The sequence below is a fragment of the Paenibacillus sp. 1-8 genome (assembly GCF_056316205.1).
This window is the reverse complement of the sequence record NZ_CM149995.1, coordinates 1,436,713-1,494,383: the sequence shown is the minus strand read 5'-3', so window position 1 is coordinate 1,494,383 and position 57,671 is coordinate 1,436,713. Positions and strand designations below refer to the sequence as shown.

Genomic DNA, 57,671 nt, shown 5'->3' with positions numbered 1-57,671 from the left:
CAGCAGGTAGCCTTCCGATACGAGGACATTAATAATTTCAGAAATTTCTTTTTCCGTCCGATTGCCCATTACACCATAGGTTGGCAGGCTGTCAAAGCCATACTGTAGCACTTTTTTGTTACGCGAGCCTTTCAATACCGAGGCTACCATCGAAACACCAAAACGTTCCCGCATGCGATGGATGCAGGAAAAAATTTTTTGCGCATCAATGGTCATGTCCACCAGTTCCCGTTCATCCGTACATGAACTGCATATGCCGCAAGCTTCATGCTCCTCTGCCTCGCCGAAATACTCAAGCTGCGCCGTACGCAAGCAGCGAGTCGTGTAACAATAATCAACCATCTGCTGGAGCTTACGGTAGTCGTTGCGCTTGCGGTCCTCATCCTGCGGATTTTGCTCGATCAGGAATTTCTGGGTTACAATATCCTGCGGTCCGAACAGCAAAATACATTGACTCGGATCGCCGTCACGTCCTGCCCGTCCCGCCTCTTGCACGTAAGCCTCCATATTTTTAGGCATATTGTAGTGAATGACGTAGCGCACGTTCGATTTGTCGATCCCCATGCCGAAGGCGTTAGTCGCTACAATGACACGAATATCGTCGTACAGGAACCCCTCCTGGCTGTCTGCCCGTTCCTGATCGGTCATCCCGGCATGATAACGCCCAGCCGCCATTCCCGCATCCCGCAGTCGTTGGTACAGGTCGTCCACGTCCTTGCGTGTTGCTGCATAAATAATGCCCGATTCGCCGTCATGCTCACGCGCATAATTCAGCAGAAAGCTGCGCTTGTCCTCCCCACGCAACACACTGAACGCCAAATTTGGCCGTCCCAGGCCCGTGACGAATGTCTCCGGCTCACGCAGGCGAAGCAGCCGCACGATGTCGTCCATGACCTGCGGTGTCGCCGTTGCTGTAAATGCCGCTACAATCGGGCGCTCGTACAGCCCATCCACGAACGGAGCCACCGCCAGATAACTAGTACGGAAATCATGCCCCCACTGGGATACACAGTGCGCCTCATCGACCGCAACGCAGGAAATCGGTAGCTGTGCCATCTCATCGCGGAACCAGTCCAGCTCCAGCCGCTCCGGTGCAACATATAGCAGCTTCAAATCTCCATTCTGTGCGGCACGTATGCGGTCGTTCACTTCCCGGCCACTCAGCGTACTATTGATATAGGCAGCCGCAATTCCCATCGTGGTCAGCGCATCCACCTGATCCTTCATCAGCGAGATCAGCGGTGATACAACAATCGTCAGCCCATCATGCAGTAGCGCAGGAATCTGGTAGCATATGGATTTCCCGCCGCCTGTTGGCATAATGCCCAGCGTATCGTTGCCCTCCAGCATACTGGCGACAATTTTCTTCTGGCCTTCCCGGAAATCGGGATAGCCATAAAATTTTTGCAGTAGATCCTGCGCCCGTTCCAATGTTGGTGCTTGTACACTCATAGTTTCAAAACTCCTCATATTTCTGGCGTCCATCGACGCATATCGGCTTATCTTTCGTTACCTTTAGTTTACCGGGGTTCAGGGTAATGTTCAACCGCTGGAAGTCCATAGGCATAATGTATAATGAAATTCTTATCAAACCCTTCTACCATGGCGTTCGCTGTTTTCTCATGATATAGTGAACACGGTGCCGAAAGTTTGTCCATTACTATGATGAGACACGGTACCAAGAAGGAGAAAGAACCCATGAACAATCGTAAACCCAATCGAAAAAATCATACAAAATCCACGCCAAACACAGGCAACACCAAGCGCAGCCACAAACCCGCCGGAAAATCCGGCTCACATAGACCCGAAGCACGGGGCAAAACGGGGGTTTTTGATAAAAATGCTGCCCAAGAGCACGGTAAACCGGAAAAAAACATTGCAAAAACATACATCGTACAGGAGCCTGCCGAGCTGTTGAACTTTTTGGTAGAGCATGTGTCTGGCATGGGCCGCAATTCCATTAAATCAGCGCTGGCCCGTGGGCAGGTGTCCGTGAACGGCATTCCTCGTACCGTGTACAATTTTCCGCTGGAGCAAGGTCAGACAGTGGCCCTCTCCAAGGAAAAGATCACTCCCGTAGTGCCGCTGACCGGGCTGCGTATTTTGCATGAGGATGAGGCTATTATTGTCATTCACAAGGATGCCGGGCTGCTGTCCGTCGCCTCTGCTCAGGAACAGGAAGTAACGGCATACCGTCAGCTTACGGCACATGTGCGACGTGAACATCCATACAATCGTATTTTTGTGCTGCACCGTCTGGATCGTGATACATCTGGAGTCATGATGTTTGCGAAAAGCGAAGCCATACAGCAGGAAATGCAACAAGCGTGGAAGGAAGTTGTGTATGAACGAACGTACATCGCTCTCGTAGAAGGACAGGTTAAAAAAGCTGCGGGCACCATTACCTCATGGCTGAAGGAAAGCAAGACGCTGAAAATGTACTCCAGCCCATATCCGAATGACGGACAGCACGCCGTTACTCATTACAAGCTGCTACAGGCCAATCGGCATTTTTCCTTGCTGGAAGTACGTTTGGAAACCGGACGCAAGAATCAGATCCGCGTTCATATGGAGGATATCGGTCATCCGATTGTCGGAGATAAAAAATACGGCTCCAAAGCCAAATCTATCGGCCGCCTCGGCCTGCATGCTCGGGTACTGTCGTTTATTCATCCCGTCACTGGAGTATTGCTGCGGTTTGAATCTGACATTCCTAAAACCTTTTTAAATCCGTTTCGAGAGTAGAATTACGTAAAACAAGCAGGAATAATTGGAGTGGAAAAAATCTACGAGAATCAGGGAGCTGTATGATACAGCTCCCTTTTTTATTCATTAAGCGGTATGCTTTCGGACACCATTGGCCGTTTTCATCAGCTCGTCCCAAATGGAAATGGGTGCATTGCAAACAGGACAATTCAGCCAACCGTTTAAGTAGGGTAAATGCGCTAAAAGGTTGTTTTCCTCAATTTTTTGGGCATATGGGTATAGCCACTGTAGATTCGAGCCTTTATGGTCCAATGAGCCGGATTGGATCGAATAGGGAACCAGACTGTTTGAATTTACCGGATCTTTATCGTAAGCCACCAGAACATCACTATGTTCAACAGGCCAAATATAGAGCGGGGTTCCGCAATGCGGACAATCCAGCGTATATTCATCCCCAGTATCAAAGCTTTGCAGCATAAAAGCTACGCCCCGATAACCCTGAAAGGCAGCCGCCGCAGCCAAAACATAACGCTTGCCGACATTTCCTTCGTGATTCTTGGCATACAGCACCATTTCCTCAGTCAATTCTGTAAGCCGGACAATGGCTTGCTGGTATTGTTTATATATATACTCAGCCAGATCTGCATCCAGTTCTACCTGATCCCTTGCAAATTCCAACGGAACTTTTGTATGTAAGGGATTAACATTTTTCGCTTCGAATATTCCGCAAATATTATAAATATCCGCTCGAATACTTATATCAGAGCTGTTTAACGCAATATCTACGAGGTACGGTACAGCCGCGAAGGTACAAGTATATAACGTATTTTGGTGATACAGTTCCTCCCAATACAAGGTGTCAGCCATTTCGCCGTCATATCCGGCTTGGAGCTGCTTCAACATTTCCGGGACGTATTGAGAGGAACCATAGGGGCCTTGGAGCAAAGCCCAGGCCGGATCGGACAAAGCCAGCATCTTGAAACTCCTTTCACCGTTTTACTTTCAGTGTAACATGGCATGGGATTGTGAAATCCTTTTTGCTATCAAATTCATTTTAACTTCATAATTCTCAGCTTCTTACGTTTATTTTATTATACGCTTGGTTTTAGCTGAAGTTTCTATTTTCATTTTACGCAATGCCTAAAGTCACTATCCTTGCAAGTCTATAATCATATTCGGTTAAGTTTGCGGTATTGTGAAGGTGAAATGTGTTTTCTGGCGGAAAATACCCGACTAAAATAAAATCCGTTCAGGTATCCGCATTTTTCCGCAATATCATTCAGCGTATATTCTGTCTCCAGCAATAAAGTCTGGGCCTTCTCCAGACGCAGTGAGGTCACATACCGAATGGGTGTCAAGCCCACCGCCGCCTGAAAGCTCCTCGTGAATTGCACCGGACTTAGCCCCAAACAAGCAGCCGTTACTTTGATGGACAATGGCTCACATGCATGCTCCTGAAAATAGTGAAGCGCACGTTGGATCAACGGGTCATTCACCCGATTCGTACGTTCCTCCGTGCCCCCTCTGCTGGCTCTGCTCCAAAACAAAAAAAGCAAATCCTCCAGCAGATGATTTTTCCATGTTCGGGCATGGCTGCTATCATCCAGCGCGTTCGCACATAAATAACGGCAATTCGATAGAAAGCGATTCTCATCTTCTTTATCCAAAACAGCATGGATTGATGCGCCAATGCTACTGGCTTCTGGGAATGAAAAACGAAAAAAGTGGAAGCTCAGCGGCGTTAGGATTTTACGGTGGAATACCTCTTCGGGCGGACAAAGAATCAAGGACCCGGCATTCGCCTCCCCACGGTGTTCCTTGATAATATAAGCAAACTTTCCTTCTTCAATTACATAGGCAATCCAATGCGCGTCCGTATCAAACGCCAACTGAAAAGATTCTTTCCGCTTCCAATATACATGCTGATGAATGTGTTCCCCAAACACGGGCGTTCACCACCTTCATTTTCCATGTCCTGCTGACTATGAGCCAAATGTCCACAAAGCGTGCTATTCATGATCCGCCTAGTCACATTATAAATCCTGTTACTAAAGATTAGCTGAACGTGAAATTAAGTATATGTGCATGATGTTTCCGTGCATGTCAAAACGAAGCTCACTCGGGTAACATGATCTCAATCGATCATAAAGGAGCGTGAGACTGCATGAGACAGGAAACCTTTAGCGCCGATATTACCGTAGCAGGCGGGGGATTGGCCGGTGTCTGTGCGGCTGTTGCGGCGGCTCGTCTGGGCCATATGGTGGCGCTGGTACAAAATCGTCCGGTTCTGGGAGGAAACTCCAGCAGCGAGGTGCGGGTATGGGTATGCGGAGCCACGAAGCACGGGGTAAACCGATACGCCCGCGAAAGCGGCATTATGGGTGAGCTATTCACGGAGAATCAGTATCGCAACCCTGACGGGAATCCTTATCTGTGGGATGCGGTTGTCCTTGATCTTGTTCGTGCTGAACCGAACATTACCTTGTTCCTCAACACGGATATTTATGATGTAGAATCGGAGGAACAAGGACAGCAGCGTATGATTCGGGCATTGACTGGATGGATGACAGGCTCGGAACGGCGTATCCGCTTTGAGAGCAGCATGTTCCTTGATTGTACGGGAGACGGGCTGGTCGGATTCCTGGCAGGTGCCAAGTATCGACTGGGGGGCGAGTCTCAGCAAGAATTTGGGGAATCACTCGCCCCTGAAACGGCAGATATGTCGTTGCTCGGCAGTACAATTTTATTTTACACACGTGATACCGGGCATTCCGTCAAATACGTACCTCCTTCCTTTGCCAAGGACATCCGCCAAACACCGATTCCCATAAGCCGAATCCTTCGCAGCGGAGATTCCGGCTGCCATTACTGGTGGATTGAATGGGGCGGTGAACTGGACACGGTACATGATAATGAGCGAATACGCGACGAGCTGTGGTCGGTCATCTACGGGATCTGGGATTATATTAAAAATTCAGGGGAGTTCGATGCAGATACAATGACACTGGAATGGGTCGGGACGATTCCGGGCAAAAGGGAATATCGCCGGTTCATCGGTGATTACACGGTTCATCAGCGCGATATCGAGGATCAGACCCTGTTCCCAGACAGGGTGGGCTTTGGCGGCTGGTCCATTGATTTGCATCCACCACAGGGCATGTATGATCCAGGAAGCGGGGCGAACCATTTACAGCCTGACGGCGTATACCATATTCCGTTTCGATCCCTATATTCCGCGAATGTGAGTAATTTATTATTTGCGGGCAGAAATGTTAGCGCCACGCATGTCGCCTTCGGTACGCTGCGCGTTATGGCAACCTGCGCGGTGATGGGCGAAGCGGCCGGAACAGGCGCTGCGCTATGCGTAGCACGCGAAATGACTCCCCGCGAGCTTTGCGAGCAGCATTTGTCGCTGCTGCAACAGACATTGCTGCGGCAGGATGCTTCCCTGCTCGGCGTGACGAATCAGGACACGCGGGATATAGCCCGAAGCGCTACGGTAACAGCGTCCAGTAGCCTTAAAGTCTTGCGTGTGGACTCGCCCGATGAATGCGTACCGTTACGACAAGCCGCAGGGCTGCTGTTCCCTGTTCACAGCAGGGTGGAAACGGTGTCCCTGCTGGTGGATGTGAAGCAGGATACGCTCATCCGGTTTGAACTGTGGGACACGGGCAAACCGCAAAACTACGTACCTGCTTCGCTCCAAGCCTCCTGTGAAACTGCGGTTTCCGCTGGTGATCAGCAGTGGGTTGAGGCCCGTCTGCCTTGGGCACCTAACCAGGCAGCGAATGCCTTCCTGATCGTGAGAGCGAATGAACATGTATCGCTATACATGTCCCATCAACCGCTCAGCGGCGTGCTTTCTTTTATACAGGATCAGGCTGTCTGCTCCAGCTCGGGACTGCACGGATATGTGCGAGCCAGCGCGGTGCTGGAATGGACCATGCGATCCGGTGCCACGTCTATGGTGCGCAAATGCTTTTGCTTTCGCATTATAGAGGAAACGAATAGTTACGCTCCCGCTAATATTATAAACGGGCATGTACGACCATATGGTGGACCAAACATGTGGGTATCCGATCCGTTGCTTGCCGGACAGGAAGCATGGATTGAGCTGCGACTGCCGCAAAAAACGATTGTTCGGGAGATTCATTGTACCTTTAATGATGACGTTAACGAGGATTTGATCAATCTTCACCATCATCGGACCCCTTTTGAAGTCATGCCCGAATTGGTACGTCATTATCGAATCGAGGCATGTACAGATGGAAGCTGGGTAACCCTCCACACAGAACGAAATAATCGAAAGCGAAAAAGGATTCATGAAATCAGGAACCCCGTTGCTACAGATCAGCTTCGTCTGGTTGTGGAGGCCACTCACGGTTGCCCACGGGCTGAAATCGTAGAAATTCGTCTATATGAGCAGAACTTGAGTGTACATGAACGTTGATTCATTGTATATGAAAAGACGTGATGGGAACATTATGTATGAATACTGCGACTATAAGGGGAAATAGCCCATGACCATGACACCGGAACAGCGAATTACCCTGCACGGGTTTAACAATCTAACCAAATCATTAAGTTTCAACATGTACGATATTTGTTATACCAAAACAAGAGAAGAACGCGAGGCCTATATCGAATATATTGACGAACAATACAACGCGGATCGCCTGACTGCCATTTTAAAAAATGTGTCCGACATCATTGAAGCTCATGTGCTCAACGTAGCCCAGCAGGACTATGTTCCTCAAGGAGCCAGTGTGACCATGCTTATATCGGAAGGCCCTATCGTGGAAGTGCCTACAGAGTCTTACGATGAATCACCCGGTCCTCTGCCCGATTCTGTCGTTATGCAGTTGGATAAAAGCCATATCACTGTCCACACCTACCCGGAATATCATCCCGACGAGGGAATCAGCACGTTCCGAGCTGATATTGACGTCTCCACCTGTGGAGAAATCTCTCCACTCAAGGCACTCCGTTATTTGATCCATTCCTTTGACACGGATATTATGACGATTGATTATCGGGTACGCGGCTTTACTCGTGATACGAATGGGCACAAGCTGTTTATTGACCATGACATCGCCTCCATTCAAAATTATATTCCTGATGAAGTGCGCAGCCAGTATGACATGATAGACGTGAACGTATATCAGGAAAACATTTTCCACACCAAATGCAAGCTGAAACAATTCGATCTGGACAATTATCTATTCGGCTATACGAAGGAAAGTCTGGGCGAGAACGAGCAGCAAAACATAACCGCCCGGCTTAAGATAGAAATGGACGAAATCTATTACGGCAAAAATATAACGTAGCGGGATGAAGGCAGCAGGATGTACTACATGATATCCATTAGAAAAGGACAATAGCTTTGGAGCTGATATGGAGCCGGGCTTTTGTCCTTTTTTTGATGCAAAATGGGAGATTTGATTCAGCTTTATCTGTACAAGTGAGAGATTGTTCACTATGATAGGGAAAGAATCCACTATTTGAAATATTAAATTGCACCTCTTAGGCACGCTTTCGATTGTAAGCGCAATCAATTGATCCCACTTATTTTCTTATGGAACACAAAGGAGGAATTTGCATGCAAGGCGGTATTGGCGGTAAAAACATCATTTTACGACTGGAAATTTCCACCGAGCACATCCAATTTGGTCAATTGATTACGCTGGTCAACGAACATGGTGGGGATGTTATTGCGATTGACGTCATTCGCACCTCTGAAAAGGTCACCGTGCGGGATATTACAGTGACCATTGCCGACCCGGCCGAAATCGACCGAATGATTGCCCGGATTAAAAAAGCGCAAGGCGTGAAGGTGCTGTCCATTTCTGACCGGACCTTTCTGCTGCATCTCGGGGGTAAAATTGAAATGCAGCCCAAGGTTCCGATACAGAATCGCGACGACTTGTCCCGGGTGTACACTCCAGATGTAGCACGTGTGTGCATGGCGATTCATGAGGAGCCGGACAAAGCCTTCCGTTTGACAATCAAACGGAACACCGTTGCTGTCGTCTCGGACGGGAGCGCTGTCCTTGGCTTGGGCAATATCGGCCCCTACGCGGCTATGCCAGTCATGGAAGGTAAAGCCATGCTGTTCAAGCAGCTCGGGTCCGTTGATGCTTTTCCGATTTGTCTGGACACGCAGGACACCGAGGAAATTATCAAGGCGATCAAGCAAATCGCTCCAGCTTTCGGCGGTATTAATCTGGAGGATATTTCATCACCTCGCTGCTTTGAGATTGAGCAACGGCTGCGTCAGGAGCTGGATATTCCTGTTTTTCATGATGATCAGCATGGCACCGCTGTTGTCTTGTACGCAGGGCTGATCAATGCACTCAAGGTCGTCGGCAAAGCGCTGTCTGATGTCAAAATCGTCGTATGCGGTATCGGAGCTGCGGGTGTAGCCTGCACTAAAATTTTGCTGTCTGCGGGTGCAGTTAACATCATTGGTGTAGATCGCCACGGAGCCATTACAGCCAATGAAACTTACGATCATCCGGTGTGGAACTGGTATGCACAGCATACCAACCCCGAGCGGCTGTCAGGCACGCTGTCCGAGGTTCTGAAAGGCGCTGACGTGTTTATCGGTCTATCGGCTGGCGGGCTGCTCCAACGGGAAGACGTAAAACATATGAACGAGGCTCCGGTGGTGTTCACCATGGCTAACCCGGTTCCCGAAATTGCCCCTGAGGATATCGAAGACATTGCAGGCGTCATTGCCACCGGACGTTCAGACTATCCTAACCAGATCAACAACGTGCTTTGCTTTCCCGGCATATTCCGCGCGGCACTTGACTGTCGCGCCCGTGAAATTAACGAAGAGATGAAGCTGGCGGCAGCAGAAGCCATTGCGAGCACCATCCGTCCCGAAGAATTAAATAAGCTTTATATTATCCCCGGCGTATTTAACGAGAATGCCGTTCAGCGGGTGCGTGAAAAAGTTATTCGGGCTGCGATTGAGAGCGGAACCGCCAGAAGAGTACCTCGCGATTTCAGGTAAAAGAGAATCTGCTTATTCCGTATGACATGTCTGGTAACGTGCCAAAAAGGATTGCTCCCCTAATACGGGTGCAATCCTTTTTTATAAGAAGATGAAGATTTTCTGCGGCTATGACTTCCATTTGGAAAATAACTGGCTGGCGCGTTGGGCGAACTCCTCCAGATTAAAGCTGGAGTTGTCCAGCCTGTAGTACCATTTTTTAATCGTATCCAGAATCCATGACGGAACTTTAACCTCCGAGATACCTGAGTAAAACGTATGATACGCCCACACCAGATGCTCCCAGCGCTTGTCATCGCCCTCCTTCACGTACTCGGATACGTCCAATACCTTGGCGCGTCCATCTTGCATCAGTACGTTCTTGAGGTGAATATCACGGGGATTCAGCCCCTTGGAACGGACAAACTCCCTCGCCTCTTCCACGTCCAGAATGACTTGCTCCGGCACCGGAATGCCTTGCAGCAGACAATCCAGCAGCGTAATACCTGATTCATAGCTAATGACGATATACTTATCGCCTTTCCCATAATAATGAGGAAAAAAATCGGATCCCCGCAAACGCTCGTATACGTCGGCCTCCGCATCCTTCTTCTCGATCGCCATGTCTGAGTATACCTTGAACGCGTAGCCGGGCAACGTATCGAGCGTAAATACGGCCGCATCCGTCCCGATGCCAATACAACGGACGTCTTGGGAGACTGTTTTAATCGTAACCGGATCATTATCCTCGGTACTGTAAACAGTCACTTGACTTATGATTTCGTCTGCCTGCCTCCATTGTTCAACCATGTGCGATCCCTTCCTTCTCTGTTCTGAACCATTTGAATGAAGTTAGACATATGTGGGATACAGCAGTAATTTTTTCAACTCTGAATAGCTTGCCGCTGTTTCATAGGCTCCCGCTACCTCAGACTCCGGGGCAGCCTTCCTGTGATTGAACCAAATGACCCGCCAGTTGGCCGCTACAGCTCCCGCTACGTCATTGCGCCAGGAATCCCCGATATAGCAGCAATGCTCTGCCAGAGTCCCTGTCCGTTCGTTCACCACTTCGAAAATACGTGGATCAGGCTTGGCATAGCCAACCGCTCCGGATACAAAAATATGCTCTGCCGCAATATGATTTTCCAGCGCCATGGCCCTGATTTTGCTCATCTGGTGATCTTCGAGACCATTCGTAATCAAGCCAACCAGATATCCGGCCGAGCTCAATTCATCCATTAACGATGTAGCTCCCTCGAAAGGCTCAATCCGATATTGGCGATCCAGGTAGTCTTTTTGGATATCCACTGCCTGCTCACGGGTAATATTTATCCCAAATTCCTGTAAAGCCAGGACAAAACGGCCTTCCCTCATATCCTCCAGCTCATCCGGCCCAGCCTTCCCCTCCAATAGTCCTCCTTTTGCCGACAATACATCACTGTAATAGCGAATACGATGATAAGCCTCTTCATAAGGAAAACGCTCACTCAACCCTAATACTGTACGCAATGCATCGCGAGTAGGGTGCAAATGATCGTACATTGTATCATCTACATCAAAAAATACAGCCTTCTTGTGCAAGTTCATATACCCACTTCTTTCTGTAAAAATCATTGGATGTCGTCCATCTTCACCTTGTCCTGATATTATACCCGCTGACCCGATGCGTTGCACGTTACATCTTACCCCTTCGCCATCCATAGCTCGTATCTATAGTTGATTTGCTGTTTGTATCTGTTGTTATATCCACTCCCGCATTCACACTTCACCGTGACAGTCATAAAATGAAAAGACCATCCTTTTCGCAAACTCACTTTACTTCTGTACTTATCTAAAATAGGTATCTCGTCCTGTTTTGCCCGTAAGCGGCTTATTTCATAGCACACAGGTAAAAGGTCACATTTTTGAAAAGTTTCAGCATACAGGTTTACATTTCGTGTAAAATCACGTACCTTTTAGGGATGAACGCTTTACGGATGTACTTGGATAAGGAGGCATACACGATGAATTCCGGTTCTAACCCTGCCTACGGATCAGCTACACCTTTGATTGAGGCACTTATAGAATTTGAACAGGAGCTTGAAGCGAACCGGCATTCTCTGGGTTTTGATTTGGGATTGATTATGGAGCATAGCCGCGCGCCACGATATATGGCTACACCGCCGGATGTGATTCCCTTTGCCCACGCGGGCGTGGACGGAATACATTACGGCTTTTTAACGGATTTTGGACTTGAAAAGGATCTTTCGCAGGCCCCCATTGTGTGCATATCCCCTGTTGACTGGACGGGTGTATGGGTGGTTGCCCGCCACTTGCAGGATTTTTTAAGTGTTGTTTATACAGAGAACAGTCCATTAAAGCGATACTACGCCAGTGGACAGGATTATACAGGACATGCAGGACACCGGCCGCCTCAGGCCATAGATGAACGCACCGCGTTAGTGCGGGAGTGCTTTCGGGAACGCTTCGGTGTCCAACCGATTCAGGATATGGCTGTCTATATCGACAGTTTGCGAACCAAGCGCAAGCAAAACGAAGCTGTCCCTACACTGAACGGCTTGGGTATCCCGACCTTTCCTTCTGCCGCAAAACAGCGTTCCTCTAATAAGAGTGCCCTTTTAAGCGTGGCAGAGCCCTTTCATTGGGATAAACAAGGTGAACCGGTTCGGGATTTGTTCCGCAACGGTTCGCGTGAAGCGAGATTGGCCTTTATTCGGGATGCTCAAACACGCCATCTGTTCACCCATTCTGCCCTTCGTGTTTTTGTGGCGGGACAGCTTAGATCCATGGGCTTGTCTGAGGCGGCAACACATTTGGAAGAGTCCTACTATACAGTTATTCCCGATACGATGGAATCTTGACGGATTCCTTCTTATTCCCCACACTACCGCCTCTGAAAAGGCGGTTTTTTGTGCTACAATATATACAAATAATACGGCCTAACGGCCCGGTACGAATGAGAGAGAGCGAGCATGAATAATCATTCCCACCCTACCCCTGAGATCATCGAGGTTTGTCTGCTGGCTGGCAAGCTCATGATGCAAAATGGAGCCGAAACCTATCGCGTCGAAGACACGATGTCCCGTATTGCCTCAGCCTACGGCATACCTCAGTCCCATAGCTATGTGACACCGACCGGGATTTTTTTTGCTATTAATGACGCAGAGCCTGCCAAGCTGATCCGGATTGTGGAGCGGACCACGGATTTGCATAAGGTAGTAGAGGTTAACGCGATTTCACGTAAAATAAGTCTGGGTGGCTTGTCACCCCGCGCAGCGGTCACGGAGCTGACCAAGATTGAATGTGGTCCGCACCGCTATTCCAACGGCGTACAACTGGCAGCTTCGGCATTGGCGAGTGGCTGCTTTATGATTATGTTTGGCGGGGTCTGGCGGGATTTCCCCGCAGCCATTCTCTGCGGCGGGGCTGGCTTCGCAGCCGTGCAATATTTTCACAGGCTCGTTAAGGTTAAGTTTTTCTCGGAATTTTCGGCATCTTTTCTAATCGGCTTGCTGGCGGCTTTACTGACAGTTGCAGGCTGGGGCCAAATGATGGACAAAATCATTATTGGCTCCGTTATGCCATTAGTGCCAGGCTTATTAATTACAAATGCCATTCGGGATTTAATGGCTGGACACCTCGTTTCGGGCATATCCAAGGGGGCTGACGCTTGCTTGACGTCATTTGGTATTGGAGCCGGTGTTGCGGTTATCATTTCGTATATGTGATTCGGAGGAGATCCAAGTTTATGGTTGCACAATTATTCACAAGCTTTATTGCCACCGCTGCTTTCGGCATTCTTTTTCACGCTCCCCGACGTTCACTGCTGCAATGCGGCTTCGTCGGGATGCTGGGCTGGCTCGTCTATTATTGGACGACAGACAGCATGGGACCCGTGAGCGCCAGTCTCTTGGCAACGGTTCTGATCGGGATCATCAGCCAGAGCTTGGCCAGACTGTACAAAATGCCCGTTACTATTTTCAGCGTGGCAGGCATAATTCCGCTTGTTCCGGGAGGCATGGCCTACAATGCGATGCGACAGTTTGTACAGCATAATTATCCTCAGGCGCTGGAGCTGGCTATGAGCACACTCATGATCGCAGGTGCCATTGCTGTCGGCCTGGTGCTGTCCGAGGTACTCAATCAGATTTTTCACAACATACGTTTGAAACCACAGCGTTAAACGACGGGATAAGCAACATCATTTTTTTCACAACATTAAAGGCTGCTTCCAAAAATACGCACGATTGTAGTGCACAGAACATTTTGGATGCAGCTTTTTTTTCATGTTCCACTTTATAAACGATGTTTGTTCGTCTATTTATCCTCAACATCCACTCGTTTACCCAGAATAGCCAAATCCCGCTCTATACTGTCCAGCACCGCAACACGCGGATAATAACCCCATTGTTCAAAACTGAACTTGCGCAGCAAGGCGATACTCGGCTCATTGTGACCAAATACAAACCCCAACAGCGTCGTAATTCCAAGCCTAGGGCATTCATTCAGTACATGCTGCACCAGACGACTTCCTGCTCCAGTTCCACGAGAATCTTCATGGACATAAATACTGATTTCCGCCGTACCGTTATAAGCTGGACGTCCGTAAAAAGACTGGAGACTGGCCCACCCTGCAATCGCCTCTTTATGTCTCAGAACCCACAAAGGTCGATGGTCTTCTTGATGAGCCTCAAACCATGGGATACGGCTCTCCACTGTCACGGGCTCCAAATCTGCCGTTGCCATTCGACCTGCAATGGTGGAATTATAAATGCCCACAATAGCCGGAAGATCCTCCCTGCGCGCAAATTCAATGGAAAAAGATTGGTCCCTATTCATCGTTTGTACCCGCCTCCTGTTCTGTTGATTTATTTCATTGTACAAGACAAGCACCCGAACAGCCATATTAAGATGTTTTTTTGCGGCTCGGATACAAAGGGTTCTATAATAGAGCTTGAAGAAAAACAAAAGCTTCAAAGCTTGGTCAACCCATTAAACAATATAAGACAGGAGGTGTGCTTCGGAGTTCACGGGATTCTGAAGCAGCTTATATGAATATTGGAACTCAAATTTTGATTTTGGAAATACCTATGGAATCTTTCTTTGGAAAAACAACGATTTATCCTGTGCTGCTCAAGGATGAGGACGGGCTTACGCTCATTGACACGGGGATGCTAGGCCAGTTGGAAGCGTTGCGCAAGGCTATTGCAGATGTGGGAGAGGATATCAGCCACCTGAAGCGAATTATTTTAACGCATCAGGACATTGATCATATCGGTAATGTTCATGCACTACTGGACTTGCTACCGAATACCGCTCTATTGGCTCATAAGGATGATATTCCTTATATGACAGGGGATCGGCCGTTTGTGAAGCTGACACCGGAACGAATCAATCAGTTGGATAATACACTCAAACAGCAAGCAGAGGATATGATCCGCCGCTTGCCGGACTTGCGCTTTACCCATGTCCTCGAAGACGGTGAGCATCTTCCTTATGGTGGAGGAATGCAGATTATTCATACACCTGGTCACACACCGGGACATATCAGCTTGTATGTGCCCGCACAAAAGCTGCTTTTGGCGGCGGACGAGCTGCGTGTAGTTGAAGGCAAACTGGTCGGCCCTGCTGAATCGGCTACACCGGATATGCCACTGGCCTTGGAAAGCCTCGGTAAACTGACCGTATTGGATGTCGAGAAGGTGCTGTGCTACCATGGGGGTTTTTATGATCAGAATGTACAGGCACGTCTACAGACATTAAGTCAGGAACGAGACTAAAGTAGTCAGATCTATAAACAAATATGTAATAAGCGTTATAATGAATTCATGAATAGAAAGGGATGAATCTGCATGAATGATAAAATAACCCGGCTATATGATGAATTGAAGTCACAGTCATGGGACGGATTGCTCGTCACCGATCCCAAGCATATCTACTACCTGACTGGCTTTGCCAGTGAGCCGCATGAGCGATTTCTCGGCTTGGTGCTGCTACGGGACGAGGAGCCTGAACTGATCGTGCCTGCATTGGATGCAGAGGCGGCCCACGCCGCTTCTTCCGTGGCTCGCATATCCACTCACACAGATACAGACAATCCATATGATCTGCTGCGCCAGCGCACAGGTACCGGAGTGAGGGTGTTCGCGCTGGAAAAGGAACACGTCTCCGTACTCCGCTACGAACAGCTACATACTGCCATTGGTGCGGCCCAATATGTGGATCTCGGCCCTGTGCTTCAGGACATGCGCGTAAGAAAAACACCTGAGGAAGTACGGCGTCTAAAACATGCCGCACAGTTGGTGGAGGACGCACTTCGCCACGGCTTGACCCATGTGCGTGAAGGCGTAACAGAAGTCGAGCTGGTAGCCGAAATCGAATACCAGATGAAGAAAATCGGCGCAGATGGCCCGTCCTTTGACACCACGGTGCTATCTGGTCCCAAAACAGCGTTACCTCATGGTGTTCCGGGTATACGCAAGCTGCAACACGGCGATTTGCTTATGTTTGATATGGGTGTATATTCAGATGGTTACGCCTCAGACATTACGCGCACTTTTGCTTTTGGCAAGCTGTCAGCTGAGCTGGAGACGATTTATCAGACGGTACTCGGCTCAAACGAGGCTGGTATTGCCGCCATTCGTCCGGGTGTATCCTGCGCGTCGGTAGACCAGGCAGCACGTGCAGTTGTAGAAGCTGCCGGGTATGGCCCTGCCTTTAACCATCGGGTTGGACACGGTCTTGGCATGAGCGTTCACGAATATCCGTCTGTGCATGGCGGTAATGAAGACCTGCTTCATGAGGGCTTCGTGTTCACCATAGAGCCCGGCATCTACGTGCCAGGCATCGGTGGTGTACGGATTGAAGATGACGTTCTGGTCACCTCTGACGGCGTAGAAGTGCTGACCTCTTTTCCGAAAGAGCTGACGGTCCTGGGATAAAGCTAACTGTATTCATTGCATTTATGTCTTAAGAAGTATAGTTAAAAAAGGAGGAGCAACCCCAAGCCAAATTACGGCTTGAGAGTCTGCCCCTCCTCTTCTGCAAAGCGGAAATTGCGTGCGATGTACAATATCGGTGTACCCGCCGCGGTTAGTACAAATTTTAAGATATAGGTGGTGAACAGTAGCTCCAGCCATATTCCCCATTCGTATCCGTAAAAGGCGATGCTGCAAAAAATGAGCGTATCCATAAACGAGCTAATCATCGTGCTGCCATTACCGCGAATCCAGAGCTGGTGACGTTCCGGGAAAAACTTGCGAATCCAGGAGTATAGACGCACGTCCAGTAATTGGCTGACCGCATAAGCTGTCAGGCTGGCAAGCGCAAGTCTTGGTAATAGTCCGAATAATTGCTGCATCGGCGTCTGGGCAAAATCGGTTGCATTAGGCTGAAACACCAGCGCCATCTGCATCGTTAGCGTCGTCATAATCAAAGTGAAAAATCCGAACCACACCGCTTTACGCGCCTCTTTGGGTCCATATTTTTCATTCAGTAAATCGCTGGCCATGTACATAGAAACATACATTGTGTTTCCCAAGGTCGTCGTAATACCGAGCAGATCGATGGTTTTGGTTACCTGAATGTTGGCAAGCACGGTAGCCACACCAATCCAGGCGTACAACCCTTTTTTACCGAATAAACGATAACATAACAAAAAGAACATAAAATTGACGAGGACAAAAGCTGCCCCCCATAGCAAATTAAACATGAAAGCCTCCTAGTTTTGATAGCGCGGGATGGTTGCGAACCGCGGTTCTTCCGAAGCAAGCCGGAAAAACATTATTTTAATGTATCACAGATTACGATTCGTGAACAGCTATAACTTAAATCAATAAAACAACACAAAGAGCCGACCTTATGGCCGACTCTGAGTATTAATATGCACGCAGATACTTCTCCCTCTAAAACCTGCCCCTAGACTACGTGGAGAGTTCCTATCATCCCAATCAGGAGCGTGCCTTCGAATCCAAATCCACGCCATGGTCGTTGAACACGTCCTGATCATTCTCCTTGAGCACCTTGCCTGAAATGAGTCCTGCCGTAATGGAATCATTGACATTCAGCGCTGTGCGCCCCATATCGATCAGTGGCTCAACCGAAATAAGCAATCCTGCCAAAGCTACGGGCAAGTTCATGGTCGAAAGCACGATCAGAGAAGCGAAGGTGGCACCACCGCCTACACCCGCCACGCCGAAGGAGCTGACCGTAACGACCAGAATGAGCGTGAGGATAAAATCCCAGCTCGTCGGATCTATGCCCACGGTTGGCGCAATCATGACCGCCAGCATGGCCGGATAAATGCCTGCACAGCCGTTTTGTCCAATGGTTGCTCCCAGGGTGGCAGACAAATTCGCGATGCCGTCCGACACACCAAGCTTTTTCGTTTGCGTTTCAACATTCAACGGAATCGTTGCGACACTGGAACGGGATGTAAAGGCAAAAACCAGCGTAGGCAATACTTTTTTCACATACGTTACGGGGTTATAGCCGAACAGAGCCAGCAAAATAAGATGAATGACGAACATGACCAACAAAGCCACATAAGAAGCGAGCACAAACTTGATCAGCTTCAAGATTTCATCCGGATTCGTCGTGGCTACAACTTTAGTAATCAGCGCCAAAATGCCGTAAGGCGTCAACCTCAGTACCAGCGTCACAATCCGCATCACTACAGCGTACACGGCATCGATTACTTTACGGAAGGTTTGCGCCTGCTCTGGCTTTTTACGATCCAGTCCAAGCACGGCCACCCCGATAAAAGCCGAGAAAATCACTACTGCCAGCGTCGAAGTACGACGAGCTCCCGTCATATCCTCAAAAGGATTAGATGGAATAAATTCCAGCACCTGCTGTGGAATCGTCATATCCTGAACTGTTCCAAGACGCTCCTCCATCTTCAAACCCTGTACTTGTTCCTTTTCCCCATTTTGAATCTCAATCGCTTTAAGATCGAACGACAAGCTGGTCACAATACTGACCGAAGCAGCAATAGCCGTTGTAATCAGCAATACGGCAATGATGGACACGCTGATTTTGCCAAGATTCTGTCGTCCCTTCAAATTCATAATGGCTGAAATAATCGACACCATGATGAGCGGGATAACTACCATTTGCAGCAAACGAACATAACCATTACCTACCAGGTTGAACCAGTCAACCGATTTCGTAATGACCTCCGAGCCCGAGCCGTAGGCGTACTGGAGAATAGCTCCGTAGATTAGACCGAAGCCCAGTCCGACAAACACCCTCTTCGTAAAAGAAATATGCTTCTTCTGCATCCAGACTAATACGCCGAGCAGCAAAAGCAGCACTACTATGTTCAAAATGATAAAGAAGGTATCCATATATCGTTTCCTCCAAACTTGTTATGTTTTATAAAGTGATCCTTCAATCAATCCATTGATTACTATATCACAATGCCAACTATTTTTGTAGGTTTTATATTCATAAAATAATTTAAAGCAGTTTTTCCCTTTATCCAATTGAACAAAAAACAGCAAGCCTCCATACTTCGAAGACTTGCTGCCTGCTATTTAATACTTGTTCTGTTGTCCAGCTGTATCCAATTCACTAGACCTTTCAGCTTAACTGTATCCATGCCGACATGTATGAGCATTTCAAGCCCGAAATCACTTACCAGCCCTACAGCTTCGGAAGCTTCGTTGTTCCAGTACCTGCATCTGTTGATGTTCCTGCTTCTTCCTTTACATCCGTAAAGCCCATGAAATACGTCATTAAACCAGCCGTAACAAACGAAATGACCATCCCCAAAACGGCGTACACAAGCGTGGAGTCACTAAACAGCGGTAAAGTCATTAGTCCGAATAAGTTCACAAGAGAAGTAATTGCCGTTTCAAACAGGCATACAAATGCCCCACCTATGGCCCCGCCGATCAGCGCGGCAAGAAACGGTTTTTTGAAACGTACATTCACACCATACATGGCCGGTTCAATGATTCCCAGCATGGCTAACAAGCCTGTGGTTGCGGCCAGCGCCTTGACTTTGGAATTTTTGGATTTAATACATACGCCGAACGCCGCCCCCGCTTGAGCCATAACCGCCGCCACCATGACAGGAGCAATATAATCATACCCCGTCGCAGCAACGGATTCCAGCATATCGTTCACCAGCATATATTGCATGCCCGAAAAATGAAGCAAAGGTATAGTGCCTCCATACAGCAGACCCGCCAATACTTCCGAATTGAAGAAGAACAATGAAGAAAATTCTTCTGACAATGTATGAGCCAGAGTAGTCCACAGCGGACCAAAAACAAACAGCAATAGAGGCATGATAATGATGAGCGTCAACGTTGGGGCAACCAGCAGCTTAATGGAATAGCGATTTAATTTGCCCAAACCTTGCTCAATCTTCGCTGCAAGCCAAACGGCAATAAGGATCAGTATAAAGGAAGAAATATACTGGGGCTCCGCCACTGGCAAGCTGGTCGAGCTGATCTCTTTAGCGGACTTCAGCACTTCCGTAAGGTTGGGAATAAACGAGCATCCCCCGATGACTGCTGCAATGAATATGTTGCTGCCAAGCTTTTTGGCTGCACTTACTGCCACCATAAAGGGTAAAAGATAAAATACTATTCTGCCAATGTACGATAGAATAATAAAAATCTCAAAATTAGAATGAAGATCCAGATACAACAAAGCAGAAGCAATCACCTGAATGATTCCCGCCCCGATCAGTGCCGGCAGGATTGAAGTAAATACGCCCGAAATAAAATCAAACAGTCGACTTATCGGATTCCCTTTTGTGGCCGTTTTATCGCTACCTGAAATGGGCTCCTGTTTGTTTTCTTCTCCTGCCTGCGAACTCATTTCTTTGGAAAGTAAATCCTGATTCATAAAAGCCTTTTCCCCTTTTTTATGTATATTGAAGGCCACATTCGTACTTATATATAACTGCTTGCAGGAAGTACATGGAAGGTGGCATTCCTTATACTACTTTCATTACTTCTTTTTTACAATAGTCTTAAAAGAAGGAATGAGATATTTATTTTCGTGCTCCATATAATCACTCCACCTAAACACCCAAGACCATAGATATATATTTTTTGTTTGTTTTTGGGCAAATATGACTATTCAACCGCCTGTTAATTATGTAAAATAGGTCTAACCTACTTCTAGTAATTCATGGATTACTTCCCTTTCTTGTTCTTGTCCCTTGAATACAGCTGAAATATACATAGAATCCGAACATTTTCAGTTTTTTCTTCAAGCAGAAAAGGAAAATAAGTAGATCATAAAGTGTTATCATGTGAGAGGAGATTTTTCATGCAGCGTTTTAATCTTTCCATTGGCGCAAGATTACGGATTATGATTTTATTGATTCTGCTCTTCGCGTCCCTTCTGTTCAGTGTCAGCTTTTATGCAGTATCCATGAGTATCATTAATAACAGTGTCATTCCTCAGGTGGATCAAATGCTGGAAACTGGGGCCAAGAGTGTGTATCAGGATCTTAATATTTCTTTGGCGGTCCAGGCGCAGCAAGGAAATGGTTCGGATTCCGGGTCTGGTATGCAGATGGAATCTTATCTTCAGAATAAGGTCAACACTCTTAAGCTTGAATCGGCATATATCGCAGTGGTGAAAGATGGTAAGGCCGAGGTTATCGCACGAAATGAAAAATCGGTATATAAGATCAAGGATGCACTGGTTCCTGTGGAGGATATCAAAAAAGCAAAACAAGGCGAGATGAATGTCAGCGACATTTACAGCGATTCATACGGAGTACACAAAACCGCCTTCTTTGCCATAGCGGGCAGTAACCTGGTCCTGGGTGTGAACGAGGACGTTGGCTTTGTGCAGGACAAATCCGAACAAATTTTATGGATTTGCATAGGTATTACAATTGCAACGCTCCTGCTGGGTGGAATTATTTCTACCATTGTCGTGCGCAAGGTTGTAGAGCCGATTGCGGAGCTGGTTCGTCATAGTGAAAAAATTGCTCAAGGTGACCTGTCACAAGAGCCGAAAGTTATCGGTAACAACGAAATTGCACAGCTTGCCCGCAGCTTCCAATCCATGTCCCATAATCTGAAAGAAATGATCGGTCATGTGCTTTCCACATCCAGTGCAGTTGTAAAAGGCTCCGACGAGCTGCTTCGCCGGACTGAAGCGATGGGTGTAAAAGTACAGGACTCTACCGTTGCCGCAGAGGAAGTGGCAAAGGGCAGTACCAGCATAGCTTCTGCTGCTGCTGAAAATGCACAGGCTATGGAGGAAATCGCTCAAGGCGTTCAGCATATTGCCTCCTCTGCCAATGATGTATCCGATCAGATCAGTGAAGCAACCGAAGAAACAGTAAATGGTAATACGCTCGCTCAAAACGCTGTAGCCCAAATGTCGCAGGTAGGACAGGCTGCCGATGAGTCGCTTCGATACATCCATAGTATGAATGAGCGCTCCGAGGCCATCGGAAGCATCGTTTCGGCTATTTTTGACATTACAAAACAGATTCAAATGCTGTCCCTGAATGCCTCCATTGAGGCTGCTCGTGCAGGTGAGCATGGACGCGGCTTCGCCGTTGTAGCCGGGGAGGTTCGCAAGCTCGCCGAGCAGTCAAAAGAAGCGACACAGCAAATTTCCGATTATCTGGTAACCATTCAGGAAGTATCGCAACAGTCCGTTGACTCTGTAACTCGGGTCAGCCGAGAAATTCATTCGGGAACGGAAATGGTGCAGCAAGCGAGTACAGCCTTTAATCAGCTAAGCCAGCTCATGCAAACGATCAATGCAACGGTTCAGACGGTATCCGCAGCAACAGAGCAGGTATCCGCCAGCTCAGAGGAGGTATCCGCATCCGTGGAGGAGACAGCTCTCATCGCTGCCAATGCCCAGCATATGATTCAGGAAATCGGTTTTAATGCCGATGAGCAACTGAATGAAATGGAAAGCCACAGCGAGGTCGTACGCCAATTAAGCAAGCAAGCGACCGAACTGCAAACAGCCGTACAAAAATTCAAAATCAAGTAAGCTGAACTACAAGGAAAGAGGTATCTCTCGGCCACGAACACGGCTGTGGAGATACCTCTTTATTTTTAAAAGCGTATTTTATACGATCATCTATAAAGGTTAAGAGTCCATCCCCATAATGCGGTAGATTCGGTCCATGTCCAAATGGGCCCGCACCACCTCTGCAACACGGTCAAACTCACGTTCCTTGGCTTCACGTACGGTAAAGGTGCTGTCCAGCGCTGCCAAGCCCTTGGCTTGCCTCAATCCATCCAGCCAGGAACGACGAAAACGATCATTATCAAACACACCATGCAAATAGGTACCCCATACTTTACCATCCGCTGTTCCCCAACCTTCCTCAAAGGCTGTTCCCTCGCCGCGACGGATATGGAATAACGTGTGCATTCGGTTCATTCCCTCGGCACTATCTGTAGGCGCGTGTGGTTCCGTAACACATTCCGTAACGCCCATATGTATTTCATAGCCTTCAATCATCGTCGCGGGAGCAGAATCCGAATCGGGCGCAGTATTTAGCAACAATGGACAGTGATTAGATAAGGTTCCCTGTACGCGTACCGTTTGCTTTTCCTTTAAGAAGGTCGTAGAAAGAGCCAGCCAACCCAATCCTTCTGCCTGCTGCGGCATACCAGATTCGACCGCTTCGGGATCAAACAAGGCTGTACCGAGCATCTGATAGCCTCCGCAAATGCCCACCAACTGCGTGCGTCCCGCATTCATAGCCTCCCGAATGTCCTGCTCCAGACCTCTTGTCCGCAATTCAAGCAGGTCGCCAATCGTGTCCTTCGTCCCCGGTAAAATAATAGCGTCAGGCACACCCAATTCTCCGGCATCCGTGACATAACGTACACTCACATCCGGCTCTGCTGCCAAAGCATCCGTGTCTGTAAAATTGGAAATACGCGGATAGCGAATGACCGCAATGTCCAGCGCTTTATCCTTTGCAGACAGCTTGGGCTTCTTGTCCAGCACCACGGAATCCTCTGCCTCAATGCGGATATCCGGTAGATAGGGCAGCACGCCGAGTACAGGAATACCGGTTCGTTCCTCCAGCCAGTCCAGTCCCGGCTGAAGCAGGGACAGATCCCCTCTGAACTTGTTAATGACGAATCCACGGATACGCTGCACCTCATGTGGCTCCAACAGCTCAATGGTTCCTACCAGAGAAGCAAAAACACCGCCACGGTCGATATCCGAAATAAGCAGCACTGGAGCGTCCGCCCAGCCCGCAAGATTCATATTTACAATATCGCGGTCCTTTAAATTAATCTCTGCCGGACTGCCTGCCCCTTCCATAAGAACAATGTCATAGGTATCACGCAGCCGATTCAGCGCGTCCATGACCGTCTGCTTGGCTTGCGGCAAAAATTCCTTTCGGTAATCGGAAGCACTCATATATGCATAAGGTACACCGTGAACAACAATTTGTGAATGCATATCCTTGACTGGCTTGATCAAAATGGGGTTCATGTCGGTCGTTGCTTCAATACCGCAGGCTTCTGCCTGCACACCCTGAGCGCGTCCAATTTCTTTGCTGTCCTCGGTGACATAAGAATTTAGCGCCATATTTTGTGACTTAAACGGTGCGGGACGATAGCCATCCTGCGTGAATATACGGCACAGTGCAGTAGTCACCACGCTTTTGCCCACATCCGATGCTGTGCCCTGAAGCATAAGCACTGCTGCGGGATTCGTGCGGGACGGTTCGAAATTTGACAATTGCCTCTTCCCCTTTTACCAATTCATTTAAAAATATGCTTCCAGTCCGTACAAAATCACAATAAACAGCAATAGAACAGTCTCCAACAATTCGTTCAGGGCTCCGTAAATGTCCCCTGTCAGTCCACCCAAACGGCGGTTAATACGGCTTGCTGTGAAGCTTCCAACACCATTGGCCAGCAGCGGCAGCAGCAAAAAGCCTGTCCAAATGGCTAATTCGCCCGGATGGGAAAAGATTGACTGCCCATAAGCTGTAAAAGATGTATTGCCCATGGCGCCTGTTCCTGTGAACCATCCGGCAGTGATACATTGCCCTGCTGCGGCACCCAACGTGATGAGTACAGCCCAGAACACAGCCAATCCGGCACGTCTGCCACTCATGTCAGCAAAACGTGCCGCCAGTCCATCATCATTACGAGCTTTCGGCCAGCGCTTCATCGCGCTTACCATAAACCAGCGGCTCCAAACCATCGGAAGCAGCAATAAACCGGACAGATCCCGTTCAGCCAGCACCGTATACAGCAAAGAAGCCTTGAGCATAAGCAACAACACACAAACAATGACGCCCATCGCTCCTACACGGCTATCCTTCATAATCTCCAGCATCCGTTCACGGGAACGGTAGCTGAACAAAGCATCAGCCGCATCCATCCAGCCGTCCAGATGCAGCCCGCCCGTGAGCCACACCCAAACGGCAAGAGTAAGAACTGCACATGGCAACGGTGGCAATACCAGAGAGGCAAGCGCTGCAAAGCACCATACGATGAGGCCGATGATCATCCCTACCAACGGATAATAGCTTGCACTACGTTTCAGCAGCTCTGGCGAAAAATCCAGCTCTGCCTTAACTGGAAGACGGGACAAAAATTGAAAAGCAGCCGCAATCGCCTGACGTTCGCCGCTCATAGCTTGTATTCCAACTGTTTTAGTTCTACGGGAATGCCAGCCGTCACCAGAAATACCTCATCACAAAGGCGGGCGATCCGCTGATTCATCATCCCGCTTAAATCCCGATACAGCCGTCCAAGCGGATACTCGGGTACAATGCCGTCACCGACCTCATTGGTCACGATGACGAGCGGCCCCGGATACTGCTCCACAGCTGTCGCCAGTTCATCCATGGCGGCACGGGCCGCAGCTTCGCCGTCCTCGCCTGCGGCCAGCAACACGTTCGACAGCCAGAGGGTCAGGCAATCGACCAGCACCATGGGTGCAAGCGATGGCTGCGGTGCCTGGCTGACGTGCAGAAGGTTGGCAGGATTGCTGCCTTGCACAGCCAGCCGTGGCTCTACGCCGCTGCCCAGACGCCGCAGCAGTTCCGGCAGCGCCTGCGCTTCCTCCAGCGTCTGCCAGTCATATCCGGCAGACTCGCGCTGGAGCCGATGAAGGGCGATACGCTCCTTCATCTCCACGTCATAGGCTTGCGCCGTTGCAATGTAGCAGGCGCGCGAGGCGCGCGACATGCACAATCGCTCGGCAAAGCCGCTTTTACCGCTGCGTGCACCGCCGGTCACGAGCGCCTTCATCGCTGCGCGGCTCCCTGACCGTCCGATACACCTGCATCGGCAAAGGTCGCCATTTCGCGCATAATGCGGCACGCCGCATCAATCAGGTGCAGGCTAAGCGCACCGCCTGTGCCCTCGCCGAGCCGCATGTCCAGATGAAGCATCGGCTCCAGTTTGAGCTCGCGAAGCACCGCCGCATGCCCGCGCTCGTCCGAGGCGTGCGAAGCGAGCATGTACGCTGCGCTTGCAGGCGCAAGTGTACGCGCAGCGAGCGCAGCTGCGCCGGAGATAAAGCCGTCCAGCACGACCGGACAGCGATGAGCGGCTGCGCCGAGGATGACGCCTGCCAATGCGGCAATCTCCAGACCGCCGACCTTGGTCAGTACGTCAAGGGCGTCGTTTCCGTCAGGCTGGTTCACGTCCAATGCGCGGCAGACAACCGCTATTTTACGGGTCAGCCCCGCCGAATCCACACCCGTGCCCCTGCCGACAATCATTTCTGGCTCCAGCCCGGTAAGAGCACATACGACCGCAGCGCTAGCCGTCGTATTTCCAATGCCCAGCTCTCCGGTTACGAATAATCGTGTGCCGCCTTTGACTGCTTCCGCCACAGCTTCAGCTCCAGCCAAAATCGCTTGCTCGGCTTCCGTACGCAGCATCGCTGGCCCCTTCGCCATGTTTGCGGTCCCCATACGCACCTTACGGTTCACCAAATCCGCGTGAGCGACATCTGCATTCACACCCACGTCTACCACCTTGACATCTGCACCTGCATGACGTGCAAGCACATTAATGGCCGCGCCGCCGGACAGCATGTTATACAGCATTTGCTGTGTAACCTCTGCCGGGAAGGCGCTGACCCCCTCTTCACATACACCATGATCCGCTGCCATGACCATAACCGTTTTGCGGTTAAACTCAGGCTTGTCCACCCCCGTAATGCCTGCCAACTGTATAGCCAGACTTTCCAGCTTTCCAAGACTCCCCGGTGGCTTCGTTAATTGGTCCAAATGCTCCGAGGCCGCCAAGGCTGCCGCCCCGTCCGGCTGTGCAATGCTGGCGATCAACTGCTGTAATTTTCCGTTCATGCCCTCCACTCCCTGCTCCCTATATGTGTTTAGCGATCTCATCATAAATTCTGTTTCTTCAATACTTTACTCAAATTACTCCAGTCGTTCGCCCCGACCAGTTGCATCCCGTGCACTTCTTCGCAGTAAAAGCTGCGGCACACCACTATCCGGATGAGGCAACATTACAGGCTCAACACCATATACATGGCGAATCCGCTCCTCTGTTAACAGCTCTGATGAAGCTCCTAACCCCTCAACCATTCCGTCCTTGAGCACAAGCAAGTCATCACAAAACTGGGCAGTCAAATTGAGATCATGCAGGACAGAGATAATCGTCACGCCCGTTTCCCGCCGCCATTCCGCCAGCAGCTCCATAAATTCAAGCTGATAGCGCAGATCCAGATAGGTTGTAGGCTCATCCAGCAGCAAAATCTGTGGCTCCTGCACCATCACCTTCGCCAAAGCCACACGCTGCCGCTGTCCCCCGCTCAAACGGTCTAACGACCTGTCCGCCAAGTTGGTAAGATCCAGCCTCTCCAGCACACGATCCGTAATGATTCCCGGGTCAATCCCTTTTTCCTTATCCACCTTTTCTCTACCAAACCAGTCCTGATGGGGAAAGCGTCCCATTTCCACGACTTCCCTTACCGTGTAACCTACCGGGGGGAGCCCCTCCTGCTGGAGCACAGCTACAAGACGGGAAAGCTCTTTTCTGCCATAGCTGCTGACCTTTTTACCATATACAAGAACGTTTCCCGAAGTCGCGTGGTCCACACCGGAAAGCAGATGCAGCAACGTCGACTTTCCACTCCCGTTCGGGCCGATGATGCCCCACCAATCTCCTTCGTCTACGCTCCAGCTTATATTTTTTAACGCATGGAATTCCCCAAAATCACGAGTCAGACTGGCAATCTCCAACGCCCGGACTCGCGGTGCCTGTGATCCACTTGGTTCCTTCACAGCAATCCCCCCCTGCGCAGCTTCTTGTTCCGGTACAGGAGATATGCGAAGAACGGTGCACCGACAAAGGCCGTCATGACACCAAGCGGAATTTCGGTCGGAGCCAGTAGCGTACGTGCCGCAGTATCGGCCCAAGCCATGAAAATAGCCCCGCCCAGCCCGGATAACGGAACGATCATCCGATAGTCGGGACCCGTCACCAAACGGATGATATGCGGTACAACGAGTCCCACAAAGCCAATCACTCCGCATACCGAGACAGCCGCAGCCGTCAACAGCGTGGATATGATCAGAACGGATAGCTTCGTCGCATCTACATTAACTCCCATGTGAGCCGCCTGACGTTCACCCAAAGCCAGAATATTCAGCACACGTGCCCGGTTCCATAGAAACACCAGTCCTATGACCACATAAGGTAAAAGGATTCCTGTATATGACCAACCGCGCAGACTAAGACTTCCCATCGTCCAGTACAGTATTTCATTGACCGTCTCCTTCGACATGGCTGTCAGAAAGGAAACAACCGCTCCCAGAAAGGATTGCATCACCACACCCGACAAAATGAGACTTTGTGTTGGAATTTTTCCGCCTTCCCGTGCCAACGTCAGCACCATCCACAGCGTCAGCATTCCGGTCGTAAACGCCACTAGCGGCAGCGTCCATATGCCAACAAATGAAAATTGAAGCCCCCAATAAATCAGCACCGCCGCTCCTACCGAAGCACCAGAGGATACCCCCAGTGTATACGGATCAGCCAAAGGATTGCGCAGCACACCCTGAAATCCGGCTCCCGCCAGCGCCAGCGCTGCGCCTACTAGCATTCCCAGTAACACTCGTGGCAGTCTGACCTTCAAAATAATCTGCTCTGAGGATGTATTCCAATCCGGTGTAAACGTATCACCTAACCACGGTAGGTGGTTGACCAGAATACCCGTGATCTGGCTGACCGGAAGCTTGGCCGAGCCGATGCCAAGACAAAGTAGCAGCGTCAGCAGCAGCAGGACAAGACCTGTCCCTCCAAAGCCGATCAGTTTACGGTTCATTTGAAAATTTCAGGATACACGCCCTTGGCCACTTCCTTGAGACCTTCCGTTACGCGCGGACCCGGACGACTGATCAAATTATCATCCACGGCAAATACCCGGTTGTGACGAACAGCCGATATTTGATCCCATCCACTGCGAGCTTTAATGATATCGCCGAGCGTCTGGCCTGTTTTGTCATCCTTGACACTTTTGCTGTACAAAATCACGTCAGGGTTCGCTGCAATAATATTTTCCTCACTGATTTGGTACCACCCCTTCTGCGTGGCACCTACATTTTCTCCGCCCGCCAACGTAATCAGTTCGTCCATAAATTCGCCTTTACCAACCGTCCAGCCTGGTGAAAACTCGACGTATACCCGCAGCTTCTGCCCTTTACCGATATTTTTAACTCCTTCTTTCACTTCCGCTACATCTGCTCTCATCTTGTCGGTCACCGCTCTCGCTTCTTTCTGATGATCGGTGATTTTACCATACAATTCGATGTTAGCCATGACATCTTCAACTGTTTTCGGTTCCGTTTTAAAAATCATAATTCCCATGTCACGCAGCTTGGTCGTAGCCTGTTCACTAAGTGAAATTCCCGCAAAAACGACTTCCGGGTTTGCAGCAATGATCGCCTCTTCGTTCGGTTTCATAATACCGCCCACTTTAGGCTTTTTCGTAGCTGCTTCCGGGTAATCAGAGTAGTCGGAGACGCCTACAATTTCCTTATCCAGCCCGATGGCGAACAGCGCCTCGGTTTCTGCCGGGGAGACGGAAACGATTTTATCCGGCGCTTTTTTGAATGTAAATTCCTGTCCTGTTGCATCCTTAATCGTGAGTGGGTAGACCGTTTTGCCCGGAGGCTCTTGTGCGGTAACTGTCTGTCCCGGCTGCTGTGAAGAAGCCTGACCCTCTTTATTTTCAGCATTCTTTCCATTAGCACCACATGCACTCAGCACAACTGCCAAAATCAGAGCCAATAGACCTGTTGTCCAAACCTTTATTTTTTTCCCTGCCATGATTTGCACCCCTTCATAAAAAAATCGTTAAGAGCGTTACTTGAATCATCCGATATCATCTATATCCAGCCTTCTTTTCCTATCAAAAAACCCCCGCATCCTCATATCAGGACACAGGGGTCACGTTAGCGCAGATCGTGCGCAGGCGGCAGCTTCTTCCCGCATGGACAGTCACTGCGAACACGTCATCCTTTCCTCGAAGGATTATGGTGACAGGCGGACGGGCAGGTATCCTGACTTACAGAAACATGCGACAGCCTGCTACTCCTTCATATGCTTTGTGGCACATAAAGCATATCGGGCTGGCATTTTTCCATTTACAGTGGCGGGACCGCGCCGGACTCACACCGACTTCCCTTTTAACAGCGCAGGAAAGGGAAACCATAGTTTCATCACACTGCGCCGACCTCGTCTGCTGGATATTTGATGTAGTGGTAATCAAGCCGTTCTTTTACTTGATGATTATAGGTTAAAAAGAGACGGCTTACAACCCAAACAGCCTCTTTATCCGTTGATGTCTAACCTAATGAGGAAGCATTTTCGCAATGTAATTGTGCGGTCCTGCCAACCTCAATTGAATCCTAATTGCCGCTCCCGGCTTCGGATTCAGGCTCCAAAAATCATGGCCCGGTATCAGCATGCAAGCCAACTGACGAATTACGCCACCATGCGTAACGATCAAAATAGAGGGCGGCGCAGCAGTCAAACCCATTGGCTGAACTTCCATAGCAACATGCCACTCATACAGAGAGTCAAGAAATTTGCGCAGACGATTCACAAAATCTGCCCAAGACTCTCCTCCAGGAGGGGTGATCCGTTGCGGCTCATCAATCCAAGCGCGATACAACTCCACATCCTTAAGCATGTCATACGTTTTTCCATCCCACTCGCCAAAATGAAGCTCTCGCAGACGTGGTTCCATGATGGCAGACCCAACAGACATATTAGATAGGAAACGCTCAGACTCCCATTTCGATGTTAGCTCCAACCGTGATTCCGGTTTCGATTCGAAGTGGGTTCCCACTTCAAGCTCTGGTTTCAGTTCCGATTCCGGCAAAATGATCTGCAAGGTCTGACGACAACGTATCAAGTCACTGCAATAGATTCGGGCAAAGGAATGCCTCTGTAATTTTTCCCGCAAAGGCTCTAATTCTTGCTCTGCTCCCGGTAGCAATCCCAGATCGGAGTGCCCCAGGTATCGACGTTCCCTGTTCCATAAGGTTGTGCCGTGCCGTACCAGCACAAGCTCCAAGTCCCGATGCAGAACTTCTTTAGCATAATACGGCACCTTATCCTCCTGTGAGTTCGGACTTTGTGCGTATTCTACTGTCCTTTTTGCTGCTATATCTTGTTTCAAGATAATGTCACTTCCTGCTCGATCATTATTCAGTGTGTCACGCTTCACTGTATCCACCCCAGCGCATAGCATCCGGCGGACACGAACAGACACAATCCCGCAAACATACTGGACACGGCAAACATCAGCCGGATCGTATGCCGGATATCATCCGGCTCCATCGATCGCACCAGCTCTCCCATATATGCGCGAAAGGAGCGCACGCCATGATATACATTATAGCCTCCGAGGCGAATCCCCAATGCACCCGCAACTGCTGATTCTGGAAAGCCGCTGTTCGGACTGGGATGCAGCCGCGCATCTCGCCTTACCATACGCCAGCTACGTCCAGCATCATGCCCATAAACCCACGCCGCTACTACCAGCATACCCGCTGTCAGGCGTGCCGGAATGTAATTAGCGGCATCATCCAGACGTGCCGAGGCCCAGCCCAAATGCAGATACTTTTCATTTTTGTAGCCAACCATGGAATCGAGGGTATTCACGGCACGATAAGCCAGAGCTAATGGTGCTCCCCCGATCAGGGCATAAAAAAGCGGGGAAATAATCGCGTCCACGATATTCTCAGCCACCGTTTCAACCGTACCACGCACAATCTCAGGCTCATCGAGCTGCTGCGTATCCCGCCCGACGATCATCCCCAGCTCCCGGCGTGCCGCAGGCAGATCACCCGCCTTTAATTCGCGATACACTGCCATTCCGGCGTCCTTTAGTCCTTTGGAAGCAATTGTGGTTGCGATCAGCGCAATTTCCGCTCCGACAGACAGCCACGGATGAATCCAGGCAAGCAAGCGCAGTAACGTCCAGCCAAGCGCAAAGGAGCCGCCCACCACAATCAGTGGCAGCAGCAAACCAGCGCGTTTCAAACCACGGTCACTGTGAACCCGGCGGCGAATCGCCTTTTCCAAGGCAGAAATGGCATGTCCCATGCCGATGACCGGATGCGGCAACCACCTCGGATCGCCGATCAGCCTGTCCAGAAGATATGCAGCCATCATGATCAAGCTAACTGTCACGCCGCCGTTCCTCCTCCAGCACTTCACCCAATACAGACAGCAGCCTATCGTTGGCTTCTGCATCCTTGACCGCAATCCGAAAATGGCTCGTTGTCAGCCCCGGATACATAGCACAGCTACGTATAAGAATTCCGCGTTGTCCAAGCGCCTGCTGAATAGCTGATGCGCTCCACGTCCCCGGCGCCCGTGCCAGCACGTAATTCGCTTCACCGGGGATGACACCGCAGCCCCATTCCGCCAAAGCGGTCAGCAGACGGCTACGCTCCGTAGCAATCAGTTCCTGCGTGCGGCGCTCGTACGCCTCACCGCTCCGCAAACACGCCTCTCCGGCCAGCAACGCCAATCCGTTCACGCTCCAGGTCACCTGCTTGGCCGTCATTCGCCGGATGTAGTCCGGATGAGCAATCGCATAGCCCAAGCGCAAGCCCGGAATGGCATAAAATTTCGTCATCGACCGGATCAAAATCACATGGGGATACCGATCCAGCACAGGCAATAGTGAAATTTTCCGTTCCTGCGGGATAAAATCAATAAACGCTTCATCCACCACTAGCACGGTGCCCATTTTCCCTGCCGCCTCTGCCAGCTCACGCAGCTCCTGATCGCCGTATTGCACACCGTTCGGATTATTCGGCTGACCGAGAAACAGAACATCCACCTGCTCCATGAGCTGGAGTATGTCTTCCACATCCGCCTTCCATTGAAGCGAGGCCTTGCCGTACACCCTGCTTACCTCAGCTCCAAATTTGCCCGCCAGCTCGGCATATTCCGAAAAGCACGGCTCCACCGTGCCCACACGCTTGGGAGCCAGTCCCAGTAACAGCAACGCCATGCTCTCAGCCGCGCCGTTTCCGATACTCAGCGACTCTGGTGGAACATGCAGTCGCCGCGCCAGCATATTTTTAAAATTCCGGTGTCCGGGGTCTGGATAGCGAACCACAGTGTCCAACGCGCTTTGCAGCACCTCAAGCACCTCCGGTGGCGGACCCAGCGGATTAATGTTCGCGCTAAAATCCACAAAATCCGCAGCCGTCCCGCCGAATGTCGCAGCAGCCGTCTCCCTGTCCCCGCCGTGACCGTAAACCTCTATCATTGCCTATCATCCTTTCCGGCCGTTCCGAATCATTTAGCTCCATTATGGGGCTGCTTTTCGCGTCCCGTCAATGCAATGAGCTTTTGTGTACATCGCTCACTTGGGTTACAATAGAAGGAGGTACACATAAAACTACACAGTTTATATATACGGAGGAATGGACATGCTGTTCATCGACAACCAGGGCATACACGATCCAGCCATTAATCTTGCCATTGAGGAGTACGCGCTCAAGCATCTTCCGCTGGACGACAGCTATCTGCTGTTTTACATTAATCAGCCTTCTATTATTATAGGCAAGCATCAAAATACCATTGAAGAAATCAACGCCGAGTTTGTCAGAGACAACAACATTCAAGTCGTTCGTCGTCTGTCTGGTGGCGGGGCTGTATATCATGACCTCGGTAATTTAAATTTCAGCTTCATTACCAAGGATAACGGGGAGTCCTTTCATAATTTCCTCAAATTCACACAGCCTGTCATTGACGCCCTGCACCAAATGGGTGTGGAAGCCGAAATGACCGGACGCAACGATCTTCAGGTCGGTGAGCGCAAAATTTCAGGGAACGCCCAATTTGCCACGCGCGGACGCATGTTCAGCCACGGTACATTGATGTTTAACCTGAACCTGGACAATGTGGCCGCATCACTGCATGCCAATCCCGAAAAGTTTAAATCCAAAAGTACTAAATCTGTCCGTAGCCGCGTCGCTAACATCAGCGAGCTGATGGACCGGGAGATGACCATTGAGCAATTCCGCGAGGAGCTGCTGCGTTACATATTCGATGCAGAGCTGGATCAGGTACCCCAATATAAGCTAACCGATGCTGACTGGGCCAAAATCCATGAAATTTCCGCTGAACGCTACCAATCGTGGAACTGGAACTACGGTCAATCCCCCGAGAGTAATATCAAGCACACACGTAAATTTCCAGTCGGTATTATTGATATCCGCATGGATCTTAAGGAAGGCTATATCCGTGATATTAAAATCTATGGAGATTTCTTCGGTGTGGGTGACGTCGCTGATATTGAAAATATTCTGCGCGGTAAACGCTACGATGAAGGTGAGGTTCGTCAAGCCTTGTCCTCTCTTGATTTGAAGCATTATTTCGGCAATATTGAGCTGGACGATTTTGTAGGACTCGTATTTTTGGAAGACTAACAGCCACTTTTTTCCATTGATTCAATCCAATTCTTCAGTGGTTATAAGGGGACAGGCTCTTAATGGAGTCGTCCCCTTTTCATTGTGATATTGTCATTTTGAATATTATAAGATACAATTTGAACATTGCCCCATGATAGAGATAAAAGGAGAGAATACCGATATGTATAAATTAATTGCCATTGATATTGATGATACACTCATTAACGACCAGAAAGAAGTTACTCCTGCAACACAGCTGGCGCTTGAAGCCGCTGTAGCCAAAGGTGTCGTGGTTACTCTTGCAACAGGACGTGCTTATGCATCTGCCAAACAACTCGCCCGCCAAACTGGCTTGAACGTTCCGATCATTACGTACCAAGGTGCCTTGATTAAAAACCTGCTGGACGAAAACGTGTTGTATGAGCGTTATGTTCCACTTGTGGCCGCACGTCGCCTGTATGAATTCTGCGTGGAACGCAATCTGCATCTGCAAACGTATATAGATGACAAATTGTACACACGTGAAGATAATCAGAAAATCAAGGATTACACCGAGCTGAACAATACGGAATATTTTGTAGAGCCTGTATTCAGTAAAGTGGTAGAATTGCCCACTCCTAAAATGCTGATTATTGACGAGCCCGAAGTGCTGGACAAGCTGATCCCGGAACTGCGCGAGCTGCTTGGTGATGAAGTGCATATTACCAAATCCAAGCCTCATTTTCTGGAAATCATGCATCATGAGGGCACCAAGGGTCACGCTCTTACGTTCCTTGCTAACCATTACGGCTGTGATCTGTCCGAAACGATTGCGATCGGCGACTCCTGGAACGATCACGAAATGCTCGAATGCGCGGGTCTCGGCATAGCGATGGAGAATGCCATTCCTGATTTGAAAAAGCTGGCTGATTACATCACTAGCAGCAATAACGAAGACGGTGTTAAGCACGCCATCGACAAATTCGTGCTGAATGCTGAATAATCGAGATCAATGAAACAGCTCAACAAAACCTCCAAACGTCGCATGTTCAGTAGCACGCGGCAGCTTGGAGGTTCTTGCTGTCATATCATATGATGCCTAACGACTTCAAAATATCAGGCAGCGGAACGCACCTTTCGCCTGTTTACGAGACGGATCATTCCATTGTTCATAAGCATTAATCCGGTCACAATGAGCAGCACCCCTGCCAGCATCCACCAGCTTACATGCTCTCCATACACCAAGGCTCCCAATCCCACAGCAATCGGCGGTGAAATATACAACCACGTCGTCGGGAAAAGAGGATTTGTACGCTCCATGAGCCAGTAAAACAGTGTATGTGCAATCATCGAACCAAACAGAATCAGATACAATAAAGAGCCCATGGCAGGAAGGTACTGCCACCCCTCAGAACTCCACGGCTCCGTGATCGCTGACAGTAACAGCAGCATCCATCCCCCATGGAGCATTTGCGCCGCATTCAGGGCAATCGGGTTCGTTTCCCGAAATACATCCATCACCCGCTTGGAATAAAGAGCTCCCCCGGAATAACAGAGCTCCCCCAGCAAAATGACAAGGCATCCTGCCAGCCACAGGCCACTGATCTGAACCGCCAATCCGGGCAGCACCACCAGCACCACACCGAGAAAGCTGATCATGCAGCCAATGACCGTAATCCGCGACGTTTTTTGCCTTAGAAGCATTGATTGCAAAATAACGATCATCATCGGTCCCGTGGCTGATAAAATGGCTCCGATGCCCGAGCTGACATATTGCTCTGCCCAATACAAGGCCGAAAACGTACCGAAGGTCGTTCCCGCTCCAATGAATACCATTTCCTTCCGCCATAATAACGACCAGCGAACTTTTCCCATCAGCTTCATGGCGATAAACAATATAGCCCCTGCCGCGAAAAAACGTACGCCTGCCGACAAAAACGGCGGAAGCCCCGCTTCTACCCCCACTTTTATAGCCAAAAACGTTGTACCAAAAATAAGACACATTACCGTAAACGCGATACCAACCATGATACGTCCCTCTCCCTTCAGTTGCTTTCAAGCATACAGGGAGACAGACAGAACAGATGTGTAACCACAGAACAGTTGTATGCGGTTTTGAAATGTTTTATAGTAAAATACACACAAAAGGAGCGTGGACAGCGTGGGCAAGAACAACAGCGAATTACTCTTTCCAGCCGATCATGCCTTAAAGCTGTATGAGCAGGTCATCCATTATGTGACTGTGCGGATTGATCGCGGGGATTGGCAAACAGACATGAAGCTGCCGTCCGTACGGAGCTTGGCTCAGGAGCTGGGTGTACATCGGCTAACCGTTTTCCGGGCATATCATGAGTTGAAGCAACAGGGGCTGGTCTATGTAAAGGACAAATCAGGATATTACGTTCATGCTTCTCAAGCGACTGAGCATACGAAATATGCTGGCTACTCGGGGCATTCGTCCACTGATCTCTCGTTTCACTCCGAATCCGCCTATGCGGCAGATGATCCGTCTGTTTCAGCCTGGAGGGGAATGGATGGGCTTACCCGCGTTCAATCGGTGAATGCGAATTTCCAGTTTTCCAAAGCGCTGATTGACCCGTCTCTCCTGCCCAACCGATACTGGAGAGAGCTGATGATGCAGGTATTTGAAAAGCACCCGAAAGTAGCGGCCACCTATTCCTCTGTACAGGGCGATGCCGAGCTTCGGGATGCAATGGCGCAGCATTTTAGCGTCGATAAGCATTTTGCATTGTCACCGGACGAGGTGCTGATTACCTCCGGCGCACAGCAGGCCATTGACCTGATTTCCCGTTCTCTGATCCGGACAGGAGACCGCGTGTTGACCGAACGTCCCGCCTATGGCCCTGCCATGGAAATATTCCGCAGACAAGGCGCGCGTCTGACGATGATCGATATCCGACCGGAAGGCTATGATATGGAACAGCTTGAATGGTGCATGAAAACAGAAAAGCCACGTGTGTTCTATATCAATCCAACGTTTCATAATCCGACCGGCTTCACAGTGCCCGAGGAACAGCGCAAACGTCTGCCCGAGCTGGCCGAGCGCTATGGTTGCCTTATTGTCGAAGACGACAGCACCTATGACATCAGCTTTGGGCAAAAGCCGCCGTCACCTATTTTTGCCTATGATATTTCGGGAAGCGTCGTCTACATTCGCAGCTATAGCAAATATGTCGCGCCAGGTCTGCGAATCGCAGCCGTGACCTGCCGACCACAGCTCATGAACAGCCTGCTGAACGTCAAAGCGCTGGTAGATAACGGTTCGCCACTGCTGAATCAGAAGCTGTTCCTGCAATACTTTCAATCTCCACGCATGCAGCAGCATATAAAAAAGCTATGTATCGCGCTCCAGATTCGCAAGGAAACGATGGAAGACAGCCTCCGCGATTCCGGCTGGACCTGGACCAGCCCGGCAGGTGGCCTCAGTCTGTGGCTCCAGTTGCCTTCTACGTTGAAACCTAATGAACTGCTCGCCAAATGTGTGCAGGAGTCGGTCACCTTCGTACCGGGTAATGTATTCGATCCGATTGGCGAGGAAGGCAAAACGCATGTGAGATTGTCCTATTCGTATGCCAACGAGCTGCAAATCAAAGAAGGTATAGCTACCCTTCTCCGTATCAGCCGGACAATGTAAGGGACAGCATTATTCCAATGGCAGGCTCACGCCGGTCCGTGCCAGGCTGATCCCTTCCAGAAGCCCGTAGTTGCGTGTGACATCCACATCATGAGACATATGTGTAAATACCGTGCGGTTGGGTTGGAGTCTCCCTATAAGTTCCTGAGCCTCCAGCATGTCATATACCGAGCGGGTTGCATATTCGGCCTTCTCATGATAAAAGCTCGTTCCCAGCACGAGCAAATCCAGATTGTGCAGGGGCAGGATTTCCGCATCATTTAGCCCAATCGAATCCGAGCAGTAGGCCCACGAGAAGCCGTCTTTTTCCAGTCGATAAGCATAAGCATAACCGTTCTTCCCGTGATTCACACGCCATCCCCGGATATTCCACCCTCCAAGCAAGGCCCCCTGATCGACAGGGATAAAGTCAATATGCCCCGGAAGCCAGGAAAATTGACGCAGGATCATGTCGATCACCTCCTGTGGAGCGTACAAACGACCTCTGTTCCCCGTCCAGCGACAGGCATCCGCCCATTCCGGCAGTCCTCCAATATGGTCAAAATGTGCGTGCGTCACGAGGATGGTACGGATGAAGCGAAGCCCGCGTATTTCCATCTGCTTGCGCCAGTCCGGGCCGCAATCAATCATAAAGTCCTCCGTCTCGCTTTCGATCAGCACAGACGACCTCAGCCTCACATTTGCCCCTGTCGTGCGAGCCTCCGCACATACGAGACAATCACAATACACACGCGGAACGCCCATCGCATCCCCCGTGCCAAGAAAAATAAGCCGATTCATGGTTTAACTCCTATCTATCTGGGTGTTTTTACTACTATTATAACGAACACATCAAGTCTGCGTAAATCCTTCCAGCGCCCAACGCCAAAAGGAGCATGCCCAAACCTTGAAATCAGGCCGGACATCCCCTCATGCGTGATCATTTTATTATTAAATCATGATAGGCATTGGATCTTTCTTGAGGCGGTTTTCCACCATCCAGCTGGACTGGTCGTTATACAGATAAGCCCGATGCACAAGCACGCGCACCTGCTGACCAGGTTCCAGCGTAGACTTCTCCAGCGAACGGTATGTCATGAGACAATGGTCCCCGACCTGCACTTCAACCATCCATTCACTCCCACGAAAATGCAAATGCTTCACAATACCTTCCTCGGTCGCCGACAGGAGCGCAAACTCCTCGCTTGGACCGATATCAATATACTCCGGACGGATCAAGGCACGCGCTCCCATTCCGGCAGCTTCCTCGAAGCCTTTGAGACTGCCCGCCTGTTCGATCACCGTCGATTCCCCAATAAAGGAAGCTACGAACGGGGTCCCCGGCTTTTTATAAATATCCCAAGGTGTTCCCTTCTGCTCCAGCCGTCCCTGATTAATCACCATAATTTCATCGGCTACTTCAATAGCCTCATCTTGATCATGGGTGACAAAAATCGAAGTGATTCCCACTCGCTCAATCAACTCCCGCAGCCAGGTACGCAGCTCCTGACGGATCTTGGCGTCAATGGCTGCAAAAGGCTCATCCAGCAGCAGTAATTGAGGCTCCGGTGCCAAGGCGCGCGCAAAAGCAACCCGCTGTCGCTGTCCACCAGACAACTGATGCGGATAACGATGCTCGAAGCCTTTGAGTCCTGTCAGCTCGACCAGTTCTGTGACGCGTTCCTTGATGCGGGCTTTGGAGCTTTTTTTCACTTTTAGACCAAAGGCAATATTGTCGTACACGCTCATGTGCTTGAACAAAGCATAGTTTTGAAATACAAATCCGATTCCGCGTTCCTGCGGGGCCAGCTCGTTTACCCTTTTTCCGTGAAAATGAATTTCGCCCGCATCCGGTTGCTCCAGCCCCGCCAAAATCCGAAGAATGGACGTTTTACCGCCGCCGCTCGGACCGAGTAAACCAATCAGATGACCCGCTTGAATATCAAAGGATACGTCCTTTACCGCATGAAAATTACCGAAATGCTTGTTTAAACCCCTTACTTCCACATGCATAACCGTACACTTCCTTTCCGCTTCTGAATCTGTGCCGGAACAGCAGCAGCCTTGCTTATCGCAAAGCGCGTACCTCATTTGAAATCATTTTATTATTCCAATGTATATACTATGTTTTTCTTATGTGATACTTTATCAAAGGAAAGCTTTCGTCGTCAACTCTATATATTACGTCAGGTGTTCATTGGGTAAAGTAAAATGGGTAAAGTAATAAGAAGAAGGGAGAGGGTATGATGTTGCATACTTTAGAATTATCCACTAGCGGACGAGATGAGATGCGTGATATTACACGCGAGGTGGCTTCATTGATCGAAAAAAGCGGAATTCAGGAAGGAACTGCACTGATTTATTGTCCACACACAACGGCCGGAATAGCCATTAATGAAAATGCCGACCCGGACGTCAAACATGATGTGATTTTAAGGCTGGACGAGGTTTATCCGTGGGAGCATCCCCAATATCGCCATATGGAAGGAAATACGGCATCCCACCTTAAATCTATCACCACGGGACCCTCTCAGACTGTCATTATTCATGATGGAAAGTTGTTGCTCGGACGGTGGCAGGGAATTTATTTTTGCGAATTCGACGGGCCACGCAGACGCCAGTATCATGTAAAAATCATAAAAGGCTGATCTTGCAAAAAAACAGACCATGATGTTCTCCTGCTGGATGCATCATCGTCTGTTACAATCTTAGTTGCTTTCGCAAAGTACCGTAATGATAAGGCACCGTCATGAAGTGAATATACCCAGAAAAGCGCCCTACAGATTCATAGCCGAGGCATGTGATTGCAGGTACGCTCATAGGTTTCTGCACAGCAGCTTTACATGTGCCAAAGCAGCGGGCCTGATCTCTTCAAATGTTAAACCATCCTGAATATAAAAGGACACAAAGCCGTGCATAGATAAAAATAAACTTTGCGGTGCTCGTGAACAATCTTCCTCTGAATGTCCCTGACCACTTAATTCCTGACGGATCATGGACGCGAATAATTCCACACAACGGTTTTGCTCTGTGCGACAGTATGCGAACAGTTCTTCATCGTGCATCATGAACATAATTTCGTATTGATAAGGATTTTCCAAGCCAAAACGGATAAACTCCAGCATCAAGTGCTCCAGTCTGTTCAGACCATCCTCTGGGGTGCCTGTTGCTCCTTGTAGTAGAATTCCGCGTAACGTATTAAAATCCTCAATTACAATGGCGTAGAACAGTTCAGCCTTCTCTTTAAAATGATAGTATAACGAACCATGACTGTAACCCAGATGCTGGCCAATGCTGCGCATTGAAATAGCACGGTAGCCCTTGGTAATAAACAAGTGCCTGGCCGCTTCCAGAATCCGCCCTCTTGACAACTCCTGTTCTACTGCTCTTCTAGCCATATTATTTATTCCCCTTCAATAAAGTAAAGCTGCTCTCCCTCCGACACAAGCGATTGCCCCTGTGTCAAGTCTGTTATCCAGTTGCTGAAGGATTCCGCATCACCAGCCAGCGGCAGACAGGTTAAGGTAACTTTATCCGTAAACATGGTTTCTCCAGTACGGATGCTGCGATTTCGCAATTCATTTTCCACTTTGCCCAACCAGGTGTAATCCAATTCCACGAAAATTTCACGATGCAGCACACGCGTAATCGCATCCCCTGCCTCAATGGCTGCAACAGCACCGTCTGAATATGCACGAATCAGACCGCCTGCTCCCAGCAAAATCCCCCCAAAGTAACGGGTAACGACAATTGCCACATTTTTCAGCTTCTGGTTACGGATAACCTCCAAAATGGGCTTGCCCGCCGTACCACTCGGTTCACCGTCATCCGATTGCTTCTGGATTTCGTCTCGTTCCCCGATCATGTAGGCAGAACAATTATGGGTTGCGTTCCAATGCTCTTTTTTAATGCGCTCGATAAAAGCAGCCGCTTCTTCCTCGGTCTGAACAGGCTGGATGTGACCGATAAAACGGGATTTCCGGATCACAATTTCCTTGTTGCCGGAGCCGCGTACAGTTCGGTATTGTTCCAACATATCACAAATAACCTTCCTTACTTCATTTTACAAGAAAGCAGTCCCCCGCTTCTGGCAGCCGGTGAACTGCTTTCCTGTACTTTATTTGGTGCTATACGCTATAACACCCCTATCTGAAATCCTGTTTCGCATAGGGGTTTTACAGCTTCCTTATTCGGACAATCTCGCTTCAAGCTCCGCTTTTTGCTCTTCGAAGCCTGGTTTACCCAGCAGAGCAAACATGTTTTTCTTGTAAGCTTCTACGCCCGGTTGATCGAACGGATTCACACCCAACAGGTAGCCGCTGATGCCGCAAGCTTTTTCGAAGAAATAAGCCAGGTACCCGAAGGAGTATGGGCTTAAGTCAGGAATGTTCACGATCAGATTCGGCACTTGTCCGTCTGTGTGAGCCAGCAATGTACCCTGGAATGCTTTTTTATTTACAAAGTCCACCGTTTTGCCTGCCAGGAAGTTCAGTCCATCCAGATCATCCTCATCTGCTTCGATGGTGATGTGGCTAGGTACATTTTCCACTTGGATAACCGTTTCGAAAATGTTACGGCTACCTTCCTGAATGAATTGTCCCATGGAGTGCAGGTCTGTCGAGAAGTCAACGGAAGCAGGGTAGATACCTTTGTAATCCTTACCTTCGCTTTCGCCGAACAATTGTTTCCACCACTCGGAAACGAAATGCAGGGACGGCTCATAGTTCACGAGAATTTCAATAGCTTTACCTTTGCGGTATAACGCGTTACGCACGGCTGCATATTGGTAAGCCTCGTTCTCAGCTACATTCGGATTGCTGTATTCCTTGGAAGCGTCTGCCGCCCCTTGGAGCATTTCCTCAATGTTAATGCCAGCTGTAGCAATCGGCAGCAAGCCTACTGCTGTCAGCACGGAGTAACGGCCACCTACATCATCAGGAATAACGAAGGATTCGTAGCCTTCCTCGTTAGCCAGTTTTTTCAGAGCGCCGCGTTCTTTATCTGTTGTTGCATAAATGCGTTTGCGCGCTTCTTCTTTACCGTATTTTTTCTCCAGAGCCGCACGGAATACGCGGAAAGCGATAGCTGGCTCTGTTGTTGTACCTGATTTGGAAATGACATTCACGGAGAAGTCTTTTCCTTCAATCAGTTCCAACAGATGATTCACATATGTAGAGCTGATGTTGTTGCCTGCAAAATAAACAGCCGGGCCTTTGCGCTTGTCTTTAGGCAGTGCATTATGGAAGGAATGCGACAGCATTTCAATCGCAGCGCGTGCTCCAAGGTAAGAACCGCCGATGCCGATTACGATCAACACTTCGGAATCACTTTGGATTTTAGCAGCAGCTTTTTGGATGCGTGCAAACTCTTCTTTATCATAATTGGTAGGCAAGTCAATCCAACCCAGGAAATCGGAACCTACACCGGTTTGGTTATGAAGCTGTTCATGAGCCAGCTTGATCGGTTCTGCAAAATAATCAATTTCGTGCTGCCCTATAAAGGAGAGCGCTTTGGTGTAATCGAAAATAACTTTTTTAGACATGTTTGGAACCTCCTGTTTTGTATTGCTAAGACCATGAATACGAACATAAGGACTTAGGAATAGGATACTTTAATTTGCAGGGCCTGACAAGCTTGCGTTACCTGTGCGTCCGGTGCCTTGCCAGACCCTAGTGTAGATAGGGTGGGATACCCATGCTACAATAAATAGAGATCAACCTATATTTAAGCAGTCAATTCAAGCCGAACTCGCATCTGCATCGGACGGCAACCTCCAACAAGAAAGGTGATTAGCTATGAAAAACATCGGATTTATCGGACTGGGCACCATGGGCGCCCCGATGGCATCCAATCTGCTGAAGCAGGGATATGGAGTCACGGTCTACAATCGCACCGCCTCACGCTGTGAGCCACTTGTAGAGCAAGGCGCTCGTACGGCTTCAACGCCTCGTGAGGCGGCTGAAGGTCAGCAGCTGGTCATTACCATGGTCAGTGATGATAACTCGATCCGTGATATCTACTACGGCGAGGACGGCGTGTTTGCCGGCCTCACGTCTGGTGTAACCGTGATGGACAACAGCACCATTTCACCTGAGCTGGTCAAACAGCTGGCCGCCGAAGCGGACAAGCTGGGCTGTTCCTTCATTGATGCTCCGGTAACGGGCAGTAAGCCTGCTGCTGTGGACGGTACGCTCGTGTTCATGGTCGGCGGTGACGCGGAGGCCATTGCCGCACAGTCGGACGTTTTTGATACGCTGGGCAAAAAAGTGCTCCACATGGGACCGAATGGCAGCGGGGCCGTAGCCAAGCTCGCACATAACACGATGGTCGGTATTAACAATCTCGCTCTGGCTGAGGGCTTTGCCATCGCCGCCAAATCCGGTATTCCGGCGGACAGCTTCCTGGAGCTGGTACAGCTAGGATCGGCAGGCAGCAAGGCTGCTGATCTGAAAGGACGCAAAATCATCGAGCATGATTTTAGCAACCAGTTCTCACTTGCCTTGATGCTCAAAGACTTGAAGCTCGCTGCCTCGCTGACGGATAGCCTGTCCATTCCGACGCCTATGCTGGCCATTGCCAAAAGCCTGTTTCAAGCCGGGCAAACGCAAGGCTACGGCGACGAGGACTTGTCCGCTGTCGTGAAGACCTATGAAGCGTGGATTGGCCGCACTATTGGTGGTAAGCCACTCGAATAAGCCGCATCCTTCTCTTTAACCATGTTGCTGTGCTTTTGTACATATCGCATAGCTTATAGGGTAAGCACACTTGACTTAAAATCGAGTGGTGCTTGCCCTTTTTTCACTACTATTATTCCGGGTAAGAACAGCAGTAATCCGTTACGCTTCGTATCTCCAGCTTGAACGAAGACTGCGCAGGCACATGGAACGTTGCCGTTCCCTGTATTTCCAGCCACTCCTCAGCACCTGGAAGCAACACCTTCAAATCCCCTGCCAAAATCTCCATGATCTCACGGGAATCCGTGCCGAATTCATACGTTCCCGGCAGCATAATCCCCAATGTTACCTTACTGCCATCACCCAAAATGACCGTACGGCTTGTAACCTGACCGTCGTAATATATATTTGCTTTTTTAACTACGCTGACTCCATCAAACTGTGTCATTCGTTATCCCCTCATCTGCTCATCAATGGTTGAATGAAATTTATGCATCATCATAACATAGTTCTAATCCAAGCCTCAGTATAAAAATACACAAGGCTACAACATTCCTCAATGCATGAAACAAACAGCCGTAAGCCTCAGGTTACGACTGTCTGTTTAATAGGTTGTTTTATTTCAACAAAGCTTTTACACGATTAACAACGTTCTCTACCGTAAAGCCATATTCCTTAATGACGCGGTCGCCAGGTGCGGATGCGCCAAATGTGCTGATACCGAGAATGTCACCTTGGTCGCCGACATATTTTTCCCAGCCCAGTGGATAAGCCATTTCTACAGCCAAACGAGCTTTTACTTCAGGCAGCAGAACGGAATCTTTGTATGCTTTGTCTTGTTTTTCGAACAGATCCCAGCTTGGGAAGCTGATAACGCGTACTTGGATACCTTGTTCCGCAAGTGCTTCCTGAGCTTTAACAGCCAGTTGTACTTCGGAACCCGTAGCCAGAATTTGAGCAACCGGCTTGCCGTCTGTCGCATCTGCAACGACATAAGCACCGCGTTTGATACCTTCGCGTGCATGTTCAGCAGTAGCAGCCAGGATTGGCAGGTTTTGACGAGTCAATACCAGAGCAACCGGGTTTTTCTTGTTTTCCAGCGTGTAAGCCCAAGCAGCGGAAGTTTCATTACCATCCGCCGGACGGATAACCGTCAGGTTCGGGATAATACGCAGGGAAGCCAATTGTTCGATCGGCTCATGAGTCGGGCCATCTTCACCAACAGCAATACTGTCGTGAGTCAGAACGTAAGTTACAGGCAATCCCATCAGAGCTGCCAGACGAACAGCCGGACGCAGGTAATCCGTAAACACGAAGAATGTACCGCCGAATACTTTTACCCCTTGGTGCAATGTCATACCATTCATCGCAGCAGCCATACCGAACTCGCGGATACCGAAATAGATGTTACGGCCGGCATAGTCTTCTGGCGTAAAGTTCGTCAGGTTGTTCAAGTGTGTCATCGTGGAGCTTTCCAGATCGGCAGATCCGCCAGTCAGGAACGGTACGTTTGGAGCCAATCCGTTCAGTGCATTACCAGAAGCCACGCGAGTCGAAACTGCTTTGTCTTCAGTTGTGTACTTCGGAAGGTCACGGTCCCATCCTTCTGGAAGGTCGCCGTTTACGGCTGTTTCGAACTGAGCTGCCAGGTCAGGGTGAGCCGCTTTGTATTTCGCAAACTGCTCATCCCATGCTTTGTTCGCTGCGATGCCGCGCTCTTTTACTTTAGCAAAATGCTCGCGAACCTCTTGCGGTACATGGAAGTCCTCTTCGTATACCCATTTGTAAAATTCTTTAGTCAGCTTGGCTTCGTCTGCACCCAGTGGGGAACCGTGAGTACCGCCATGTCCGCCTTTACCTTGTTTGTTCGGGCTTCCGTAGCCGATGACTGTTTTCACTTCAATCAACGTAGGACGTGTGGAGTCGCCTTGTGCTTCTTCAATTGCTTTTTGGATCGCCGGAAGGTCGTTACCGTCTTCTACGCGCAGCACTTGCCAGTTGTAGGCTTCAAAGCGTTTTGCAACACTCTCGGAAGAAGACAGATCCAGCTTGCCATCCAGTGTAATATCATTGGAATCAAACAATACGATCAGCTTGCCCAGACGCAGACGTCCAGCCAATGAAGCCGCTTCGTGAGACAGGCCTTCCATCAGATCGCCGTCGCCGCAGATTGCATACGTGAAGTGATCCACAACTTTGAATTGATCTTTATTATAGGTTGCGCCCAGTTGAGCTTCAGCCATTGCCATACCTACGGCCATAGCTACACCTTGTCCCAGAGGTCCGGTCGTAGCGTCTACACCAGCAGTGTGCCCAAACTCAGGGTGACCTGGTGTAAGGCTGCCCCATTGACGGAATTGTTTCAGTTCTTCCATAGGCAGATCATAGCCGCTCAGGTGCAGCAGGCTGTACAACAGCATGGAGCCGTGTCCTGCGGACAGTACAAAACGGTCACGGTTAATCCATGTAGGGTGATTCGGGTTATGATTCATCGTTTTAGCAAAAAGTTGGTAGCCCATCGGCGCGGAACCCATCGGCATACCGGGATGTCCCGAGTTTGCCTTCTCGATGGCATCAATTGCCAACGTACGGATTGTCGTAATGGACAAATTGTCGATCGTGGAGTTTTCATCCTTTTGAATCGCTTGATTCTGGTCAGTCATAGTTAGCCTCCTCATATTGTAAAAAGTATGTCAATTGCATTCGGTCATACTCTCCAACATCACCATCCGATATAGAAACGACGCCTATTGAAGTGAGTGAATCTGCTTGAATGTTTCAATATGACTTATACATTCTTAAGTATTGTACCATTTGCCGTGCAGGTTTGCCAGATCGTTTATAAAGATGGTTGTCGAAATGTCGTACCGAGTACCTAATATAAATATACCCGTAAAGTATTAACCTCATTTTAAAAATCATAAAATTGCGAAAAATAATGCATTTTGTCCGGTTTTGACACCCGCATTCTGTAGAAAAAAGCAAAAAACCCGTCATTTTGACGGGCTTTGCTTGTAAGAAGTATGAACTCTTATATTTTAAAAAATATAAAAATCAGTTAAAAACGACCGTTTTATTTTCATGAACCAAAATTCGGTCCTCCGCATGCCACTTCACGGCTCTTGCCAAAACGACCCGCTCAATGGTGCGACCGATCCGTTTTAACTCATTGACATCATCACCGTGGCTTACCCGCTGCACGTCCTGCTCGATGATCGGGCCGCCGTCCAGTTCCTCAGTTACATAATGCGCGGTAGCGCCAATAATTTTCACACCGCGATTATAGGCTTGGGCATATGGCTTCCCACCCACGAATGCAGGCAGGAACGAATGATGGATATTAATGATCCGGTTACGGTAATGCTCAATAAACTTGGGTGAAATAATCTGCATGTACCGGGCCAAAATAATGACGTCGATATCTTCACCAATGACCTCTAGTTGACGGCGCTCCGCCTCCGGTTTGGTATCGGCTGTCACCGGAATATGGTGGTACGGGATGCCGAACGATTCCACGTACTCTTTCATATCCGGATGATTGCTGACCACCAGAGAAATATCCGCGTCCAAATCCCCTGCCTGCCATTGCCACAATAGCTCCATCAGACAATGATCTTCTTTGGAAACGAAAATGGCGAGCTTTTTCTTGCGGCTGACCGCTGAAATCGTCCACTCCATCCGGAATTGTTCTGCAACCGCGGCAAAATCCTGCTCCAGTTGGGGCTGGGTATCACTCAAGTATGGCAGATCAAATTCAACCCGCATAAAAAACATACCGCCAGACGGGTCCATCGTGTATTGGTCAGATTGAACAATATTGGCGCCATGCTCGTACAAAAAGCGAGACACGGCCGCTACAATACCCGGGCCATCAGGACAGGATACGAGCATACGCGCACGGTTTTCATGCGCAGATTGAGTGCTGTTTGGCTGATGTTTTACGTGAAGTTCCATGTGGCTACAAATCCCCCTTGGCTTATACCGTCACTGGCAAATGACTGCTGGCAAACCAGGCAATCAGACGATGATTAATATGTTCTTCGCTCAACTCCGGAAACAATGCTGCTTCCGTTACCATGTCATACAGACGTTCCAGCGGCTCGCGCGGATCAGCTTTTTTCGCTTTGGCATCATTTTTCAATAGCGTCCAGGTATCCAGCACAAAGTTACGCACATCCACATCCTGCTTTTTGAAAAACGAATGCAGTTGCTCTACCTGACCCAAAAACTCATCGCCAAAACGCTCCTTCACATTCCCGCGAAGCAAAGCGATTTCAACCTCATACATCGGACGCTGGGTTTTCGCTTCCTTCCCAATCCATGGCGTTTCCAAAATAAACGGACGACCTTGAAGCGCATCGTGATGTACCACGTTATGAATGGTCTGATAGCCGATCCAGCCCGATCCAATCGGAGTATGACGATCTTTATGAGCGCCAACCGCATTTTTACTGTCATTAACGTGAACCACAGCGATACGGTCCAGCCCGACAATACGATCAAATTGCTCCAGCACGCCGTCCAGATCATTCACAATGTCATAGCCCGCATCGTGAATGTGACAGGTATCCATACAAACGGTAAGACGCTCGTTGTGCTCTACTTTATCTATAATGGAGGCAATTTCTTCGAAGCTGCGGCCCATTTCGGTACCTTTGCCCGCCATCGTTTCCAGCGCAATGTTAACATCCGTCTCCTTCACGCCGTTCAGTACCTCGTTCAAGCCATCAGCAATACGCTGAATGCCGTACTCTGCATCCCTATCGGTAAAAGCGCCCGGATGAAGCACGATGTTTTTCACGCCGATCGCGTGGGTGCGACGAATTTCCTCCTGTAGAAAGCTGACCGCGAGCTCATAGGTATTTTCTTTGTAAGAGCCGAGATTGATAATATACGGGGCATGCACCACGATATCTTCCATCCCTTTTTCAGCCATCAACTGCTTGCCTTCCTCCAGATACATGGATTCCATCGGCTTACGGCGCGTGTTTTGCGGTGCCCCCGTGTATATCATGAACGAGCTGGACCCGTAAGAAGACGCTTCTTTCGTAGCGCTGAGCAGACCCTTGTCCGAGAAGGACACATGAGAACCAATTTTCAGCATGATTCGGTTTCATCCCCTTATCCTTGTTATCCTGTTATGCTTGTCTTATTTTGATTTAATCATTTTAACGTGATTATTGAAATCAAACAACATGGCTTTTATGGTAGTGCACACACAAAACAGGATTACACGTAAGGGAAACGAGGTAAATGAAAGCATGGATTGACATCCTTTAGCGTATACAGGTACATTCGAATGAGGTTTTTTTCTCAAAAAGGGTTATATTCTATAACATATATATTTTTTGCGAATCGGAAGGAGAGTCAAACTCCATGAACATCGTCATATGCGGAGGTACTGGATTAGTAGGGTGTGCGCTGACCAAAGGCTTGCTCAACGACGGGCACACTGTGAAGGTAATCACCCGTAAACCCATGGTAGGTCACGAAGCGAGCCCACGCTTGCAATATATGAGCTGGAACGAACTGAAGCAAAAGCCGGAATCATTAGAAGGCACAGACGCGGCCATTAATTTGACAGGAGAGACACTGAATCAGCGCTGGACGGACAAGTCCAAGCAAAGAATTCTCCAATCACGCCTGCTGTCTGTTGCCAAATTGGCCCAAACACTAAATGCTCTGCAAAAAAAGCCGAAAGTCATCATTCAGGCTTCGGCTGTCGCCGCCTATGGCACATCTCTTACTGAAACGTTCGATGAAACCAGCCCACGCCGTTCGGAAGACTTTCTGTCTCAAGTGGTCGAGCAGTGGGAAGAAGCCGCCAACGCCTATCCTTCCGATGCCCGGTTAATCAAGCTGCGCATTAGTCTCGTGCTGGACAGCAAACGCGGGGCTTTCCCACTCATGAAGCTGCCTTACAGCTTCGGATTCGGCGGCAAAATAGGCAGCGGTAACCAATGGATGAGCTGGATACATATTGAGGATATTGTCCGCCTGATCACCCACTGCATCCATACGCCGGATATCACCGGGGCTGTAAACGCATCATCACCATACCCGTTGACGAATGACCAGTTCGGGAAAACCGTGGCTGAGGTATACCACCGCCCACACTGGTTTCCCGTTCCCAGTGTTCTCGTACAAAAGCTAGTCGGTGAGATGAGTACCCTCGTATTGGATGGTCAAAAAGTAATCCCGCGCAAGGCGCTGGAGCATGGATTTCAGTTTAACTATCCTTCACTCAAGGAAGCACTAGAGGAACTACATTCTCCTCATAAGCAGCATTGAATTTAAAAAGAGGAACTCTGGACTGATAAGATCTTTATCAGCTTAGGGTTCCTCTTTTATTAGGTATGAAATATTTTCACACAAGATGATTAATTAAAATAAACCATAGAGCCCTTCCTTATTTCGTCTAACTCGCATTTTGTTTCATCTAATTTACCAATACATATACCAATATTTTTTCTTTTTTTCCATATTTCATCTACTCCTTTATCTGTCCTTAATATACTTGGACATTTTTCTAAGCTAAGTTAGAGTTGACATGCTCTCGTTTGAAGCAAGCATGTATGTAATTTGCATCCCCCACCTCGTCAATAGGAAGCGAAAAATTATGATCGCCATTTCGGTGGGTAGAACATTGTTCCTTCTACTTGTTGAGCCTTATCCAAGCACAACAATTTGTCATGGTTGATCTGAAGCAAGGTGTATGTAAATCACATATACCTTTATTCAGATAGGCTAACTATGTAAAAAGCTCACCCCCTTTTAATGAGTGAGCTAATTGTCGCATTTTTATTCTATCGCTCTACAAGATAATTTTTATTGATCTCCATGTAATTTTGTCAGTAACAACTCAATCATGCGCTCAATCTTTTTAATGTTCAGATTTCTTTGTCCATATAAATAAACAAATTCTTGTATGCTATCCCAAGTCTTTAGTTCATTTATTTCTTCGATCTCCTGAGTCAGACCTTCAACATAAGCAGGCAACTCCCTACTTTTGAACTCCTCAATTAAGTTCTCTAAATCAGCATAATCCATACTCCAGTTAAAGTAACTCTCTATAAAATACTTTAAATTCTCATAATTTGCTTCTTGATTCATATATTATTCTCCTCTTTATTTAAAAACAGGATAACCCGTAATAATTCTATAGCCAGTAGGCATAGACGAATCTTTTACTAAATACAATTGGGACTTCAATAAGTCATTTGTTACATGCTTTGAAGCTGAGTTCCCTCCATTTTTCACATCTACACCCCGTCCGATAGAGAACTCATGATCCGTTTTTGTAATGAGATATCCTCTAGAATTAGGGTTCTCTATCCACTCTGCAATTTTATCAGCGTTTCTTCTGATATTCTCTTGCGTGGATTTCAGAGCTATATTTTTATCAGAAAACGTTGTAGAAGGAACTCCTTCTTGGGATGCACGTTTTATTAATTCTTCATTTGTCTTGCCAACATGCTTTTGAAGCAAATGCCCACCATTAGATTCCATTTCATCTAATATATCATTATTTACGTTTTTACGTATATCGTCGGCTTTATTTTTTAAGATTTCAGCCTTAGAATTCCCTTCTCCCTTCCTCATCTGCCACAATTCCGCTGAGCTTTTCCCTATTCCGCTTGCTCCTTTAACTGCGGTTGTACCTCCATGTGCCGCTAAAGCTGCTGATCCAATCAATCCCGGTATTCCGATTATACTTCCAACTCCCGTAGATGAAACAGCAACTGATAATCCTTCTCCACCTGTTCCAACTATTACCTCACCAGCCCCCTGCAATGTCATAGCTACGTGACCGAGAATTTCACCTACTTTAGCTGCCATAGGATGATCATAGTCCCGTTCTTTATCAGGTAACATCCCCAAGGTTAAATCTTCCTGAATGGCTCCTTTTGCTCCCTGAGCCGTATCCCATAAAATTTCACCTTGAAGCTTGCTAGCTTCCATATGGGCTTCAGCCTTGGTTATCTCAGCTTGTCCGATCTGTTCAAAGATTTTATGTAACCAACCTTCACCGCTGGATGCCGTTTTAATAGGTACACCATTTCCCGGTACATCTAATACGACCTTTTCTCCGTCCACCTGTGTAAAGTTTTTTGAAATAAAAATAAGTTCCTGTGCTACTGTTGATAGTCGTTCAAGCGTCACACTCATGGATTGTCGAGAAACCTGAAATTCCTGAAAAAATCTCTCTTGAGTAGCTCCAGACCAGCCTTGTTGGACAAAATCAATTCTTCCACTCAAAAAATTCAACATACGTTCCATTTCGTGTTTACCATGCAAGAACTGGTCAGCCACTTGCATCAGCTTGTCAGGTGGAACCAATATTCTCCCCATTTAATCACGCCCACTTTAATTTTGATGGAAATAATCTTATCAGAAGGAGATGTTTAGGGACATCCTTCTATTATCCTGATATTCCCTTTTTAATTATGCGGCAATTGGACTGAGATAAACAGATTTACTATGTCTAAAGTATTATAATCCCTTGTTATAAGATACATGGATCAACGCAGCACCATTAGCTTTAAACTCTGTCTCTCAACCATTTCCTGTAACTCAGGAATAATTGTCAGGAGTTTTTTTGTAGTTATGTAGCTGCTGTTTCGTGATACCAAGTTCCTGAGCAATATTGGTTTGAGTTTTTGCCAAGACGGATTGTCAAGCCAAGTGCGACAGTTCTTCTGAAAAGGATTCGTGAGCAGTCTTCCAGCCCAAACATTTTCGTGGTCTGTGGTTGATGAGATAGAGGGCATTCTCCAAATCTTCATCCGTGATATGAGCAAAATCCGTCCCTTTGGGAAAGAACTCTCGCAGCAAGCCATTGGCATTCTCATTTGAGCCCCGCTGCCAGGACGAGTAAGGATCAGCAAAGTAGACCTGAACGCCATGCGTAGCTTCCAGGCTGAGATAACAAGCAAACTCCTTGCCTCGGTCAGCGGTAGCGGTCTGGAAGGCTCCGGTAGGGTACTGAGAAGCGGCTACGCCAAAGGCAATCTCCATCGATAGCGCCGTGCGGTCAGGCATCTTGATCGCGGTATACAGACGCGTTTTGCGTTCAATGAACGTGGCTACGCAGCCCTTACTTTTTCCACGGCCCGAGACGACGGTATCCAGTTCCCAATGGCCGAACGTTTCCCGAGAACGGACGTCTTTAGGGCGTTTTGAAATGGGTTTACCTACGGTAAACTTGCCACGGGTTTCTGCTGGCTTCTGTCGCTTGCCTTGGTGCCGAAGTACGGTTAGCGCCCCTCTCACCAAAAGGCCTGCATACAGCCAGCGATAAATGGTTTTGAAACACACCACACGCTGTCCTTCCTGACGCAACCGCTCTACGATCTGCTCTGGAGACCAGGTCGCCTGAAGCTTCTCTTCGATGACCGCCGCCTGCTTAGCAGTCCACTTCCCGGCAGGAATCGAGGCCTTACGTCGCTGGTGGTAGCTCTCTTGAGAGCGCTCGGCATGATACGCCTTTTGCTCGTCATGGCGGTGGAGTTCGCGACTAATGGTCGCATGGTGCCTGCCCAGTTCCTTGGCAATCGCTCTTGCACTTTTCCCCTGCTGATGCAGGATTTCTAGCTTGCTTCGTTCGATTATGCTAAGATGTGTGTAGCTCATGGTGGATTCTCCTTTGTAGAAGGTGGTGTGGTAACTTCATTCTACACGAATCCGGCCATGGGCCCTTTTTTATTTATTTCCAGCAGGTGTCGCACTTCATATTACAATCCGTCCCAAAGTAAAATTATTTGACTTTGGCTCTTTTGTCTCTATATTGATTACTCATATATAATAAAATGCACCCCAAAACTTCATTGGCTAAACCTGTTGGTTCTCTCCAATAACCGTTTTGGGAGTGCATTTTTGAACAACTTTTTAATTCAATTTGTTACACGTTTAAAATCCACCATGCTGTACTTGAGGCTGTATATCATGCGAGTGAACAGGTACAGTAACAATAAACAAAAAGCTAACCGCGACGATCAGCATTACCACTTTTTTTAACATTGTTCATCCACACCTTTTCAATAAGATTTAAAAAATCTGCTTTGGTTTCAGGAGCCGCATAATCCTTGAAATGCAAAAACAAACCCATGCAATTTATAAAATAATCCTTATTATTTAGTGTATGATAACTTACCATTGAATACATCAAATGATTAAAACCATCACTGTATATACCCTGATTTAAGTAATAGTAGGCTAATTCGTAACCACACCACGCAAAATAATCAGGTACCACTTGTTGAGTATACATATCACCTGATGAGTGTTGCGATAATGATGCAATGTCTGTTTCAAACCGTTTAATTATATCACTAACGTCGATCTTATATTGGTTAGCCGCTATCATAATATTCAGCAGTTGAATAACCCTATCTTCTTGAGTTGTATCCTCCGCCGCATCAATATATTCAACATAATCTTGTAACACATTTATATCTCCAGATAAAAGCTTATTCACAATAACATTAGCTTTTGCCCAGTGCTCAAACAAGCCGATCCAGTGTTGGGTATCTTGGTCTGTCTCTTTAACCCAATCCAAGTCTGCGTAGGCGTATGTATATTGTAGTGCTTGCTGATAATCGCCTTGGGCTTCACAAACACTGGCACACAGTAAGTCAGCATAAGCAATATATCCAAATAACGGCCCCCTGGTTTCCTTTTTATGCTCCCTGCTCTTTCGATTCTTTTGCTGATGCTTCATTGAATATTGGATTTCCGCTTTATCTCTCATTTTTTTTGCCATTTCATCAACCTTGTCCCATTGACGCAAAGACCTGTACACGTTCGCCAAGTCCTTCAATGCGTCAAGCTGGTCTATTTCATCTAAGCGCTCAACAAAAGCTTCAAATATCGTAGCTGCATTGAGATTTTGGCGTTGATCGTCTCCAACCTGAATTGTGAATATACGATAATGGCAGATTGCCAAACGTTCCGAATGTTGGTATTTTTCCGCTTCTGCTACACCTTCATAGAGTAGTAATGCAGCGACATGTCGTCCTTGTGCTAATAGCGCCTCTGCAATGTCAAACAGTTTGGGCGAATAGAGTAGATTGTCCATAATGGCTTCCACCACTCGACGAATCGAGTCAAACTTGCCCAACTCCGCACAGCGATACAAAAATGGCTCGATCCGCCTCATATTCGGGGGAATGTCGATGATGTAGTTTTCTATAAATAAGTCGTAAAAGTAGCCTTCCGGTAAACCCATAGCCTCAGTAATGCAATCTAACTGGTTAATGGACATAGACTTATTTCCTGTCACAATACCACTTACTATCCCTCTATTAATGCCTGCAATATGTCCAAATTGCGTTAGACTCAAACCCTCTTGTTTTAAGTATCTGTCTAATTCTGTCCGTATCGTAGGTGTGATTTTCATGGATAAAACACCCTTTCAACGTGAAATCGTTATTATAGTTAAAAAATTATGTAATTGAGAAACAAGTAGTAAAATACATTTGTTTTATTGCTCATAATTGTACCATCTTTTGGTACAAAATTATATACCTCTCAGATATTTACTTAAGATACCTTTTCGGATAGTTTTCAAAGATTTCTTGATTAAGGGTATCATCATTTCGCTTATGTATAATTTGGATTGTCAACAATCAGGGTCTGGATAATTCACGTCTTTCGACCTCATTGCTAGCCAATATCTGTGGATATTTAGAAATTACTTTAGGGGAATTATTTGACGTTATTCAAGTGGAAGAAACTGAATAAACCCCTTTCTATTAAAATACAAAAGAAGCCCATAACATTAAATGGGCTCCTTCTTTATACATATCAAACTACCCTTCACTCAAGAGGCATTGGAAGAAGATTTAAAAGATTCCAGCCGATAAGTATAGGATACTCCGGCTATTTTAAAAGTGTCTCCGTCCTTCATAGCATACTCCTTGTATGGCACCATTGGCTCTCCGTTCAGAACGGTTCCGTTCGTCGAGGACAAATCCTTGACAATGTGACCTTGCCCTTCTGCATCAATACAAAGCTCAATATGAGAACGGGACGCTCCCTCCGTATGCTCCACAAACTGTACCAATTGTGGCTCTCTTCCGATGAAGAAGCTGCCTGCAACAAATTGATCCGGCTGCAATCGAATGTGCTCGGCCGCTCCACTTCCCGGTGGCTTGCGCTCCAGACAGGCAATCGGTGATTGCTGAACGTGTGGAATATGTACCCCTTGATCTGCACGAAGCAGCACAGTTTCTTGCCTTGATGTAGCATTTAGCAGCTCCGTCACACCAGACAGCGACTTATAATATGCCTCGCTGGTATCACTCGCTTCCAAATCATTTCTCCGATCCGCACCTATCCCCTGTGGCTTGTGCAAGTCGTGAAGTGCAGAAGCTTTACCTCTTTCTCCCGCATTCTGGCTACCCATATTTTCGGACTCCGGGTCAGGAAAAGACCATCGCCAGCTTTCCTGTCCTTGATCACCTGAATTGGAAGAGTGCTTATCCCTATTCTGACTCCCTGCTACGAATCCGGTCAGCTTATCGACTTGATAACGGTCATTTTTCCGCTGTGCAGGAGAAGCGCCAAGCCATTCCGAATCTAGCACAGGGACTGAATCGGCATAGATAGGAGACGAAGCGCCCTTGCGCCCCCATTTTCCCGCCCAGCTCATATAAGCAACGGCTGCGAGTACCAAGGTCAGCACAACGGAAATAACGAGCGGCACCGTATCTGGATGGTCCAGATAAATATAGCGCCACACGATAGCCGAAGCGAGAAGACAGCCTAAAGCAATGT

Annotated in this window: 50 protein-coding genes and 1 riboswitch (2 of these 51 only partly in view); of the genes, 16 read left to right on the top strand and 34 right to left on the bottom strand. The window is 48.5% G+C overall.

Annotated features, from left to right (window positions below; genetic code table 11):
• A protein-coding gene (recQ, locus tag AC0WRU_RS06825; protein WP_476127750.1) for a DNA helicase RecQ crosses the window boundary here: on the bottom strand, positions 1-1,452 show its 5' portion. Its footprint begins 447 nt before the window's first position; only the first 1,452 of its 1,899 coding nucleotides appear in the window; it begins with the start codon at positions 1,450-1,452; its stop codon lies off the left edge, out of view.
• 246 nt (positions 1,453-1,698) lie between these two features.
• Between recQ and AC0WRU_RS06820 the strand changes: the two genes are divergently transcribed.
• Entirely contained in the window at positions 1,699-2,745 is a 1,047-nt protein-coding gene (locus AC0WRU_RS06820; RefSeq protein ID WP_476127749.1) for an RluA family pseudouridine synthase, read from the top strand.
• An 87-nt stretch (positions 2,746-2,832) separates the two neighbouring features.
• On the opposite strand, the gene AC0WRU_RS06815 is transcribed toward AC0WRU_RS06820, so the two are convergent.
• The gene (locus tag AC0WRU_RS06815; RefSeq protein ID WP_476127748.1) at positions 2,833-3,681 is read right to left on the bottom strand and encodes a hypothetical protein; all 849 of its coding nucleotides are present in this window, start codon (positions 3,679-3,681) and stop codon (positions 2,833-2,835) included.
• Between the two features lie 194 nt (positions 3,682-3,875).
• The gene (locus AC0WRU_RS06810; RefSeq protein WP_476127747.1) at positions 3,876-4,652 is read right to left on the bottom strand and encodes a helix-turn-helix domain-containing protein; all 777 of its coding nucleotides are present in this window, start codon (positions 4,650-4,652) and stop codon (positions 3,876-3,878) included.
• Positions 4,653-4,870: 218 nt separating this feature from the next.
• Here AC0WRU_RS06810 and AC0WRU_RS06805 point away from each other — a divergent pair, with 218 nt between their 5' ends.
• From AC0WRU_RS06805 to AC0WRU_RS06795, 3 genes are all read left to right on the top strand, one after another.
• The gene (locus AC0WRU_RS06805) at positions 4,871-7,156 is read left to right on the top strand and encodes an FAD-dependent oxidoreductase (RefSeq protein WP_476127746.1); all 2,286 of its coding nucleotides are present in this window, start codon (positions 4,871-4,873) and stop codon (positions 7,154-7,156) included.
• 70 nt (positions 7,157-7,226) lie between these two features.
• A complete protein-coding gene (gene speD / locus AC0WRU_RS06800; protein ID WP_476127745.1) occupies positions 7,227-8,033 on the top strand; it encodes an adenosylmethionine decarboxylase in 807 nt (268 codons plus the stop codon).
• 272 nt (positions 8,034-8,305) lie between these two features.
• The gene (locus AC0WRU_RS06795; protein WP_476127744.1) at positions 8,306-9,724 is read left to right on the top strand and encodes an NAD-dependent malic enzyme; all 1,419 of its coding nucleotides are present in this window, start codon (positions 8,306-8,308) and stop codon (positions 9,722-9,724) included.
• A 108-nt stretch (positions 9,725-9,832) separates the two neighbouring features.
• Here AC0WRU_RS06795 and AC0WRU_RS06790 read toward each other — a convergent pair whose 3' ends face one another.
• Entirely contained in the window at positions 9,833-10,513 is a 681-nt protein-coding gene (locus AC0WRU_RS06790) for a protein kinase family protein (protein WP_476127743.1), read from the bottom strand.
• 42 nt (positions 10,514-10,555) lie between these two features.
• Entirely contained in the window at positions 10,556-11,290 is a 735-nt protein-coding gene (locus AC0WRU_RS06785) for an HAD family hydrolase (RefSeq protein ID WP_476127742.1), read from the bottom strand.
• A gap of 416 nt (positions 11,291-11,706) precedes the next feature.
• Between AC0WRU_RS06785 and AC0WRU_RS06780 the strand changes: the two genes are divergently transcribed.
• The 3 genes from AC0WRU_RS06780 (at position 11,707) to AC0WRU_RS06770 (ending at position 13,886) form a co-directional block, all read left to right on the top strand.
• Positions 11,707-12,564 carry a hypothetical protein gene (locus AC0WRU_RS06780; RefSeq protein ID WP_476127741.1) on the top strand — a complete coding sequence of 286 codons (858 nt, stop codon included), beginning with the start codon at positions 11,707-11,709 and terminating at the stop codon, positions 12,562-12,564.
• 111 nt (positions 12,565-12,675) lie between these two features.
• A complete protein-coding gene (locus tag AC0WRU_RS06775; RefSeq protein WP_476127740.1) occupies positions 12,676-13,431 on the top strand; it encodes a threonine/serine exporter family protein in 756 nt (251 codons plus the stop codon).
• A gap of 20 nt (positions 13,432-13,451) precedes the next feature.
• The gene (locus AC0WRU_RS06770) at positions 13,452-13,886 is read left to right on the top strand and encodes a threonine/serine exporter family protein (protein WP_476127739.1); all 435 of its coding nucleotides are present in this window, start codon (positions 13,452-13,454) and stop codon (positions 13,884-13,886) included.
• Positions 13,887-14,020: 134 nt separating this feature from the next.
• On the opposite strand, the gene AC0WRU_RS06765 is transcribed toward AC0WRU_RS06770, so the two are convergent.
• Positions 14,021-14,542 (bottom strand): N-acetyltransferase family protein, encoded by a 522-nt coding sequence (locus AC0WRU_RS06765; protein ID WP_476127738.1) that lies wholly within the window; start codon positions 14,540-14,542, stop codon positions 14,021-14,023.
• Between the two features lie 176 nt (positions 14,543-14,718).
• Here AC0WRU_RS06765 and AC0WRU_RS06760 point away from each other — a divergent pair, with 176 nt between their 5' ends.
• Positions 14,719-15,483 carry an MBL fold metallo-hydrolase gene (locus AC0WRU_RS06760; protein WP_476127737.1) on the top strand — a complete coding sequence of 255 codons (765 nt, stop codon included), beginning with the start codon at positions 14,719-14,721 and terminating at the stop codon, positions 15,481-15,483.
• Positions 15,484-15,555: 72 nt separating this feature from the next.
• Positions 15,556-16,644 (top strand): M24 family metallopeptidase, encoded by a 1,089-nt coding sequence (locus AC0WRU_RS06755; RefSeq protein ID WP_476127736.1) that lies wholly within the window; start codon positions 15,556-15,558, stop codon positions 16,642-16,644.
• A gap of 71 nt (positions 16,645-16,715) precedes the next feature.
• Here AC0WRU_RS06755 and AC0WRU_RS06750 read toward each other — a convergent pair whose 3' ends face one another.
• The 3 genes from AC0WRU_RS06750 to AC0WRU_RS06740 form a co-directional block, all read right to left on the bottom strand.
• Positions 16,716-17,414 (bottom strand): queuosine precursor transporter, encoded by a 699-nt coding sequence (locus AC0WRU_RS06750; protein ID WP_025682906.1) that lies wholly within the window; start codon positions 17,412-17,414, stop codon positions 16,716-16,718.
• A 238-nt stretch (positions 17,415-17,652) separates the two neighbouring features.
• Positions 17,653-19,050, bottom strand: a complete 1,398-nt coding sequence (locus AC0WRU_RS06745) for an L-cystine transporter (protein ID WP_476127735.1) — start codon at positions 19,048-19,050, stop codon at positions 17,653-17,655.
• A 298-nt stretch (positions 19,051-19,348) separates the two neighbouring features.
• Positions 19,349-20,563: a PTS transporter subunit EIIC gene (locus tag AC0WRU_RS06740; RefSeq protein WP_476127734.1), complete on the bottom strand. Its 1,215-nt coding sequence runs from the start codon at positions 20,561-20,563 to the stop codon at positions 19,349-19,351.
• 429 nt (positions 20,564-20,992) lie between these two features.
• Between AC0WRU_RS06740 and AC0WRU_RS06735 the strand changes: the two genes are divergently transcribed.
• On the top strand, positions 20,993-22,693 hold the full coding sequence (locus AC0WRU_RS06735) for a methyl-accepting chemotaxis protein (protein WP_476127733.1): 1,701 nt from the start codon (positions 20,993-20,995) through the stop codon (positions 22,691-22,693).
• A gap of 99 nt (positions 22,694-22,792) precedes the next feature.
• Here AC0WRU_RS06735 and AC0WRU_RS06730 read toward each other — a convergent pair whose 3' ends face one another.
• From AC0WRU_RS06730 to cobD, 10 genes are all read right to left on the bottom strand, one after another.
• Entirely contained in the window at positions 22,793-24,412 is a 1,620-nt protein-coding gene (locus AC0WRU_RS06730; protein WP_476127732.1) for a cobyric acid synthase, read from the bottom strand.
• 27 nt (positions 24,413-24,439) lie between these two features.
• The gene (gene cobS / locus AC0WRU_RS06725; protein ID WP_476127731.1) at positions 24,440-25,318 is read right to left on the bottom strand and encodes an adenosylcobinamide-GDP ribazoletransferase; all 879 of its coding nucleotides are present in this window, start codon (positions 25,316-25,318) and stop codon (positions 24,440-24,442) included.
• Entirely contained in the window at positions 25,315-25,938 is a 624-nt protein-coding gene (locus AC0WRU_RS06720) for a bifunctional adenosylcobinamide kinase/adenosylcobinamide-phosphate guanylyltransferase (RefSeq protein WP_476127730.1), read from the bottom strand. The genes cobS and AC0WRU_RS06720 overlap by 4 nt, the downstream gene beginning before the upstream one ends.
• On the bottom strand, positions 25,935-27,005 hold the full coding sequence (cobT, locus tag AC0WRU_RS06715) for a nicotinate-nucleotide--dimethylbenzimidazole phosphoribosyltransferase (RefSeq protein ID WP_476127729.1): 1,071 nt from the start codon (positions 27,003-27,005) through the stop codon (positions 25,935-25,937). The genes AC0WRU_RS06720 and cobT overlap by 4 nt, the downstream gene beginning before the upstream one ends.
• 75 nt (positions 27,006-27,080) lie before the next feature.
• Entirely contained in the window at positions 27,081-27,947 is an 867-nt protein-coding gene (locus AC0WRU_RS06710; protein ID WP_476127728.1) for an ABC transporter ATP-binding protein, read from the bottom strand.
• The gene (locus tag AC0WRU_RS06705) at positions 27,944-28,990 is read right to left on the bottom strand and encodes a FecCD family ABC transporter permease (protein WP_476127727.1); all 1,047 of its coding nucleotides are present in this window, start codon (positions 28,988-28,990) and stop codon (positions 27,944-27,946) included. Before AC0WRU_RS06705 ends, AC0WRU_RS06710 begins: the two co-directional genes overlap by 4 nt.
• The gene (locus AC0WRU_RS06700) at positions 28,987-29,994 is read right to left on the bottom strand and encodes an ABC transporter substrate-binding protein (protein WP_025682390.1); all 1,008 of its coding nucleotides are present in this window, start codon (positions 29,992-29,994) and stop codon (positions 28,987-28,989) included. The genes AC0WRU_RS06705 and AC0WRU_RS06700 overlap by 4 nt, the downstream gene beginning before the upstream one ends.
• 206 nt (positions 29,995-30,200) lie before the next feature.
• Positions 30,201-30,395, bottom strand: a riboswitch (cobalamin riboswitch).
• Positions 30,396-30,517: 122 nt separating this feature from the next.
• On the bottom strand, positions 30,518-31,351 hold the full coding sequence (locus tag AC0WRU_RS06695) for a histidine phosphatase family protein (RefSeq protein ID WP_476127726.1): 834 nt from the start codon (positions 31,349-31,351) through the stop codon (positions 30,518-30,520).
• Positions 31,352-31,395: 44 nt separating this feature from the next.
• Positions 31,396-32,367: an adenosylcobinamide-phosphate synthase CbiB gene (cbiB, locus tag AC0WRU_RS06690; RefSeq protein ID WP_476127725.1), complete on the bottom strand. Its 972-nt coding sequence runs from the start codon at positions 32,365-32,367 to the stop codon at positions 31,396-31,398.
• A complete protein-coding gene (gene cobD, locus AC0WRU_RS06685) occupies positions 32,357-33,460 on the bottom strand; it encodes a threonine-phosphate decarboxylase CobD (RefSeq protein ID WP_476127724.1) in 1,104 nt (367 codons plus the stop codon). The genes cbiB and cobD overlap by 11 nt, the downstream gene beginning before the upstream one ends.
• Before the next feature lie 163 nt (positions 33,461-33,623).
• Between cobD and AC0WRU_RS06680 the strand changes: the two genes are divergently transcribed.
• Together AC0WRU_RS06680 and AC0WRU_RS06675 are read left to right on the top strand one after the other, a co-directional pair.
• The gene (locus AC0WRU_RS06680) at positions 33,624-34,625 is read left to right on the top strand and encodes a lipoate--protein ligase (RefSeq protein ID WP_476127723.1); all 1,002 of its coding nucleotides are present in this window, start codon (positions 33,624-33,626) and stop codon (positions 34,623-34,625) included.
• A 163-nt stretch (positions 34,626-34,788) separates the two neighbouring features.
• Positions 34,789-35,589, top strand: a complete 801-nt coding sequence (locus AC0WRU_RS06675) for a Cof-type HAD-IIB family hydrolase (protein ID WP_431089908.1) — start codon at positions 34,789-34,791, stop codon at positions 35,587-35,589.
• A 113-nt stretch (positions 35,590-35,702) separates the two neighbouring features.
• Here AC0WRU_RS06675 and AC0WRU_RS06670 read toward each other — a convergent pair whose 3' ends face one another.
• The gene (locus AC0WRU_RS06670; protein WP_476127722.1) at positions 35,703-36,614 is read right to left on the bottom strand and encodes a DMT family transporter; all 912 of its coding nucleotides are present in this window, start codon (positions 36,612-36,614) and stop codon (positions 35,703-35,705) included.
• 133 nt (positions 36,615-36,747) lie between these two features.
• Here AC0WRU_RS06670 and AC0WRU_RS06665 point away from each other — a divergent pair, with 133 nt between their 5' ends.
• Positions 36,748-38,241, top strand: a complete 1,494-nt coding sequence (locus AC0WRU_RS06665) for an aminotransferase-like domain-containing protein (protein WP_476127721.1) — start codon at positions 36,748-36,750, stop codon at positions 38,239-38,241.
• Between the two features lie 9 nt (positions 38,242-38,250).
• On the opposite strand, the gene AC0WRU_RS06660 is transcribed toward AC0WRU_RS06665, so the two are convergent.
• Both AC0WRU_RS06660 and AC0WRU_RS06655 read right to left on the bottom strand, forming a co-directional pair.
• Positions 38,251-39,021 (bottom strand): MBL fold metallo-hydrolase, encoded by a 771-nt coding sequence (locus AC0WRU_RS06660; RefSeq protein WP_476127720.1) that lies wholly within the window; start codon positions 39,019-39,021, stop codon positions 38,251-38,253.
• A 150-nt stretch (positions 39,022-39,171) separates the two neighbouring features.
• Complete coding sequence (locus AC0WRU_RS06655) at positions 39,172-40,233, bottom strand: sulfate/molybdate ABC transporter ATP-binding protein (RefSeq protein WP_476127719.1); 1,062 nt, start codon at positions 40,231-40,233, stop codon at positions 39,172-39,174.
• 233 nt (positions 40,234-40,466) lie between these two features.
• Here AC0WRU_RS06655 and AC0WRU_RS06650 point away from each other — a divergent pair, with 233 nt between their 5' ends.
• Positions 40,467-40,868, top strand: a complete 402-nt coding sequence (locus tag AC0WRU_RS06650) for a secondary thiamine-phosphate synthase enzyme YjbQ (protein ID WP_476128589.1) — start codon at positions 40,467-40,469, stop codon at positions 40,866-40,868.
• 168 nt (positions 40,869-41,036) lie between these two features.
• On the opposite strand, the gene AC0WRU_RS06645 is transcribed toward AC0WRU_RS06650, so the two are convergent.
• The 3 genes from AC0WRU_RS06645 to AC0WRU_RS06635 all read right to left on the bottom strand — a co-directional run bounded on the left by AC0WRU_RS06645 (position 41,037) and on the right by AC0WRU_RS06635 (position 43,762).
• Positions 41,037-41,618, bottom strand: coding sequence for a TetR/AcrR family transcriptional regulator (locus AC0WRU_RS06645; protein ID WP_025682401.1), 582 nt, complete (start codon positions 41,616-41,618; stop codon positions 41,037-41,039).
• A gap of 5 nt (positions 41,619-41,623) precedes the next feature.
• Positions 41,624-42,256 (bottom strand): YigZ family protein, encoded by a 633-nt coding sequence (locus AC0WRU_RS06640; protein ID WP_476127718.1) that lies wholly within the window; start codon positions 42,254-42,256, stop codon positions 41,624-41,626.
• Between the two features lie 150 nt (positions 42,257-42,406).
• Entirely contained in the window at positions 42,407-43,762 is a 1,356-nt protein-coding gene (locus AC0WRU_RS06635) for a glucose-6-phosphate isomerase (protein WP_025682402.1), read from the bottom strand.
• A 253-nt stretch (positions 43,763-44,015) separates the two neighbouring features.
• Between AC0WRU_RS06635 and AC0WRU_RS06630 the strand changes: the two genes are divergently transcribed.
• Positions 44,016-44,915 (top strand): NAD(P)-dependent oxidoreductase, encoded by a 900-nt coding sequence (locus AC0WRU_RS06630; protein WP_476127717.1) that lies wholly within the window; start codon positions 44,016-44,018, stop codon positions 44,913-44,915.
• A gap of 112 nt (positions 44,916-45,027) precedes the next feature.
• Here the strand turns inward: AC0WRU_RS06630 and ppnP are convergent, their stop codons facing one another.
• The 4 genes from ppnP to AC0WRU_RS06610 all read right to left on the bottom strand — a co-directional run bounded on the left by ppnP (position 45,028) and on the right by AC0WRU_RS06610 (position 49,998).
• Positions 45,028-45,342 (bottom strand): pyrimidine/purine nucleoside phosphorylase, encoded by a 315-nt coding sequence (ppnP, locus tag AC0WRU_RS06625; RefSeq protein WP_025682404.1) that lies wholly within the window; start codon positions 45,340-45,342, stop codon positions 45,028-45,030.
• Positions 45,343-45,511: 169 nt separating this feature from the next.
• Positions 45,512-47,557: a transketolase gene (gene tkt / locus AC0WRU_RS06620; protein ID WP_025682405.1), complete on the bottom strand. Its 2,046-nt coding sequence runs from the start codon at positions 47,555-47,557 to the stop codon at positions 45,512-45,514.
• 391 nt (positions 47,558-47,948) lie between these two features.
• The gene (gene purU / locus AC0WRU_RS06615; protein ID WP_476127716.1) at positions 47,949-48,848 is read right to left on the bottom strand and encodes a formyltetrahydrofolate deformylase; all 900 of its coding nucleotides are present in this window, start codon (positions 48,846-48,848) and stop codon (positions 47,949-47,951) included.
• A 22-nt stretch (positions 48,849-48,870) separates the two neighbouring features.
• Complete coding sequence (locus AC0WRU_RS06610) at positions 48,871-49,998, bottom strand: deoxyribonuclease IV (protein ID WP_476127715.1); 1,128 nt, start codon at positions 49,996-49,998, stop codon at positions 48,871-48,873.
• A 272-nt stretch (positions 49,999-50,270) separates the two neighbouring features.
• On the opposite strand from AC0WRU_RS06610, the gene AC0WRU_RS06605 reads away from it, so the two are divergent.
• Positions 50,271-51,185 carry a TIGR01777 family oxidoreductase gene (locus tag AC0WRU_RS06605; RefSeq protein ID WP_476127714.1) on the top strand — a complete coding sequence of 305 codons (915 nt, stop codon included), beginning with the start codon at positions 50,271-50,273 and terminating at the stop codon, positions 51,183-51,185.
• Between the two features lie 537 nt (positions 51,186-51,722).
• On the opposite strand, the gene AC0WRU_RS06600 is transcribed toward AC0WRU_RS06605, so the two are convergent.
• The 5 genes from AC0WRU_RS06600 to AC0WRU_RS06580 form a co-directional block, all read right to left on the bottom strand.
• Complete coding sequence (locus tag AC0WRU_RS06600; protein ID WP_476127713.1) at positions 51,723-52,007, bottom strand: contact-dependent growth inhibition system immunity protein; 285 nt, start codon at positions 52,005-52,007, stop codon at positions 51,723-51,725.
• A gap of 15 nt (positions 52,008-52,022) precedes the next feature.
• A complete protein-coding gene (locus AC0WRU_RS06595; RefSeq protein ID WP_476127712.1) occupies positions 52,023-53,246 on the bottom strand; it encodes a WXG100 family type VII secretion target in 1,224 nt (407 codons plus the stop codon).
• 324 nt (positions 53,247-53,570) lie between these two features.
• Positions 53,571-54,527, bottom strand: a complete 957-nt coding sequence (locus AC0WRU_RS06590) for an IS30 family transposase (protein WP_476126731.1) — start codon at positions 54,525-54,527, stop codon at positions 53,571-53,573.
• Between the two features lie 349 nt (positions 54,528-54,876).
• Complete coding sequence (locus tag AC0WRU_RS06585) at positions 54,877-56,292, bottom strand: helix-turn-helix domain-containing protein (protein WP_476127711.1); 1,416 nt, start codon at positions 56,290-56,292, stop codon at positions 54,877-54,879.
• A gap of 423 nt (positions 56,293-56,715) precedes the next feature.
• Positions 56,716-57,671 carry the 3' portion of a DUF6382 domain-containing protein gene (locus AC0WRU_RS06580; protein ID WP_476127710.1) on the bottom strand. The gene runs 937 nt beyond the window's last position, so the window shows 956 of its 1,893 coding nt (coding positions 938-1,893); the start codon falls outside the window, past its right edge; it ends in the stop codon at positions 56,716-56,718.

Excerpts from the sequence above, each read along its gene's own strand:
- AC0WRU_RS06780 (WP_476127741.1), top strand. The coding sequence starts at position 11,707 with ATGAATTCCGGTTCTAACCCTGCCTACGGATCAGCTACACCTTTGATT.
- AC0WRU_RS06755 (WP_476127736.1), top strand. The coding sequence starts at position 15,556 with ATGAATGATAAAATAACCCGGCTATATGATGAATTGAAGTCACAGTCA.
- speD (WP_476127745.1), top strand. The coding sequence starts at position 7,227 with ATGACCATGACACCGGAACAGCGAATTACCCTGCACGGGTTTAACAAT.
- AC0WRU_RS06660 (WP_476127720.1), bottom strand. The coding sequence starts at position 39,021 with ATGAATCGGCTTATTTTTCTTGGCACGGGGGATGCGATGGGCGTTCCG.
- AC0WRU_RS06610 (WP_476127715.1), bottom strand. The coding sequence starts at position 49,998 with ATGCTGAAAATTGGTTCTCATGTGTCCTTCTCGGACAAGGGTCTGCTC.
- AC0WRU_RS06820 (WP_476127749.1), top strand. The coding sequence starts at position 1,699 with ATGAACAATCGTAAACCCAATCGAAAAAATCATACAAAATCCACGCCA.
- AC0WRU_RS06595 (WP_476127712.1), bottom strand. The coding sequence starts at position 53,246 with ATGGGGAGAATATTGGTTCCACCTGACAAGCTGATGCAAGTGGCTGAC.
- AC0WRU_RS06675 (WP_431089908.1), top strand. The coding sequence starts at position 34,789 with ATGTATAAATTAATTGCCATTGATATTGATGATACACTCATTAACGAC.
- AC0WRU_RS06705 (WP_476127727.1), bottom strand. The coding sequence starts at position 28,990 with ATGAACCGTAAACTGATCGGCTTTGGAGGGACAGGTCTTGTCCTGCTG.
- cobD (WP_476127724.1), bottom strand. The coding sequence starts at position 33,460 with ATGATAGAGGTTTACGGTCACGGCGGGGACAGGGAGACGGCTGCTGCG.
- AC0WRU_RS06635 (WP_025682402.1), bottom strand. The coding sequence starts at position 43,762 with ATGTCTAAAAAAGTTATTTTCGATTACACCAAAGCGCTCTCCTTTATA.
- AC0WRU_RS06640 (WP_476127718.1), bottom strand. The coding sequence starts at position 42,256 with ATGTTGGAACAATACCGAACTGTACGCGGCTCCGGCAACAAGGAAATT.
- AC0WRU_RS06655 (WP_476127719.1), bottom strand. The coding sequence starts at position 40,233 with ATGCATGTGGAAGTAAGGGGTTTAAACAAGCATTTCGGTAATTTTCAT.
- AC0WRU_RS06750 (WP_025682906.1), bottom strand. The coding sequence starts at position 17,414 with ATGTTTAATTTGCTATGGGGGGCAGCTTTTGTCCTCGTCAATTTTATG.
- AC0WRU_RS06770 (WP_476127739.1), top strand. The coding sequence starts at position 13,452 with ATGGTTGCACAATTATTCACAAGCTTTATTGCCACCGCTGCTTTCGGC.
- AC0WRU_RS06645 (WP_025682401.1), bottom strand. The coding sequence starts at position 41,618 with ATGGCTAGAAGAGCAGTAGAACAGGAGTTGTCAAGAGGGCGGATTCTG.
- cobS (WP_476127731.1), bottom strand. The coding sequence starts at position 25,318 with ATGAGCGGCGAACGTCAGGCGATTGCGGCTGCTTTTCAATTTTTGTCC.
- AC0WRU_RS06815 (WP_476127748.1), bottom strand. The coding sequence starts at position 3,681 with ATGCTGGCTTTGTCCGATCCGGCCTGGGCTTTGCTCCAAGGCCCCTAT.
- AC0WRU_RS06605 (WP_476127714.1), top strand. The coding sequence starts at position 50,271 with ATGAACATCGTCATATGCGGAGGTACTGGATTAGTAGGGTGTGCGCTG.
- AC0WRU_RS06700 (WP_025682390.1), bottom strand. The coding sequence starts at position 29,994 with ATGGCAGGGAAAAAAATAAAGGTTTGGACAACAGGTCTATTGGCTCTG.
- purU (WP_476127716.1), bottom strand. The coding sequence starts at position 48,848 with ATGGAACTTCACGTAAAACATCAGCCAAACAGCACTCAATCTGCGCAT.
- AC0WRU_RS06765 (WP_476127738.1), bottom strand. The coding sequence starts at position 14,542 with ATGAATAGGGACCAATCTTTTTCCATTGAATTTGCGCGCAGGGAGGAT.
- AC0WRU_RS06795 (WP_476127744.1), top strand. The coding sequence starts at position 8,306 with ATGCAAGGCGGTATTGGCGGTAAAAACATCATTTTACGACTGGAAATT.
- AC0WRU_RS06600 (WP_476127713.1), bottom strand. The coding sequence starts at position 52,007 with ATGAATCAAGAAGCAAATTATGAGAATTTAAAGTATTTTATAGAGAGT.
- AC0WRU_RS06720 (WP_476127730.1), bottom strand. The coding sequence starts at position 25,938 with ATGAAGGCGCTCGTGACCGGCGGTGCACGCAGCGGTAAAAGCGGCTTT.
- AC0WRU_RS06790 (WP_476127743.1), bottom strand. The coding sequence starts at position 10,513 with ATGGTTGAACAATGGAGGCAGGCAGACGAAATCATAAGTCAAGTGACT.
- AC0WRU_RS06670 (WP_476127722.1), bottom strand. The coding sequence starts at position 36,614 with ATGGTTGGTATCGCGTTTACGGTAATGTGTCTTATTTTTGGTACAACG.
- AC0WRU_RS06775 (WP_476127740.1), top strand. The coding sequence starts at position 12,676 with ATGAATAATCATTCCCACCCTACCCCTGAGATCATCGAGGTTTGTCTG.
- cobT (WP_476127729.1), bottom strand. The coding sequence starts at position 27,005 with ATGAACGGAAAATTACAGCAGTTGATCGCCAGCATTGCACAGCCGGAC.
- AC0WRU_RS06785 (WP_476127742.1), bottom strand. The coding sequence starts at position 11,290 with ATGAACTTGCACAAGAAGGCTGTATTTTTTGATGTAGATGATACAATG.
- AC0WRU_RS06740 (WP_476127734.1), bottom strand. The coding sequence starts at position 20,563 with ATGAATCAGGATTTACTTTCCAAAGAAATGAGTTCGCAGGCAGGAGAA.
- AC0WRU_RS06650 (WP_476128589.1), top strand. The coding sequence starts at position 40,467 with ATGTTGCATACTTTAGAATTATCCACTAGCGGACGAGATGAGATGCGT.
- AC0WRU_RS06805 (WP_476127746.1), top strand. The coding sequence starts at position 4,871 with ATGAGACAGGAAACCTTTAGCGCCGATATTACCGTAGCAGGCGGGGGA.
- AC0WRU_RS06630 (WP_476127717.1), top strand. The coding sequence starts at position 44,016 with ATGAAAAACATCGGATTTATCGGACTGGGCACCATGGGCGCCCCGATG.
- AC0WRU_RS06680 (WP_476127723.1), top strand. The coding sequence starts at position 33,624 with ATGCTGTTCATCGACAACCAGGGCATACACGATCCAGCCATTAATCTT.
- tkt (WP_025682405.1), bottom strand. The coding sequence starts at position 47,557 with ATGACTGACCAGAATCAAGCGATTCAAAAGGATGAAAACTCCACGATC.
- AC0WRU_RS06745 (WP_476127735.1), bottom strand. The coding sequence starts at position 19,050 with ATGGATACCTTCTTTATCATTTTGAACATAGTAGTGCTGCTTTTGCTG.
- ppnP (WP_025682404.1), bottom strand. The coding sequence starts at position 45,342 with ATGACACAGTTTGATGGAGTCAGCGTAGTTAAAAAAGCAAATATATAT.
- AC0WRU_RS06585 (WP_476127711.1), bottom strand. The coding sequence starts at position 56,292 with ATGAAAATCACACCTACGATACGGACAGAATTAGACAGATACTTAAAA.
- AC0WRU_RS06735 (WP_476127733.1), top strand. The coding sequence starts at position 20,993 with ATGCAGCGTTTTAATCTTTCCATTGGCGCAAGATTACGGATTATGATT.
- AC0WRU_RS06590 (WP_476126731.1), bottom strand. The coding sequence starts at position 54,527 with ATGAGCTACACACATCTTAGCATAATCGAACGAAGCAAGCTAGAAATC.